The following is a 57,671-nucleotide window of genomic DNA, read 5'->3' on the forward strand; positions in this document are numbered from 1 at the left end:
TATTTCTATCAGCTGATCGTCAAGGGGCTGGTCATTCTCATCGCCGTCTGGCTCGACGTCCGCTCCAAGCGCGCCAAACAGTAATTCTCTCGCGACGGTATTTTCATGAGCAAGATCCTTACCATCGGCGAAATCCTCGTCGAGATCATCGCCACTGAACGCGGCAACGGCTTTCGCGCGCCCGTGCCGCTGATCGGGCCCTTCCCGTCGGGCGCGCCGGCGATCTTCATCGACCAGGTCGGCAAGCTGGGCCAGGCCTGCGCCATCATCTCGCGGGTCGGCGATGACGACTTCGGCCACGTCAACCTGGATCGGTTGAGAGCCGACGGCGTCGATGTCTCCGGCATCGAAGTCGACCCGATGGGAACCACCGGCAGCGCCTTCGTGCGCTACCGCGAGGATGGCAGCCGGGCCTTCGTCTTCAACATCCGCCACAGCGCCTGCGGCCAGATTTCTCTCAACGACCAGACGCGCAAGCTGCTCGACGACTGTACGCATGTGCATGTGATGGGCACCGCGCTCTATGCGCCGAGTGTCATCGAAACCATCCTGACGGCGATCGGTACGGTCAAGGCGAAGGGCGGAACGGTCTCCTTCGACCCCAACCTTCGCCCGGAAATTCTCGGTAGCCCGGGGATGCGCGAGGCGCTGTCGGCGGTCCTCGCAAAGACGGACATATTCCTGCCGAGCGGCGAAGAGCTGTTCCTGTTTGCATCCGCAAAAACCGAGACGGGTGCGGTCGAAGAGCTCCTGAAGGGTGGCATCAAGGCGATCGTCCTGAAGCGCGGCGAAGCCGGCGCGACGTATTTCGACGGGAGCCGGACGATCTCCCATCCCGGATTTGAGGTGACGGAAGTCGACCCGACCGGCGCCGGCGACAGCTTCGGTGCGACCTTCGTGACGCTCTGGCTGGCGGGCATGGACCCGGCGGCGGCGCTGGAGCTTGCCAATGCGTCCGGCGCCCGGGCGGTCACCAAGGCCGGCCCCATGGAGGGCGCATCGATACGTGCCGAACTCGATGATTTCATCGCAACCGCAGCAAGGAAACAGGCATGACCAGCCAGAACCCGCTTCTCGACATTGCCGAATGGAAAAACCGGCCGGGTCCGCGCGGCATCCCGTCCGTCTGCTCGGCGCATCCCCTGGTCATCGAGGCGGCGATGCTTCGCGCTCTTCGCGAAGGTCAGCACCTGCTCATCGAAGCGACCTGCAACCAGGTCAACCAGGATGGCGGCTATACGGGCATGACGCCGTCCGACTTCCGGACCTTCGTGGAGAAGATTGCCGCAAAGACCGGATTTCCGGTCGACAGGCTGATCCTCGGTGGCGATCACCTGGGGCCGAACCCGTGGAAACATCTGGCCGCGGAAGAAGCGATGGGCAAGGCTGTCGCGATGATCGAAGCCTATGCGAAAGCTGGCTTCATCAAGCTGCATCTCGACACCAGCATGGGCTGTCTGGGCGAGCCGGTGGCATTGCCGGACGCGCTGACCGCTGAGCGTGCGGCAACACTCGCCGCGGCTGCCGAGCAGGCGATCGCCGGCATGAGTGGGCCAAAGCCGGTCTACATCATCGGCACCGAGGTTCCGATCCCCGGCGGAGCCATGGAAGAGCTCGACGTGCTGGAGGTGACCAAGCCGGCAGCAGCACTCGAAACCGTGTCGATCCACCGGCAGGCCTTCGAGCGCGCCGGCGCCACGGATGCCTTCTCCCGGGCGATCGGCGTGGTGGTGCAGCCGGGCGTCGAATTCGGCAACCAGAACGTCATCGCCTACGATCCGCCGGCGGCCCGTGCTCTCAGCGCGGCACTGACCGGCATCCCGGGCTTCGTCTTCGAAGCCCATTCGACCGACTACCAGACCGAGGACGCGCTTGCTGCGCTGGTAAGCGACAGGTTCGCCATCCTGAAGGTCGGCCCCGGACTGACGTTTGCGCTGCGCGAAGCACTCTACGGGCTCGATCGCATCGCCGCGTTTCTCTATCCCGGCAAGCGGAGCGAAAGCCTCATCGAGGTGACCGAGCGCGTGCTGTCTCAGGAGCCGAAGAACTGGGAGAAGTATTATCACGGCCCGGCCGAGGAGCAGCGCCTTCAGCGCCATTTCAGCTATAGCGATCGCATCCGCTACTACTGGCCGCATCCTCAGATCGACGCTGCTGTGAGCGACCTGTTCGCAACTCTCGAAGGCGTGGAGATCCCCGAAACGCTGATCAGCCAGTATCTCCAGGCGAGCTATCCGCGCGTCCGCCAGGGCGTGACGAAGCCGTTCGCGCATGATCTCGCCATCGCCTCGGTCGATGCGGTGCTGGAAATCTACTTCAGCGCCTGCAAGCAGTAGGCTCGCGTGGGGCCAGTTGTGCCGAACTTCTGAATACGCCTATGATCCGGCTCCGGGTGAGCCGGATCGGCCCGTTTTCTAATCGATTGAATGTCAGCCGTACGCAGGAAGTCTTGATGGTAGAGAAAGCGACGATCAAAACGATGGAGGATTTTTCCGAATTCGTCGGCCTGTCGCGCCCCACCGTTTCGAAATACTTCAACGATCCCTCGTCGGTGCGCAGCAAGACGCGGCAGCGGATCGAGGCAGCAGTCGAGCAATCCGGTTTCCGCCCGAACATGTTCGCCGTCAACCTCAATCGCCGCCGCAGCAACATCATCGGCATTATCATCCCGAACTCCACCGACCCGTTCTACATGGCCCTGACGCGCCGGGTGGAACTGCTGGCGAACGAGGCGGGCCTGCTGGCCTTCGTGCTGTCTTCCGACGGCAACCCGGTGCTCGAGCAGCGGGCGATCGAAACACTCAAGTCGATGAACGTCGCAGGTGCGATCATTGCGCCCCTGGGTGTCAAGTCCCACCATCAGACGCTGGCGCAGCTGGGTGGGGCAATCCCGCTGATCTACGTGGATTCGCCGCTCGACGAGACGTCGCCGTTCGTTGGCACCGACAACCGGCAAAGCTTCCAGCTGATCGTCGACTACCTTTGCCGGTCGGGCGAGCCGCCCTGTTATCTCGGCATGCCGGGCGTCAACAATAATGCGACCAGCCGACAGATCGCCTACGTGGAGGCGATGACGCAACTTGATCTCGAGCCGCAGATCATCCCGCTGTCGCAGACGCGCGACTGGGATTTCGAAAAGTTCGGTTACGAGGAGACGCTGCGAACGCTGAAGGAGCGGGGAGGCTTTCCGAGCCGCACGATCCTCTGCGCCAACGATCGCGTTGCGTTCGGCGCCATCGCCGCCGCCTACCAATCGCGTCTCAAGGTCGGGCGGGGGGCGGACTGCGATCTGCGCATCGCCGGCCATGACGATCATCCGCTGTCGCGCTATTCCTGCCCGCCCATCACCACGGTGGCGCAGAACTACAGCGAGATCGGCCGGCTTGCGACCGAATTGCTCTTGTCCAAGCTCGGTGAAACCGCGATGACGAAGCACGAATTTCCAGCCGACGAGCGGATCCTGCTGAATGCCGCCATCATGCTGCGCGATTCCGCCTGAGCGCCGAAAGGCCCGATCACTCTCCGGGACATGCCGATGACGAACCTGATGACCGCCGCAGACGACTCAGTTCTTGCCCGCTCCTATGATGCCTTCTTGTTCGACATGGACGGCACGCTCCTCAATTCGATCGCAGTAGTCGAACGCGTCTGGCGGGAATGGGCGGTGGAACACGGCGTCGAACCGGAAGCCTTCATGCGCAACCTGCACGGCGTGCGCGCCATCGAGGTCATCCGGCGCGAAGCGATACCGGGCCTCGATGCCGAGGAGCAGGCGGAGATCGTGCTGCAAAAGGAACTCGACGACCTGGACGGGATCGTCGAGATCCCGGGCGCGGCGGCGTTTCTGAGCGGTCTGCCGCCGGAGCGCTGGGCGATCGTCACCTCGGCGGTTCGGTCGCTCGCCCTGAAGCGGCTTGCCGCCACCGGTCTTCCCGTGCCGAAGGTGCTGATCTGCTCGGATGATGTCGTCAACGGCAAGCCGGATCCGGAAGGCTACCTGAAGGCTGCCCGCTTGCTCGGCTTCGATCCGAAGGACTGCGTGGTGTTCGAGGATGCGCATGCGGGCATCGAGGCTGCGGAACGCATGCAGGCCGGTGTCGTGGTGGTGACGGCGACCCATTCCATACCCGCCGACGTGGCGCATTTCCGCATGCGGGATTATCACGACATCGCCGTCAATGTCAGCGCTCTAGGCGAGTTGAGGCTGTCCAAAGCCTGAAGCGGACTTCGCCGACGACATTCGCCAGCCGATCCCCTCCTTCACCTCGGTCCGTTCAACCCCCGGCAACTAATCGTCCGGTGGCCAGTTAGCGGAACTCTGAGGTATGGAAATGTCGCATAAAGCAGTTCTCGCAGGTCGCTCCTATCTTCTCGTCGAAGATGAATATCTCACCGCATCCAGTCTGGTCACCGCGCTGGAAGGGGTTGGAGCAACGGTTCTGGGTCCGGTCTCCAATCTCGATCGGGCCATGGAAATCTCGCAGGATCCGTCCTTTTCGGTGGACGCGGTGATCCTCGACGTGAAGCTTGGCGGCGATATGGTCTATCCATTCGCCGACATGTTGGTGAAACGCCACGTGCCGTTCGTCTTCCTGACCGGGTATGACTGTCGCTCGATGCCGGACAGTTTTCGCGATGCGCCTTGCCTTACCAAGCCGTGCGACGAGCTGGAACTGACCCGTCTTCTGATGGAGATGCAGAGCTGACAGTCACGGCACTGTCCGGAGAGGTGCACATTGATGGAAAGCTATATCCACCTCTTTGCCGGCCGGCACATCCTCATTGTCGAGGATGAGTACTTTCTCGCCGACGAAACCAGGCGCAACCTGCAGGCGGCGGGAGCCCTGGTGGTCGGGCCGGCCGGAGATGTGCTGACGGCGCTTTCGCTCATCGATACCTCGCGGGTCGACGCGGCGATCCTCGACGTGCATCTCGGCGACGAGTTCGTTTTTCCGGTTGCCGAAGAACTCGAAACGCGCGGCATCCCGTTCGTGTTCGCCACCGGCTATGATCCCTCGGTGATCCCGGTCAGATTCACCGGCTTTGCGCTCTGCGAAAAGCCGACGGAGCTGGGCAAGATCGCTCTCGCTCTGTTCGGACCGGGATCGGCTGACGGACTGCATTGATCCCGCTGACCGGTCCGCCTCGCACATTCGCGATGCCGCCGCCCGCGGCCGCGCTTATTTGGGCATCAAGCTTCCCCTGAAGACGGGTTTCCCCTACATAGGGCACACGCAATGGCCCCGGAATCCCATGACATCCACCGACTTCGATTTCCTCGCGCATGACGGCGAGCTTGCCCGGCTGATCCGGAGCTTCGACTGGACGTCCACCTCGCTCGGCCCACCCTCGCAATGGCCGCAGGCGGCGAAGGTGACGACGACGACCATTCTCAATTCCGCGGTGCCGATCGTCACGCTTTGGGGCGAGGACGGCGTGATGATCTACAATGACGCCTATTCGGTCTTCGCCGGAGGCAGGCATCCACGCCTTCTCGGTTCGAAGGTCCGCGAGGGGTGGCCGGAAGTCGCCGATTTCAACGACAACGTCATGAAGGTCGTGCTCGCCGGCGAAACGCTTGCCTACGAGGATCAGGAGCTGACGCTGCACCGCAGTGGACAGCCCGAACAGGTGTTCATGAACCTCGACTACTCGCCGGTGATGGACGACAACGGCCGACCCTGCGGCGTGCTGGCGATCGTCATCGAGACGAGCGCCAAGGTCCGGGCAGAACGCTGGCGCCAGGGGGAGCAGGAACGCCTGCGCAGCATGTTCGAGCAGGCGCCGGGCTTCATCGCGATGATGCGTGGTCCTGACCACGTGTTCGAGCTGACCAACGCCTCCTACCGCCAACTGGTCGGACACCGCGATCTGGTTGGCCAGGCGGTGCGCGACGCACTTCCCGATCTTCGCGGGCAGGGCTATTTCGAGGTCCTCGACGAGGTCTACCGGACCGGAAAGCCATATGAGGGACGGGCGATGCCGGTCGACTTCCGGGCATCCGCGGATGCCGGCGTCGAGCGCAAATATGTCGACCTTGTCTACCATCCCGTCTCCGACGGCGATGGACTGGTGATCGGTATCTTTGTCCAGGGCGCCGATGTGACGGATCGTGTCAGCGTCACGGAGGCTCTGAAGGCCAGCGAGGCGCAGAGCCGCCAGATCCTTGACGGTGCTACCGACTACGCAATCCTCGCCCTCGATCTCCACGGCCGAATTCTGCGCTGGAACGAAGGCGCGCGGCGGATTTTCGGCTGGACGGAGGAAGAGGTCGTGGGTGGCGACTGGGATCTGCTGTTCACGGCAGAAGACCGCGCCGGCGGGCGGCCCAATGACGCGATCAATGAAGCCCTGGAGGTCGGCACGGCGCACCACGAGCGCTGGCATGTTCACAAGTCCGGCGACCGGTTCTGGGCCAGCGGCTCGATCAGCCCCCTTCTGGACGAGGATGGTCGTCCGGTCGGGCTGGTGAAGGTGCTGCGCGACAGGACCGTGGAACATCTGGCGACGCAGGCGCTGGAGGAGACTGAAGCCAGGTTGCGTCGGGCCCAGGAGGCCGGCGGGGTGGGTGGTTTCTCTCTCGATCTCGTGGACAACGTGCTTCGACCGACCGCCGAGTTCTGCAAGATCTTCGGCCTTACGCCGTCCAAGGCCATCCCGATCGACACGATCCAGGCGCTGGTCGTCGAAGAAGACCACAACGTCGCCTCCAATCCCGATACGCGGAAGTCGGCGACGGCGCCTCTCAAGGTAGAATACCGGATCCGGCGCGCCGACAACGGACAAAAGCGCGTCATCGCCCGCAGCGGTGAGTTCGAATATGACGCGGACGGCAACGTCGTCCGCTTTGTCGGTGTGGTTCAGGACGTCACCGAGCGGCGCCTGGCACAGCGGGAGTTGCGCGACAGCGAAGCGCGGTTTCGGGCGCTGGCGCAGGCAATCCCCAATCACATCTGGACAGCGCGCCCGGACGGCTCGATCGAATGGTTCAACGATCGGACCTATGAATTTTCAGGCAGGCCGCAAGGTTCGCTCGGCGGAGACAACTGGCTGGAAATCGTCCATCCCGATGATCGGCTCGCGACGCTGGAAACCTGGGCGGACGCCCGGTTGAACGGCAGCTCCTATCAGATGGAATACCGCCTGCTCGACAGGCATGGGGTCCATCGCTGGCATATCGCGCGCGGGGTCCCGGTCAGGGACGAGGCTGGCCGTATCGTTCGCTGGATCGGCACCAACACGGATGTAGAGGAACTGCGCGAAACGCGCGCCAAGCTTGAGGAATTGAACCAGACTCTCGAGCAGCGCGTGGCGGAGCGCACCGCCGACCGCGACCGGATGTGGCGCCTGTCGACGGACATCATGCTGGTCGCCGACTTCAACGCCACGATAGTCGCCGTCAATCCCGCATGGAGTACGGTGTTCGGATGGGACCAGGGTGAGCTCCTCGGGCGCTCCTTCATGCACCTCATCCACCCGGACGACCTGGACAGCACGCTTGCCGAAGTTAGCAAGCTCAGCGAAGGGGTGACGACGTTCTCGTTCGAGAATCGCTACCAGGCAAAGGACGGAAGCTATCGCACGATCTCGTGGACGGCGGTGCCCGACGATGCCTACATCCATGCCGTCGGCCGCGACGTGACCGAGGAGCGCGAGGCGGCTGAAGCCTTGCGACAGACCGAGATCGCCCTTCAGCAGGCGCAGAAGATGGAGGCAATCGGCAATCTCACCGGCGGTGTCGCCCACGACTTCAACAATCTCCTGCAGGTGGTCGCCGGCAATCTGCAGCTGCTTGCCAAGGATGTCTCCGGCAACGAGCGCGCCGAGCGTCGGATCACCAATGCGCTCGCCGGCGTGGCGCGGGGTTCCAAGCTTGCATCGCAGCTTCTGGCATTCGGTCGACGGCAGGCGCTCGATCCGCGGGTCGTCAATGTCGGCCGTCTCATCCGCGGCATGGACGAAATGTTGCGCCGGACGATCGGCGACGGCGTGGAAGTCGAAACGGTCGTCTCGGCCGGCCTCTGGAACACGCTTGTCGACCCGATGCAGATCGAGAACGCCATCCTCAACCTGGCGATCAATGCCCGCGACGCCATGGATGGCTTCGGCAAGCTCACCATCGAAGCCGGCAATGCCGTACTCGACAGCGCCTATGCGAAAAACAACGAAGATGTGGTGGCGGGCCAGTATGTGGTGCTCTCGGTCACGGATACCGGATCGGGCATGCCGGCCGACCTGATCGAGAAGGTCTTCGAGCCGTTCTTCACCACCAAGCCGGAGGGCAAGGGCACCGGCCTCGGCCTGTCGATGGTCTACGGGTTCGTCAAGCAGACCGGCGGGCACGTGAAGATCTACAGCGAGGTTGCGCAGGGAACGACGGTCAGGATGTACCTGCCGCGTTCGACGCAGCAGGAGGATCTGGATGTCACGCCGGGCGACACGCCTGTCGAGGGTGGCCACGAGACCATCCTGGTTGCCGAGGACGACGAGGGCGTGCGGTCCACTGTGGTGGAGATGCTGCAGGAACTCGGCTACCGCGTCCTCAAGGCACCGGAGGCGAGCGCCGCGCTGACGATCGTCGAGAGTGGCATTCCCATCGACATGCTGTTCACCGACGTGGTGATGCCCGGGCCGCTGAAGAGTGCCGACCTGGCGCGCAAAGCCAAGGAGCGGCTGCCGAACATCGCCGTGCTGTTTACCTCGGGCTATACCGAGAACTCCATCGTTCACGGCGGCAGGCTCGACCCGGGCGTCCAGCTTCTGTCGAAGCCCTATACGCGCGAGGCGCTGGCTCGCAAGATCCGGCACGTTCTCAACAACGAGAAGCAGATGCGGATCGCCGAGGCGCAGGCGGCCGCACCGCCGCCGGCCAAGGCCGCGCAGCTTGCCGAGCCGAGGGCTGCCGAAGACCGGCGGCTGAGCGTCCTGCTCGTCGAGGATAACGGCCTCATCCGCATGGCAACGGCGGACATGCTCGCCGACCTCGACTGCGACGTGCTGGAGGCCGGGTCGGCGGAGGAGGCTCTTGGTCATCTGGAGACGCAGGCGGTCGACATCGTCGTCAGCGATCTCGGTTTGCCGGGCATGTCCGGCGAGGACTTCTGCATCCAGGTGCGGCAGCGCTGGCCGAAGATCGGCATTGTCTTTGCGACGGGCGCCGATCGCGGACCGGATCTAGACGATCCGTCGCGAACCGCGCTGCTGCCGAAGCCGCACGGTGTGGAAGAGCTGAAGGCGGCGCTGGATGCGGTGACGCAGGGCTAAGGGATGTGCATCCGGAGTATGCCGGCTGCATTGTCGCCTGCCATGCTCCTTCCGCTCAGAGGCTGTCGAACCAGTCCGCATAGGGCGTGTTCTTCGCCATGTGGCGGTTGAAGTCTGGGGCGCCGTCGTCCCACCAGACGGAGCCGCGTTCGCCGAGCGCGACCTTGGCCGCATCGACCCGCCGCCGGGCCTCAGTCGTCGCCATGCTGTCGCCTTTGGCATCGCGCACGGCCCGCCTTGCCGACATCAGGTCCCGAACCAGCCGAGACCGCGTCTCCTCGTCGAGGGCCGGATTGCTGCGCCGCCAGAGGCGGCCGCGAACGACGAAGTATCGGCCGTCCGGCGTATTCGGATAACTGGTGGGCATCTATCACCGCTCGGATTTCCGGCGGTTCAATGCCGGCGAGCCGGGCGGGGTTCCTTCTGGAGATGCGGCTGACGCTAGGAGATCAGCCCCACCAGCAGGAAGAACAAAGCGGAGATGATGCCGGCCGCCGGCATGGTGACGATCCAGGCGATGACGATGTTGCCGGCCAGCCCCCAGCGGACGGCAGAGACACGCCGGGCGGCGCCGACGCCGACGATGGCGCCGGTGATCGTGTGCGTCGTCGATACCGGAATACCGAGCCATGTCGCGCCGAACAGCGTCAGGGCACCGCCGGTTTCGGCGCAGAAACCCTGCATCGGATTGAGGCGGGTGATCTTCGAGCCCATGGTGTGGACGATCCGCCAGCCGCCCATCAGCGTGCCGAGCGCCATCGCCGCCTGGCAGGAGATGACCACCCAGAACGGCACGTAGAAGGTCGATCCGAGATGCCCCTGGCTGAACAGCAGCACGGCGATGATGCCCATCGTCTTCTGCGCATCGTTGCCGCCATGCCCGAGCGAATAGAGCGACGCGGAGATGAACTGCATGACGCGGAACGTGCGATCGACGGCGAACGGCGTCTGCCGAACGAACAGCCAGGAGACGATGAGCACCAGCACCAGCGCCAGGAAGAAGCCGATCGCCGGCGACAGGAAGATGGCGGCGACGGTCTTGCCGACGCCTGACCAGACAACCGAGCTGAAGCCGGCCTTGGCAAGGCCTGCACCCAGCAACCCGCCGACCAGGGCGTGTGAGGAACTCGAAGGGATCCCGTAGATCCAGGTGACGATGTTCCAGATGATCGCCCCCATCAGCGCCGCAAAGATCAACTGCGGCGAGACGATCGCCGAATCAATGATGCCGGTGCCAAGCGTTTCGGCCACATGCAGGCCGAAAAACAGGAAGGCGATGAAGTTGAAGAAGGCCGCCCAGGCGACGGCGAACTGCGGACGCAGCACGCGCGTCGAGACGATTGTGGCAATCGAATTTGCCGCATCGTGCAGGCCGTTGAGAAAGTCGAAGAACAGCGCGATGCCGATCAGGGCAAGCAGCAGCGGCAGGGCGAGGGTCGCATCCATCAGACGTTCTCGATGACGATGCCGCTGATCTCGTTGGCGACGTCCTCGAAGCGGTCGACCACTTTCTCGAGCTCGCCATAGATCTCGCTGCCGATCATGTAGGCCATCGCATCGCTCTGGCCGCCCTTTCCACCATGCCGGCGGAACAGGTCCTTGAGGCCCTGGTCGTGAAGGTCGTCGGAGCGGCCCTCGACCACGGTCACCTGTTCGGCAATCGAGGCGAGGCGCTGCGCGTTGGTTCCGACCTTGTCGAGCAGCGGGATGGCTTCGGCGACAAGCTTGGCCGCCGCGACGATTTCCGATCCCATCTGCTGCATCAGCGGGTCGAAGTTCTGCTGCTCGAACAGGCGGATGGTCTTCACCGTCTTGTGCATCATGTCAATCGCGTCATCCATCGACTGGATGAGGTCCTTGATATCGCCGCGATCGAAGGGCGTGATGAAACTGCGGCGCACCGCGAGCAGCACGTCGCGGGTAATGTCGTCGGCCTTGTGCTCCAGTTCGACGATGCGCTCGCAGTTCCGCTCGACATCCGTGCCGTTCAGAATCTGCTCGAGAGCCTGTGCCGCGGCAACCACGGTGCGTGAGTGCTCGCAGAACATTTCGAAGAACTTGTCTTCCCGCGGCATCAACTTGCGAAAAACATTCATCATGCGGGGCTGGCCTTCAACTTGCGCCTGACTGTCATAAATGTGTCATAAATGCTCGCGGGCAATCGAGACAATATCAAAAAAGACAAACCCACACGGCATATCCAGCATGGCAAGCAAGACACCCAAGCCTCCGGCGGACGAGACACAGCGATTGCTGACGCAATTGGCGCACGTTCCGCACAAGTTGTTCACCGCTCCGTTCCGCCAGCAATACGCAGCCCTGTGCTTTCGCGCGGCCGACGCGGAGGGCGGTTTCGAGGTGCTGACGATCACCTCGCGGCGCAGCGGGCGCTGGGTGATCCCCAAGGGGTCGCCGATGAAGGACAGGAAGCCTCACGAGGTGGCGGCGATCGAAGCGTGGGAGGAGGCCGGTATTCGAGGTACGGTGCGCAAGCGTCCCGTCGGTCGCTACACCTACCTGAAGCCGCTCGATCAGTTGGACGTCGTTCCCTACATCGTCGACGTCTTCCAGATCCACGTGACGGGAACGGAGGGGACATACAAGGAGAAGGGGGAGCGACTGCTGGAGTGGGTGCCGATCGCCGAGGCGGCCAGGCGCGTGCGAGAGCCGGAACTCAAGTCTCTCCTTCTCGGCTTCAAGCCGCGGAAGAGTTTGAAATCCTGAAGCATCCGAATCGTTTCGGCGCTGCTCGGAGAGACTCTTCAGCCAGGTTTACGCCAGCGATCGGAACCTGACTGCGAGTCGCGTATTGTATTCGATGGCGACGGGATCAGATGGTGCCTCTCTTTAGAAACCTGAGGTTTACGGGCTTTTTCTTCGCCAGTCTGGCGATGGATCTACCCGTGACGTCGAAGACTTGCGCCACGTGTGTGACGTGATAAACGGTCGAAGCTTGTGCAGCCGCACCGACGCCACTACGACGTCGATATTTTGAATGGGGCACTCTGTGGAAACCGGTATCAACAAGTCGCCGACCGGCATTGACGGATTTGACGAACTGACGCTCGGCGGCCTGCCGACCGGGCGCCCCAGCCTCATCTGTGGCTCTGCGGGCTGCGGCAAGACGCTGTTTGCCACGACGTTCCTCATCAACGGCATCCGCGACTACGACGAGCCGGGCGTCTTCGTGACGTTCGAGGAGCGTCCGGTCGATATCGCCAGCAACGTCGCCTCGCTGGGCTTTTCGGTTGACGATCTGATCGCCGACAACAAGCTGTTGATCGACCACATCGCCGTCGACCCGGCGGAGGTCGCCGAGATCGGCGATTACGATCTGGAAGGTCTGTTCCTGCGCCTGGAACTGGCGATCGCCCAGGTCGGCGCCAAGCGCGTCGTCCTGGATACGATCGAAAGCCTGTTCTCCGCCTTTCAGAACCCCGCTGTTCTGCGCGCCGAAATTCGCCGTCTGTTCGACTGGCTGAAGGAACGCGAGCTGACCACGGTGATCACCGGCGAACGCGGTGACGGCACACTGACCCGCCAGGGTCTCGAGGAATACGTATCCGATTGCGTCGTGTTGCTCGATCACCGGGTACACAACCAGATTTCCACGCGCCGGTTGCGGATCGTCAAGTATCGCGGCACGGCGCACGGTACGAACGAATACCCGTTCCTGATCGACAAGGACGGCTTCAGCGTCCTGCCGGTGAGCGCGCTCGGCTTGAACCACAAGGTCTTCGACGAGCGGATTGCGAGCGGGATCGACGATCTCGACGCAATGCTCGAGGGGCGTGGCTTCCATCGCGGCAGCAGCATCCTGATCAGCGGTGTGGCGGGATCCGGCAAGAGCACGATTGGCGCCTGTTTCGTCGATGCCGCCTGCCGCGCCGGCGAACGCGCCGTCTACTTCTCGTTTGAGGAATCAGCGGCGCAATCGGTGCGCAACATGCGCTCCATCAACATCGATCTGCAGCAGCACCTCGATTCGGGCGCGCTGCACTATGTGGCCGCCCGTCCGACCTTCTACAGTCTGGAAATGCACCTGGCGGTGATGTTGCGCGAGATCATGCGCGTCAAGCCGTCGATCGTCGTGCTGGATCCGATCTCCGCCTTCATGGGCTCCGGCGAGCTCGGGGAAGTGCAGGCAATGCTGCTGCGCATGGTCGACGCCCTGAAATCGCAGGGCATCACCGCCGTCTTTACGCATCTGATGCACTCGGCCGACGGTGCAACCGAGACCGAAGTTGGCCTCTCGTCGCTGATGGACGCCTGGATCCTGCTGCTGAACCGCGAGGCGAGTGGCGAATTCAACCGCGAGCTCTATCTGTTGAAGGCGCGCGGCACCGCCCATTCCAATCAGGTGCGCGAATTCGTGATGACGGAAAACGGAATTCAGCTGCTGCTGCCCTATGTAGGCGAGGGACGCGCGCTGACTGGCTCGGCACGTCGGGCCCAGGAAGCGCGGGATCGTCGCGAGCAGGCCAGGCGCGACGGCGAAATCGTGCAGATCCGCGAGCAACTGGACAACCGTCGCCGGCAGACGCAGGCGCAGATTGCCGCGCTCCAGGCGCAGCTGGAAGCAGATGAAGCGGAGATGCGGCGCAAGCTTGCCTTCGAAGAGCAGGACGCTGAACAGTTCAGTTCAGATCGCCAGGAAATGATGAAAAGCCGTGGTCTGAGCGGTTGAGGATGAATGATGAGCGATGAAGCCACTGAGGGCTCCCCACGGAAACTCGTACTCTACGTAGCTGGCCAGACACCGAAGTCGACCGCTGCAATCGAGAACCTGCAGCGCATTTGCGAGGAACATCTTCCGGGCAAATACGTGGTGGAAGTTATCGATCTGCGGCAGCAGCCGCAACTGGCCCGCGAACACAACATCGTCGCCATCCCGACGCTGGTTCGCGAACTGCCCACGCCGATCCGCAAGATCATCGGCGACCTTTCCGACATCGAGAAGGTCCTGGTGCATCTGAAGGTCGGTGGCTGACGCATGACCATCAGCGGCCGCGATCAGAACAATCGGGAATGGGTCGAATCGGAGCTTCGTCGCCGGCTGGAAGAGGCCGAGGAGACGCTGCGCGCCATCCGCGAAGGTGAGGTCGACGCACTCGTCATGCGCAATCCGCAGAACGAGGACGAGGTGTTCACACTCGAAGGGCGGACGGAATCCTACCGCGACTTCATGGAGGCGATGGATACTGGTGCGGCCGCCTTCGATGGCTCCGGCAGGCTGATCTATGCCAACAAGGCGCTGGCCGAACTGCTTGGACAGCAGGAAGAAGGCTTTGCCGGCATCGAGCTTGTCGATCTACTGTCGCCCGCCGACCGGGATGCCGTGCAGGCGCTGGTCGAGCAGGCGCGTTCGGCGCGCGGAACCTGTGAGATCAGCACGTCGATCGGCGACGAGGAACGTCACATCCTGGTGTCGGCGGCGCCGCTGGCGCTCGGCGTCAACCACGGCGTTGCAGCGACCTTCACCGACATCACCCACCGCATCCGCGCCATTGCGGCGCAGGAATCCGAGCGGGCGGCGCATGCCATCATCGCCTCCGCCAACGAGGCGGTCATCGTCTGCAATCTCGACGGCATCGTCACCCACGCCAACGCGGCGGTCGGCGGGATCGCCTCGCGCGATCCGATCGGACTGCCCTTCGATGATGCGTTCAACATCACGATCGCCGGCACCACCGGCCTGATGCAGGGCAACGACTTCCTGTCGCTGGCAATGGCCGGCACCCCGGTACAGGGTCTGGAAGCCCATGCACCGAACGCACCGCGTATCCGCGACCTGCTGATCAGCGCCGCACCCCTGAAGCTTGGCGCAAACATCGTCGGCTGTGTGGTGGCGATGGTTGACCTGTCGCAGCGCAAGGCTGCCGAGAAGCAGCAACTGCTGCTGATGGGCGAACTCGATCACCGGGTGAAGAACACGCTGGCGCTGGTGCTGTCGATCGCCAAGCGCACCGCCTCGACGGAAGATACCGTGCAGGGCTTCCAGGCGGCGTTCGCCAGCCGCATCCAGGCGCTTGCCGCCACGCACAATCTTCTTGCCGAACGGTCTTGGAAGCCGGTGCCGCTTGCCAGCATCATCCGTGCCGAACTCGCTCCGCATATCCTCGGCTCGTTCGAGCGCCTGGTGATGCATGGCCCGGACTATGCGGTATCGCCGCGCGCGGCAATCGCGCTCGGCCTGGTGATCCACGAACTGGCGACCAATGCCGCCAAGTACGGTGCGCTCTCCAATGCTGGCGGCAACGTCCGCATCGACATCGCTTCCTCGCAGGATGATGCAACGATCCACCTGCGGTGGAAGGAAAGCGGCGGACCGCGGGTCGCCACGCCGCAGCGGATGGGCTTCGGTCACACGGTTATCACCCGCAGCATGAAGTTCTCCGCCGGTGGCGACGCCAGCATCTCATACCCGGAAGATGGCGTCGTCTGCGATATCCGCCTGCCACTGGAAGACGTGGTGCTTTCGACCGACTGAAGCGCTGCCCGGCGCTTCCATCATTTCTCTCCGAGAGCATCCAGCCGGGCGCGCAGTATCGCGTTCTCCGACTCCAGTTGCGAAAGACGGTCGCGCAAGGGACGGATCGCCTGCGCGAGTTCGTCTTCCGTGAAACGCGGCGTGATATGTTGCTGACAATTCCAGTCGAACGTCTTCAGCCGGAGCCGGAAGATCCGCTCCAGCCGTGCCCCGTAGCCGGGATCGGTGGCGGCTTGCGTGAGGGCCGGATCGGCATCGAGCGACACCTTCTCGACATGCGCGTAGATCTTCAGGCGCGCCTGCCGCGGATAGTCGATGAGGAAGAGGCAGGCCCGGTCGTTGGCGGCCAGATTGCCGGTGCTGATATATTGACGGTTGCCCCGATAGTCGGCGAAGGCCAGCGTCTGGTCGTCGATGACCTTGAGGAAACCGCGCGGCCCGCCGCGGTGCTGGACGTACGGCCAGCCGGTTTCCGAGACCGAAGCCATGTAGAAGGTGTCGCGATCGGAGATGAACGCTGCTTCGTTGCGGCCGAACCGATCGTGCTCGCGGTGGCCCTTGAAGTCCGTCCAGATGTGGTCGGCTCCCATCTCTGCCTGTGCAGCGCGAACGCTCGGGGTCACCGCGACATCGAGAAATCCGTAGGACATGTGAGCCTCCATCGCGCCACTCCCGCAGCGGCCGGGCGCTGCCGCCAGACAAGTGTTACGTCAGATCGCCGGCGTTGACGACCCGGACGTCGATCTCGGTTGCGACCACGGATCTTGAGCGTCTGCCATGGCTGCCGGGGACTGATGAATGCGTAGCGTGTTCATTAAGCCTGATTCGCCGGAATTGAGACCATGATATGCGGTCGATCCGGCCTTGGTTCTGCCCCTTGCATGGGAAAGTCGTCAGGCACAGACGCAATCGACCGTTTCCCGCACAACTGGCAGCTTCTTGTCCCCTCCGTAATCGCCTGTTAACGGAGCATTAACCATGCTTGAAGTTAATGATATTCTAATTCACCATTTCCACTGAAAGCTCTTCAGGCTGTTCGAGATATCGATGAGAAAGGCGTCCAGATCCGTGTCAATCATATCGACGGACAGGTTTAGGAAGGCATGCGCGTTGTTCGTGTTGGCACTCTCCTGCGGCTGCAGCACCACCGGTGGCGTGCAGCAGCCGGCTGCGCCGGAGCTTGTCACCTCGGAGAAGGCACTGGTCGTTCCGCCACCGGGTGGACCGGCGGTGCGAGGCGTGATCCAGAAGCCGTACTCGAATGGCGTCGAACAGACCGTGCTGCTGGCGACGACGGCGCGGGTAGCGGGCCAGAACTTTTTCAGGGTGCAGTTCCTCGGCGAACCGGGGTCCATGGCGACGACGTCCAGCGCTTCATACTCGCCGATCTCCGACAGCTCCATTTCCCGCGAAGTGGCGCGCGCCATCCCGGGCGTTCGCCTGGGACGAACCAACCGGCTGCTGCAGAACGGCTATGGTCCGTTCAGCTATGCGACCGGGCGCTCCACCGCCGGCGATACCTGCGTCTTCGCCTGGCAGCAGATCCGCTCGCGCAGCACGCCGCTCGCCATCGGCCGCAATTTCGGGATGATCCAGGTGCGCATGCGCCTGTGTGATACGGACGCGTCCGAGAGGCAGCTGCTCAACGTCATGTATGGCTACACCCTGACGGGCACGCTCGTCGGGGCGATCTGGAACCCGCACGGCGTACCGCGCGGCGCCGACGAGGACACCATTTCGGGCCGCGAGAATATCTATCCCGGCCCAAGAGGCTGGCTCGACAGCGGACGCATCGGCGAGCCGCGGGACGTCACGACCAACTCCGTCGTCGTTCGCGCGCCGGCGCGCGCAGTCGCGCGGCCAGCGGTGACGGCGCCTCAGCCGGTCGACTATCGGCCGCAGGCCGTCCCGGCCGTCATGGTGCCGATGCCGGACACCTCGACCTTGCCGAGCGGCACCGGGGCGCAGCAGGTGCCGCGCGCAGCGGCCTCCGGCTCATCCACCACAATTGCGATCCCGCTGCCCGGCTGTACGGGCGGGGGCAACGCTTCTTCCTGTTGACGACGGACGTCACTGCTCGAACGGCGAAATGATTCTGCCAAAGGAATGAGAATGGGTAAAGTGCCGACCCTCGCCGTATGGACCCTGGTCATCGTTGCGTCCGTCTTTCTGTTAACGCTGCCGGTCAATCTGCAAACCCAGTTGATCGTCAGTATTGGCGTGGTGACGCTCATGTGGGTCATCAAGATCCTCAAGGGAGACGGGATCTGGCGGCTGATCGCGCTGGCGTTCGGCACGGCCATCGTCCTGCGCTACGTCTACTGGCGGACTACGGAAACACTGCCGCCGATTTCGCAGATCGAAAGCTTCATTCCGGGCTTCCTGCTGTACCTGGCGGAGCTCTACAGCGTCCTGATGCTTGCGCTCAGCCTCTTCATCGTCGCCACGCCGCTGCCCTCGCGGCCGTCCCGCGCCGCCAGCCAGAAGCGCTTCCCGCTGGTCGATGTGTTCGTTCCGACTTACAACGAGGACGTGACGCTGCTTGCCAATACGCTGGCGGCGGCAAAGGCCATGGATTATCCGGCCGACAAGCTGCAGGTCTGGCTGCTCGACGACGGCGGCACGCTGCAGAAGCGCAACTCGCCGTCGCTGATAGAGGCGGAGGCGGCCGAGGAGCGCCATCGGGTCCTCCAGCAGTTGTGCAGCGAGATGAACGTCACCTACCTGACGCGCGAGCGCAACGAGCACGCCAAGGCCGGCAACCTGAATAACGGTCTCGGTCAGTCGAAGGGCGAATTGGTCGCCGTCTTCGACGCCGACCATGCGCCGGCCCGCGACTTCCTGCTGGAAACGGTTGGCTACTTCGAAGAGGATCCTCAGCTTTTCCTGGTGCAGACGCCGCACTTCTTCATCAATCCCGATCCGCTGGAACGCAACCTTGAAACCTTCGACATGATGCCGAGCGAGAACGAGATGTTCTACGGCATCATCCAGCGGGGCCTGGACAAGTGGAACGCGGCGTTCTTCTGCGGCTCGGCCGCTGTTCTCAGCCGCCGCGCCCTGGAATCTACCGGCGGCTTCAGCGGCATCAGCATCACCGAGGATTGCGAGACGGCACTGGCGCTGCACAGCACCGGCTGGAACAGCGTTTATGTCGACAAGCCATTGATCGCCGGCCTGCAGCCGACCACGTTTGCCAGCTTCATCGGCCAGCGCAGTCGCTGGGCGCAGGGAATGATGCAGATCCTGCGCTTCCGCATGCCGCTCTTCAAGAGCGGCCTCAGCCTGCCGCAGCGCCTTTGCTACATGTCCTCGACGCTGTTCTGGCTGTTCCCTTTCCCGCGGGCAATCTTCCTCATCGCGCCGTTCTTCTACCTGTTCTTCGACCTTGAGATCTTCACGGCATCCGGCGGCGAATTCCTCGGCTATACGCTGGCATACATCGCCGTGAACATGACCATGCAGAACTACCTCTACGGCTCGTTCCGTTGGCCGTGGATCTCGGAACTCTACGAATACGTCCAGACCGTCCATCTGCTACCGGCCGTGGTCTCGGTCATCCTCAACCCGCGGCGGCCGACGTTCAAGGTAACCGCGAAGGACGAATCCGTCTCTTCGAGCCGCCTGTCGGAAATTGCCCGGCCGTTCTTCGTCATCTTCGCGATCCTGGTGGTGGCCCAGATCGTCGCCATCTACCGGATCTACACGGAGCCCTACAAAGCCGACGTGACGATCGTCGTCGGCTGCTGGAACCTGCTCAACCTGGTCATGGCCGGCTGCGCGCTGGGCGTCGTCTCCGAACGCAAGGAGCATTCCTCGTCGCGCCGGGTGAGGGTGCGTCGTCGCTGCGAATTCGGCCTCAACGGCAACTGGTATCCCGCTTCCATTGAGGACGTCTCGGTCGGCGGTGCCCGGATCGACGTGTTCAACCGCGACATGGAACTGATCGAGGTCGGCGGCGAGGGTGTGCTGCGCTTCAAGACCCATCACGGAGAACAGACGGCGCTGCTGCCGATCTTCATCCGCAGCCGCAAATCTGCCGGCGACGTCACCACCGTCGGCTGCCAGTATCGTCCGGACGGGCCGTCCGACCATCGCTGGATCGCCGACCTGATTTTCGCCAATTCGAGCCAGTGGGAGGATTTCCAGCGGTCGCGGCGGCGCAATCCGGGGCTGCTGCGCGGCACGGCATGGTTCCTGTGGCTGTCCCTCTATCAGACGGCGCGCGGTCTTGTGTATTTCACGCGGGCAGTCGGCTTGTGGCGGTGGCGCAAACACAGCAAGGCGGGGGGCAACTGACATGAGGCTTGTTACAACCTCCCTTGCGCTGCTGACGCTCGTGCTGCTGTCGCAGACCGCGACGCTCGCCCAGGTGCCAACCTTCGACATGTCCGGTGAACGGCCGCCGCAGGCGCCGGCCGCCCCGCCGCTCGTCATCCCGCAGTTGAACACCCCGCAGCGCCCGTCGCCGCCGACCCTGGTGCCGCCGCCACGGCCGACGTCGATAACGCCGACCGTGTCCCGGCCGCAGGCAGGCGCTCCGACGCCGGATCAACCGGCAGTGCCGCAGCGGGCGCAGATCCAGGTCCAGCCACAGCCGGTCCCGCAGGAGGCAAGGCCCGCCACAACGCCGCCGACACGCCAGACGGTGGACGTATCGCCGGCCGATCGTCGCTATCTCATCCCATCGGACACGCTGACGCTGACCGGCGAACTGGATCGCAGCCGCTTCTCCGTCTACCTGACGCCGGAACAGGCGGCCGCCGCCGCGACCTTCCATGTAGGCTTCCAGAATTCGATCGTCGCAGCACCTGAGGCTTCGCGCCTGCAAGTGCTGGTCAACGACCGGCCGGTCGGCGAGATGCCTGTGGATTCGTCCGAGAACGTCCGCTCCACGCAGTTCAGGGTCCCGCAGGGCCTGCTGCAGAGCGGCAGCAATCTCATCGAGTTCCGCGTCAATCAGCGGCACCGCACGGATTGCGACGTTCGCTCCACCTACGATCTGTGGACGACGGTGAAGCCCGACCAGACGTTCCTGTCGTTCGATGGCGCCGTCGCCCAGACCTCCTCCGTATCCGAAGCGGTGAAGGCGCTCGGTGTCGATGCTTCCGGACGTACCAGGCTGCGGATCGTCGCGCCGGCACTCGGCCAGTCTGTGTCTACCAATCCACTCATCCGGCTGAGCCAGGGGCTGTCGCTGTTGTCCGGCCTGCCGCGTCTGTCGTTCGACTATCGCACCGGCACGCCGGAGCCCAGCCAGCCTGGAGAGATGACGCTGTATGTCGGCACATTCGCCGAACTGCAGCCCCTGCTACCGGCCATGCCGGCCGCAGCGCAATCCGCAGCGGTGACCGCGATCGCCTCGCCACCCGGATCGTCGGAAAGCGTGATGGTCATCAGCGGGCCTTCCTGGGCGAACATCGAGGGAGCGATCGACACAGTCATCGCCAGCGCCGACCGGCCGAGCGGTGTCCGGCGCGACGTGATCACCACGCAGCGGTGGTCGGCCCCGGATGCGCCGCTGCTGTTCGGCGGCCAGAAGCTACCCCTGTCGCAGTTCGGCCTGCAGACCACCGAGTTTTCCGGCCGTCGCATGCGCCTGAACTTTGGCGTTGCCGTTCCTGCCGATTTCTATGCCAATGCCTATGGCGAGGCGGAACTGCTGGTTGACGCCGCGTTCACCGAAAGCGTCCAGCCCGGCAGCCACATCGACGTCTACGTCAACGAGAACATCGCCTCGAGCACGCCGCTCTATGCCCGCAGCGGCGGTGTCCTGCGCCACCAGGCCGTCAAGATCCCGTTGCGCCACATGCGCGCCGGCGTCAATTCGATCGGGCTAGAAGTGGTCATCAATGCACCGGAAGACCAGGCATGTGTGCCGGGATCCTCGGCATCCACGACGCCGCGTTTTGCGCTTTTCGACACCTCCGAATTCTCGATGCCGAACTTTGCCCGCATCGGTCGGTCGCCTAACCTCGAGGCACTGGCCGGCACAGGCTACCCATATAACACCGCGACGAGCCAGCCGGTCCTGGTAGCACTCGATCGTCTGGATCCCGACATGCTGAGCATCGCCTCGACCTTCTTCGGGCGCGTCTCGGTCATGGCCGGGCGCGTCATCAAGATCGATGCGGCAGCACCGTCCAGCAGCTTCGGCAACCGCGACGCGGTGTTCATCGGGCCGATCTCGCAGATCCCGCAGAAGGCCCTGCAACAGGTGAACCTGCCGCTCAACAACGCTGCCGCATGGCGTCCCGGACAGGCGCAGTCGGCACAGGCGGCCACCTCTTCCGCCAGCATCGACGACTGGAGCGCCAAGCTCGGCGGCGGAGCGTTGAGTGGCCGGATCAGCGGCGCGCGCGACTGGTTCGAGCGGAACTTCGACATGTCCTTCGACAGGCTGAGCGTCCTGCCGAGCGCCGAGCTGCCGTTCCAGCCGACCGCCAACCAGACGCTGATCCTGGCCCAGTCGCGCGGCGATGCCGGCAACGGAACCTGGACCGTGGTGACGGCGCCGGATACCGGAACCCTACGTTCCGGCGTCGAGGCGGTGACCATGCCGGAGAACTGGCAGAAGGTCACGGGGCGGCTGGTCGCCTATAACGAGAAGGCGCAGACGATGGCGGCACTTCCCGTCAGCCGCGTCTCCTATATCGAGACGGCGCCGGCGTCCCTCGACAACTATCGAATGGTGATGGCAAACTGGCTGTCGACGAACATCCTGATCTACTCGGTCGCGCTCATTGTGCTGCTGATGTTGCTCGGCGTGTTCACGTCGTCGCTTCTGTCGAAGTTCGGGAGGCGCAAGTGAGGAAGCATTTCGCAGCCGTGGCGGCTTTCCTTCTGGCTCTGGCCTGCTCGACGGGCCCTGGCCATGCGCAGGCAGGTGCGCTGCCGACCGAGATGTGGGCCGCCTACAAGGCGAAGTTCCTGGATGGCTCGGGACGCATCGTCGACAATGGCAACGGCAATGTCAGCCACACCGAAGGGCAGGGCTACGGCCTGCTGCTCGCCTATCTGGCCAACGATCCGGAAGGCTTCGAGCAGATCTGGTCGTTTACCCGGACTGAACTGCTGGTCCGCGACGACGGGCTTGCGGCCTGGCGATGGGAACCTGACGCCAGCCCGCACGTGACGGATGTCAACAATGCCTCGGATGGCGACATCCTCATTGCTTATGCGCTGGCGCTGGCGGGGTCGCACTGGAACAAACCGGTCTACGTGACAGAGGCGTCGAGCATCGCCAAATCAGTGCTGCGCAACCTCGTCGTGACCTGGAGAGGCCGGACGATCCTGCTGCCGGCGGCCGAAGGCTTCGACCAGAAGCACCGCGACGACGGGCCGGTGATCAACCCGTCCTACTGGGTCTTCGAGGCCTTCCCGGTGCTCGCTCTTCTGGCGCCCTCGGAGAAATGGTCGGAACTGTCGGACGAGGGTCTGCGCCTCATGCATGACGTGCAGCTGGGTCCTTCACGCCTTCCGTCCGAATGGGTGAGCCTTGCTACTGCGCCGAAGCTGGCTGCCGGCTTTCCGGCCGAATATGGCTACAACGCGCTGCGCGTTCCGCTCTACCTGATGCGCGGCGGCGTGACCGAGAAGGCCCTGCTCGACCGCTTCCGTCGCGGCTGGTCTGCCGACGATATGGGTGGCGTGGGGATCGTCGATATCCCAGGCGGCCGGGTCAAAGAGCGTCTCGATGATCCGGGTTATCAGATCATTAACCATATCGCCGCTTGTATAACCGACGGAACGAAGCTCGGAACCGCCGTCCAGCAGTTCAACCCCGTGCTCTATTACCCATCGACGCTTCAGCTGCTTGGACTGGCGTTTGTCAGGGAGAACTATCCACAGTGTCTGTGAAGCCACCTCTCATCCTCCTGTCCATGCTGCTGGCATCCGGCACGGCTCTTGCTGCCGGCCCGAACGAGCGGCTGGCACCCTCTCCGATGAAATATATCCGCGTGGCGGCCGCTGAACCGGACTCCAATACGCAGCGCCTGGTCGAGCAGATCCGTGAATTGCAGAAGCCGGCATCGTCCGTCCCGCCGGATGTCCTCGATGCCGAGGAGCTGGTTCAGGCTTCGCCGGCAGCACCCTCTACGGGCGATGACGCAGGCGCCACGGCGCCTGCCAGTGCCTCGCCGCAGGTCGATGAAAGTGCGCTGCGTTATTTCGCGACGCGTGGCGACACCGCGCGGCTGCAGGCAGAGATTGCCCGGCTGCGGGCGCTCTATCCGAACTGGCAGCCGCCGGCCGATCCCCTGGCCGTGCCGCCGCTTCGCGATGCGCAGCTTGAAAACATGTGGCGGCTTTATGCCGAGGGGCGGTATGCCGAGGTGCGGCGCGCGGTTGCCGAACGGCAGAGCGCCGAGCAGGCATGGCAGCCGCCGGCGGATCTGCTCGAGCGGCTGGATGTCGCCGAGGCGCGCGTCCGCCTGGTCAATGCGTCGAACCTCAAGCAGTACGACACGGTGGTCAACGTCGGCGCCGGAACGCCAAGTCTCCTCAGCTGCGCCGAGGTCGACGTGCTCTGGCGTGTGGCGGAGGCCTTCATCCGCACCAACCGCACCGCGCGTGGCCAGGACGCCTACAGCTTCATTCTGAAGACCTGCGAGAACCCGCAGGAGCGGCAGGCGACGATCCAGAGGGCGGCGTCGCTGCTCTCCTACGCCGAGGTCCAACCGCTTCTGGCGCTCGAGCAGACCGGCGCGGACGGTGTGAAGGAGTTCGATCCGATACGTGACGATCTGGCCCGCGCGTTCGTGGCCGAAGCCAACCGGCGGCCTGAAATCGTCCTTGACCCGATCTACATCGAACGTCTGCAGCGGCTGGCCCAGGCCGATACGACCGGCAGCGACAGCATGCTGCTCGGCTGGTATCAGCTGCGCCACGACAACATGGCGGAGGCCGAGAAGTGGTTCCGCGCCTCGCGAGAGAAAACAGATACCGCGTCTGCCTCCCAGGGCCTGGCCCTGACGCTGATCGCCCGCAACGCGTCGTCCGAAGCGGAAGAGGTGATGTTCCGCTGGAAGGACGAATCCGAAGATTCCAGTTCGACCTATCTGGCGGCAACCGCCAACCTGCTCGCCGGTGACCCGCCGCCAACGATCCAGGCACCTGTTCTGCAGCGCGTCGCCGCTGAAGTGACGAAGAAGCGCTACGTGCCGACCGCGCAGCAGTTCGGCTGGTATGCCCGCGCCTACGACCAGCCCGAGGCCGCCATCCGTTGGTTCCAGACGGCGCTGTCCTGGAAGGCCGATGACGAACCCTCCGCCTATGGGCTTGCGCTGACGCAGCAGCAGCTCAACAACCGCGCCGCGGTGGATGACCTGCGCCGCAGCTGGTCCGGCAGGTCCGAGCGCATCGCCAATCTCGGCCTTGCGGTCGGCAATCAGCCTCCGGTCAATCCGGGTCAGCTTGCCTATGTGCCGCAGCAGACCGCACAGGTCGCGCCGCCGCCTCGACCGGTCGCCCAGCCTGTGGCGCGGCCGGTTGCCGAAACGGTTCGCCAGCCGGCCGCTCAGACGGCGGCTCCCCGCCGCTCCGTCGCAGCACCTCGCCAGGCTGCGCCCGCCACGACGACGCGCAACCGGACGGCCGGATGCGCGCTCGGCCAGTCGCCGTCCAGCTCTCCGGAGCAGTCGGTTGCACATGGCTGGTGCCTGATGGATCTCAACCGTCCGCTGGAGGCATCGCAGGCTTTCGAACTGGGATCGCGCAGCTCCGTGCAGCGCGTGCGGGAAGATGCGGCCTACGGCCTCAGCCTTGCCTATCTGCGCCTCGGCCTTACCAACCAGGCGGCCATTGCCGCGACGCAGTCGCCGCAGAACCCGGAGCGCTCCGCCGAACTTCAGACAGTGATCCTGGCAGACCGTGCCGTCAGCGCCTTCAATGCCAAGCGTTACCGCGAGACACTCGTCTATCTCGACCAGCGCGCCAAGCTGCTCGACGAGCCGGCGGATCTCGCGGTGCTTCGCGGCTACAGCTACATGAGCCTCAGCATGTATAACGACGCCTGGAAGGTGTTCGAGTTCGCCGCTGAGACCGGTAACAAGGATGCAAGCCGGGGACTGGCCGAGATCCGCGACATGCTGAACGGCTATCGCTGACCCTTGCTGCGGACGGTTGCTGATCATAGCTATGCTGTGAGCCCCGCCGAACGGCAATCCTTTCGCTGCTGAAGGAACGGCACGGCTCGGACCTGATGTGCATGCATGACGGGACCCAAGGCCTCTGAAGCCTGTAGTAAGGCTCGCCTCCGCTTCGATCGCCAAATTGGCATTGTGCTACGTGCATGGCGCATGGCAGGCATGCGCTTTAACTGCCTACTCAATGGGCACGCGGCGTGGCATCTTACGGTCAATGGATTTCGCACCTCCTCCCGCGAAGTTCATGGCGCGAATGGCTCACTCCTCCTCCCAGGGTCATTCGCAGGATCGGCGGCACTCCTCCTCCCAGCCGCTGGTCGCAGTTCAAGAAGCCTGCCGCACCTCCTCCCGCGGCAGGCTTTTTTGTTTCTGGTCGGGCCTTCAGTCCTGCGGCACCAGTCCGTCGAACACTTCGAGAAGTACATCGACTATCGCCTGACCGAGGGCGTTTGCGGTATCGGCGACCTTCTCGTCGCTTTCATCGCGTGCCGCCAAGGCAAGGTTGCCGCCCTGATCGGCGACGATGGCACTGGCCCGCTGGATCGCCCACTGGGCGAAATCGCTGCGATTTTCGATCGTTACGCTGTCCATTATATGTTCCGTTTACCTTACCTTTAGAGATTCGAGCGCAGAGATAACACGCGCGTTTTGTATTGCGTACGCGCGAGCTTCCCAAACACATTCGGCCGACCATCGTGGCGCGTTCCCGCCGTTCAGGATCCGCCCGCCGGATCAGCGCCCTCAAAAATCTGCCCGATGAATTCCTGACAGATCTGGACGTTTGCCCTGCGAATGTACAAGTCCCTATGCAGGCCGCCGGCTAGTGCTTGCGGATACCGCGGCCGTCGCCAGGCGATCGCACGGCTCAACTACAGACCATAATCGGAGACGCTCAATGACCGGCACGCGACTTTTCACACCGTTCGAGCTGGGAAACCTGCATCTGCGCAACCGGATCGTCATCGCGCCGATGTGCCAGTATTCGGCGGTCGACGGCGAAATGACCGACTGGCACCTGATCCATCTTGGAAATCTGGCGCTGTCCGGCGCGGCGATCCTCACCATTGAAGCGACGGCGGTGACGCCGGAGGGCCGGATCTCATACGGCGACGTCGGCCTCTATTCCGATGCAACGCAGAAGGCGATGGGCCGGGTGCTGGATGGCGTCCGCGCCTGGTCGGACATGCCGATTGCCATCCAGCTCGGTCATGCCGGGCGAAAGGCCTCGACCGAGAAGCCGTGGAACGGCGGTCATCAGCTGGCCCCCGATCACGCAGACGGCTGGAAAACCGTCGCTCCGAGCAGCATCCCGTTCCGCGACATCTATGACGCGCCGGAGGCTCTCGACAAGCAGGGCCTCGCCCGCATCCGCAACGGTTTTGTGGACGCTGCACGTCGTGCGGCGGAGCTCGGCATCGACGCAGTCCAGATCCACGGGGCGCACGGCTATCTCTTGCACCAGTTCCTCTCGCCGCTCGCCAACCAGCGCACCGACGAATACGGCGGATCGCTGGAGAACCGGATGCGCTTCCCGCTCGAGGTCTTCGACGCGGTGCGCGAGGCCTTCCCGTCGGAGCGGGCGGTAACCATGCGGCTTTCCGGCACCGACTGGGCGGCGGGTGGCTGGGACATCGAGCAGACGGTCGAGTTCTCCCGCGCCCTCGAAGCGCGCGGCTGCAGCGCCATCCACGTCTCGAGCGGCGGTCTTGCGGCGCATCAGGATATCCCCGTCGGACCGAGCTATCAGGTGCCGCTGGCGCGTGCCGTGAAGCAGGCGGTCGAAATCCCCGTCATCGCCGTGGGGCTGATCACAGAATTCGAACAGGCAGAGGCCATCCTCAACAACCAGGATGCCGACCTGATCGCCATCGCCCGGGCCATCCTCTACGATCCGCGCTGGCCGTGGCACGCAGCCGCCCATTTTGGCGAGACGGTAACCGCTGCCGATCAGTACCTGCGCTGCCAGCCGCGTCAGTTCCGCCACCTGTTCGACGCCAAGCAGAACTGATCCACCTCGCGTACGACATATCGACTGAGAGCCCGCCGTGTGGCGGGCTTGTCTGATGGCTGCTGCGGGAGGCGGGCGTAGGTTCGGTGCGGCTAGCGCTGGCCGAAGATGGCGTGCATCGGTCAGACGCCGTCGCGCCAGCGGAAATAGGCGATGCCACCGAACGCGAAACAGAATGCCAGAATGATGCCGGAAATCAGCATTGCAGGTCCTCCCAACCCATAAACGTCTGTCGACGCTCCTCAACGCCGACGTGTCAGTGGTACACGCCGGGGCTGAGAAGGCAAGTCGTTTCGCGGACGTGTAGAGAGCAGGGGCGCGGCCCCCAGGGCGCCGTTCAGGCGGGGGAGGAGCCGTCCGTCCAGAGCCGCACCAGCGGCCCATCGGCACCGAAGAGTGGATCCGCCTGCGGTAGCGGCAGAGTGTCGATGCGGTGCTGCTGCGCCGTGTCCGGCGCCTCAGTCTGGATATCGGCATCCTGTCCTGGAGGGTAGCTGCCGACGACCAGGAAGTCGCCGGTCGCTTCCAGCTTCATGTGACCGGTACCGGCCGGAAGCACCAGGCAGTCGCCCGCTTTCACCTCGATCACCGAACCATTCGGCCCGCCGATCAGCACGCGGGCGTGACCCTGGGCCACGCCCAGCACTTCATGGGCGCCGGTGTGGTAATGCTGGTAGGGAAAGATGCCGTTGCGCCAGGTACCTTGCCAGCCGCAGCCTAGAAATCTCGCCTCGAGGAGATCGGCAAACTGCGCCGACGGACCTGAAAGAGCCTGCCGGTAAATCAAGACTGGCAGTCGCGGGTGGTTCGGCACCCAGTCGCTGGCAGGAAAGGTGATGGTTTCGGGTTCCAGCATGTTGTCTCCGACCGAGCTCTACAGATCGCTCTTGTTATAGGGCCCGTCGGTCCGCCGGGTAGTGCGGCGTGGGTTGCACAGCTCTCAGTGCGCCCTCCGGCAGCTCGCGATGGAAGGACCTGGGTGGAATCTCATCCTCATCTGCGGCGTGGTGGAAGAACTGAAATCGTTGCAGCCCACCAGTCACGCAATTTTATTTCCCCGTGATAGCTGGAGTTTTGCATTTCGAACCGAAATATGGAAATAAGTGTCATCGTTCACATCAGAAAGACGCCTGAGGCTTTACAAGCCCTTGCGCTTGGATATGACGTACCTCGTGCCGGCCGGTCCTGGCCTTCTCCACACGCTCTCGCCGAGCGGCAAAGTGGGAACGGGATCGACCAAAAGGTGCCGCGGGGCATGCAGCGGAGACTGCAGAAGCCGTGGGGTTCTCAATCGTGCAACGGCCGGTGCGGAACGGTTCGCAGCCAGCCGATGGGAGATTTCAATGAAATACAAATTTGGCTTTGCTGCGGCACTGCTCGCCGCTTCGTTCCTTTCGACCGCCGCCAGCGCCAAGACGTTCGTCTACTGCTCGGAAGGTTCGCCGGAAGGTTTTGACCCCGGCCTCTACACCGCCGGCACCACCTTCGACGCTTCGGCCCACCCGGTCTACAGCCGCCTGCTCGAATTCGAACCGGGCACCACGAAGCCGGTCGCTGGTCTCGCCGAAAGCTGGACCGTATCGGACGACGGCACGGAATACACCTTCAAGCTGCGTCAGAACGTCAAGTTCCACACCACCGAATTCTTCACCCCGACGCGCAGCCTCAACGCTGACGACGTGGTGTTCTCGATCGATCGCCAGATCAACAAGGAAAATGCCTGGAACCAGTATGTACCGGGCACCTCCTGGGAATATTCTGCCGGCATGGGCTTTCCCGAGCTGATCAAGTCGATCGAAAAGGTCGACGACATGACGGTGAAGTTCGTCCTGAACCGCTCGGAAGCACCGTTCCTCGCCAACCTTGCCATGCCGTTCGCTTCGATCATGTCGAAGGAATATGCAGACAAGCTGCAGGCTGACGGAAAGATGGCTCAGCTGAACCAGATGCCGCTCGGCACCGGTCCGTTCTCCTTCGTCGGCTACCAGCAGGATGCCGTCATTCGCTACAAGAAGAACGCCGACTACTGGGGCGGCGCTCCGAAGATCGACGATCTGGTCTTCGCGATCACCACCGACGCTGCCGTGCGTTACCAGAAGCTGAAGGCCGGCGAATGCCACCTGATGCCGTATCCGAACGCTGCCGACGTCACTTCGATGAAGTCCGACACGTCGCTGCAGGTGATGGAGCAGGAAGGCCTTAACGTCGCCTACCTCGCCTACAACACCACGCAGGCTCCGTTCGACAAGCCGGAAGTCCGCAAGGCACTCAACAAGGCGATCAACAAGAGCGCCATCGTTGACGCCGTGTTCCAGGGCATGGCAACGCCTGCCAAGAACCCGATCCCGCCGACGATGTGGTCGTACAACGACAAGATCGAAGACGACACCTACGACCTCGACGCCGCCAAGAAGATGCTGGCCGACGCCGGCGTGAAGGACCTGTCGATGAAGGTCTGGGCGATGCCGGTATCGCGTCCCTACATGCTGAACGCCCGTCGCGCTGCCGAAATCATCCAGGATGATTTCGCCAAGATCGGCGTCAAGGTCGAGATCGTCTCCTACGAATGGGCCGAATATCTCGAGCGTTCGAAGGCCAAGGACCGCGACGGTGCCGCCATGCTCGGCTGGACCGGCGACAACGGCGATCCGGACAACTTCCTCGACACCCTGCTCGGCTGCGAAGCCGTGGGCGGCAACAACCGCGCTCAGTGGTGCAACAAGGAATTCGATGCGCTCGTGAAGAAGGCCAAGGTCACGTCCGACCAGGCTGAACGCACGAAGCTCTACGAAGAGGCACAGGTCATCTTCAAGAAGGAAGCTCCCTGGGCGACCCTCGACCACTCCCTATCCATCGTTCCGATGCGCAAGGAAGTCACCGGCTTCGTTCAGAGCCCGCTTGGCGATTTCACCTTCGAAAACGTCGACATCACCGAGTAATCGGCAGCCCGATGCATTGCAGGCCGCGGGGGCACATGACCCCGCGGCTTTTCCTCACGATCGACGCCGAACCGCCGTCGATCCCGGAATGGCCTGGTTGACGGACGAGACCGTCGCTGGCCATAGACCGACAAATAACAATAAATGGGTCCATCCATGTTTGGCTTTCTCTTGCGGCGTCTCGCCGTACTGATCCCGACTTTCATCGGGGTTTCGATCATCGCCTTCGCCTTCATCCGGCTGCTGCCCGGTGATCCGGTGGCACTGCTCTCCGGCGAACGCGTCATGTCGCCCGAGCGCCACGCGCAGATCAGCGCCCAGCTCGGCCTCGACCGGCCGATGTTCCTCCAGTATTTCGATTATCTCGGCGGCGTGCTGACCGGCGATTTCGGAACGTCGATCGTTTCAAAGACGCCGATCCTCAAGCAGTTCCTGGCGCTGTTCCCGGCGACGGTCGAGCTCTCCTTCTGCGCCATCCTCATTGCCGTCGTCATCGGCATCCCGGCCGGCGTGATTGCCGCCATCAAGCGCGGCTCGGCCATCGACCAGTCGATGATGGGCATCGCGCTCGTCGGCTATTCGATGCCGATCTTCTGGTGGGGCCTGCTGCTGATCATCCTGTTTTCCGGCATCCTGCAGTGGACGCCGGTCTCGGGCCGCATGTCGCTGATGTTCTTCTTCCCGCCGGTCACCGGTTTCATGCTGATCGACTCGCTGTTGTCGGGACAGAAAGGCGCGTTTACCTCGGCCGTCAGCCACCTGATCCTGCCGTCGATCGTGCTGGCGACCATTCCGCTTGCTGTCATCGCCCGCCAGACGCGTTCGGCCATGCTCGAAGTCCTGTCGGAGGATTACATTCGCACCGCCCGCGCCAAGGGCCTGTCGCCGCTGCGCGTCGTCAGCCTGCACGCGCTGCGCAACGCGCTGATCCCTGTCATCACCACCATCGGGCTGCAGATCGGCGTCATGCTCGCCGGTGCCATCCTGACGGAAACCATCTTCTCCTGGCCGGGTATCGGCAAGTGGATGGTCGACAGCGTTTTCCGCCGCGACTACCCGGTCATCCAGGGCGGCCTGCTGATGATCGCCGGCATCATCATGATCGTGAACCTGATCGTCGACCTGCTCTACGGTCTCATCAACCCGCGTATCCGCCACTAAGAAGGAGAAAATCCCATGGCAGACACAACTCAGAACCAGCCGGTCAGCAGCGGTGCGATGCGCCGCCAGATGCTCGCCGAATTCTGGTACTACTTTTCTGAAAACCGCGGCGCCGTCATCGGCCTCTTTGTCTTCGTCGCGCTGGTCATCGTCGCTGTCTTTGCGCCGCTGATCGCTCCGCACTCGCCGTTCCAGCAGTATCGCGATGCCGTGCTTCTGCCGCCGTCATGGCTAGCAGGCGGTCGCATCTCCTATCTCCTCGGAACCGATCCGGTCGGACGCGATATCCTTTCGCGGCTCATCTACGGCGCCCAATATTCGCTGTTCATCGGTCTCTTCGTGACGACGCTGTCACTCACCGGCGGCATCCTCGTCGGCCTCATTGCCGGCTATTTCCGCGGCTGGGTCGACACCGTCATCATGCGCCTGATGGATATCGTGCTGGCCTTCCCGTCGCTGCTGCTGGCACTGGTGCTGGTCGCCATCCTCGGGCCGAGCCTGACCAACGGCATGATCGCCATTGCCCTGACGCTGCAGCCGCATTTCGTCCGCCTGACGCGCGCAGCCGTGATGGCCGAGAAATCCCGCGACTACGTCACCGCCGCACGGCTTGCCGGCGCCGGTCCGATCCGACTGATGTTCCGCACCATCCTGCCGAACTGCACCGCGCCGCTGATCGTCCAGGCGACGCTGTCCTTCTCCAACGCCATCCTCGATGCGGCAGCACTCGGCTTCCTCGGCATGGGTGCGCAGCCTCCCGCACCGGAATGGGGCACGATGCTTGCCGAAGCACGCGAGTTCATCCTGCGCGCCTGGTGGGTCGTGACCTTCCCGGGGCTTGCCATCCTCATCACCGTGCTGGCGATCAACCTGATGGGCGACGGGCTGCGTGACGCGCTCGACCCGAAGATGAAGAGGTCCTGATCATGGCACTTCTCGAGATTGAAAACCTCACCGTCGAATTCGAGACGGCCACCGGATGGTTCAAGGCAGTCGATGGCGTATCGCTGACGGTCAACGAAGGCGATGTGCTGGCGATCGTCGGCGAAAGCGGCTCCGGCAAGTCGGTGTCGATGCTCGCCGTCATGGGCCTCTTGCCGTGGACAGCCAAGATCACCGCCGACAAGATCCTCTTCCAGGAACGCGACATCCGCAACCTGGCGGATTCCGAACGGCGCAAGCTGATCGGCAAGGATATGGCGATGATCTTCCAAGAGCCGATCGCCAGCCTCAATCCCTGCTTCACGGTGGGCTTCCAGATCGAGGAAGTCCTGCGCATCCACATGGGGCTCGGCAAGAGGGAGCGACGCGCACGGGCGGTCGAACTGTTCAACCTCGTCGGCCTGCCGAACCCGGCCGAGCGGCTCAACCATTTCCCGCACCAGATGTCGGGCGGCCAGTGTCAGCGCGTGATGATCGCCATGGCGATCGCCTGCAATCCGAAGCTCTTGATTGCCGACGAACCAACCACCGCGCTCGACGTGACGATCCAGAAGCAGATCCTCGACCTGCTGATGGCGCTGCAGGCCGAGCATGGCATGGGCCTGATCATGATCACCCACGACATGGGCGTCGTCGCCGAAACCGCCGACCGGGTCATCGTCCAGTACAAGGGTCGCAAGATGGAGGAGGCCGACGTGCTGACCCTCTTCGAAGCGCCGAAGAACCCCTACACGCGGGCGCTGCTTTCGGCCCTCCCGGAAAATGCCAAGGGTGACCGCCTGAGCACGGTCTCCGATTTCATGGCCGCCGAAGAACTGGCCGGAGATGCACGATGAACGCCACCACGAGCCAGACCACTGCCACGCCGATGCTGGAAATCCGCAACATCAAGCAGGATTACCATGTGCCGCAGGGCCTCTTCAAACCGGAGAAGGTCGTGCATGCGGTCAAGGGCGTATCCTTCAAGCTCGACGCCGGCAAGACGCTCGCCATCGTCGGTGAAAGCGGCTGCGGCAAGTCGACGCTTGCCCGCATCCTGACCTTCATCGATCCGCCGACGGCGGGTGAACTGTTGATCGAGGGCAAGACCGTCGATACGCGCCCCGGTCATCTGACGGCGGAAATGCGCCGCAAGGTGCAGATCGTCTTCCAGAACCCCTATGGCTCGCTCAACCCGCGCCAGAAGGTCGGCGACGTTCTGGGCGAACCGCTGGCAATCAACACCGACCTTTCGAGCGCTGAACGCCGCGACCGTGCGCGCGACATGCTGAAGAAGGTCGGCCTGGCGCCGGAACATTACAACCGCTACCCGCACATGTTCTCCGGTGGCCAGCGCCAGCGCATCGCAATCGCCCGTGCGCTGATGATGAACCCGAAGCTGCTGGTGCTCGACGAGCCGGTTTCGGCGCTCGACCTGTCGATCCAGGCCCAGGTGCTGAACCTGCTGGCCGACCTGCAGGAGGAATTCAATCTCACCTACGTGTTCATCAGCCACGACCTGTCGGTCGTGCGCTATATCGCCGACGAGGTGATGGTGATGTACTACGGCGAAGCCGTCGAGTACGGGACGCGGGAAGAGGTCTTCGCCGACCCCAAGCATGAATATACGCGCACACTGTTCGCCGCGACGCCGCGCGCCGACGTCGAGTCGATCCGCGCGCGGCTTGCCCGCAAGCAGGCCGGCGCCGGCGCCTGAGCGCTCCGGTCTCAACTGGATTAAAAAAGGGGCGGTGCCGGTCAGGCACCGCCCCTTTTTGTTGTCTTACAGCAGCTTTTCAAGCGTGATCGGCAGATCGCGGATGCGCTTGCCGGTGGCGTGGAAGACGGCGTTGGCGATCGCCGGGGCCACTCCGACAATGCCCACTTCGCCGACGCCCTTTCCGCCGAGAACGGACGCCTCGTAATCCGGCACGCCGACCGAGATCACCTGCAGGTCGGGGATGTCGGCATTGGTTGGCACCAGGTAATCGCCGACATTGTTGTTGACGGTCCGGCCGTTGCGGGGGTCGACAAGGCCTTCTTCCAGGAGCGCCTGGCCGATGCCCATGATGATGCCGCCCTTCCACTGGCTCTCGACCAGCTTCGGATTATAGAGCCGCCCGCAATCGAACGCCGACACCATGCGCGACACGCGAACCGTGCCGAAGTCCTCGTCGACCACGACTTCGGCGAAATGCGCGCACCAGCTGTGCATCGAATAGTCGCCCATCGTCGGCCCTTGCACCTTGGCCATCGTTGTCCAGGCCTGCTGCTGTTCCTGGGCACTCTGGGCGCCGTCGGGCAGCGTGTTCCGGCGGACTTCGATTTCGTCACGGCCGAGTGCCGCCATGAGATCACCAAGGCTGAGCGACGGTCCTTCGCCGCGCGCCCCCTCGATGCGGCCGCCGGTGAGGCTGAGCGTGTTCGAGCCGGTATCGCGGAACGGCGAGTTGGCGTCGCTGAGTGCAAGCCCGATCAGTTCGTCACGTGCCGCCGTCGCCGCCTTGTGGACGGCGCCGGTGATCGAGCCGGCCAGCATCGAGCCGCCGGCAATTGCCGAACCCGGCAGGCGGGAGTCGCCGAGCTTGACATCGATCTGGTCAGTCGGCACGCCGAGCACTTCGGAAGCCGTCTGGGCAAGGATGGTGTAGGTGCCCTGGCCCATGTCGATGGAGCCGCTGACGACCTCCACCCGACCATTGCCAAGGATGCGGATGATGGCATCGCTCGGCGCGCGGATGACCGGGAAGGTGCCGCAACCGATGCCCCAGCCGATCAGCTGCTTGCCCTTGCGCATGGAGCGCGGTGCGTGGCTGCGCCGCGACCAGCCGAAGGCTTCAGCGCCTTCGGTCAGGGCTTCCCGCAGACGGCGCGTCGACCAGGGTTTTCCGGACTGGTAATCATGGTCGGCATAGTTCTTCAGGCGCAGTTCCAACGGGTCCATGTCGAGCTTGTAGGCCAGCTCTTCCATGGCGCATTCGATACCGTAGGCGCTGGGGTTCTTGCCCGGGCCGCGAAGCGCGCCGGGCGTGACGCTGTTGACCGGCACGATGCGGTGTTGCGACGAAAAATTCTCGACCTTGTAGAGGATCGGCGTCGCAGCGCCGGTCTGCTCGGGATAGTCCGCATAGATCGAGGTTTCGCTGGCGCCGCGGTGGACGATTGCCTGCAGGATGCCGTCGCGCGTGGCACCAAGCGCGATCTTCTGCCGGGTGGCCGCACGTCCGCCATAGCTGGTGAAGTTCTGCGGCCGGGTAACGGCAAGCCGGACCGGACGCCCGAGCCGCTTTGCTGCCGCGACGGCCACCGCGCCATAGGCCAGCGGCTGCCCCTTGGATCCGAAGCCGCCGCCGATGAAGGGCGAAATGATCCGGACGTTTTCGTTCGGCAGCCCGCACCATTCGGCATACATGCGCGCCATGCCGTGCGACCACTGGCTCGGTTCCCAGATGGTCAACTCGTCGCCATTCCACTCGGCCGTCAGGCCGTGCGGCTCCATCGCCACGTGATATTCGCGCGGCGTCGCATATTCCGCCTCGATGCTGACGGGTGCTGCGGCAAGCGCCGCCTCCGCATCGCCCCAGCCGACGGTGAGATTGTCCATCAGCTTGCCTTCGCCGGCATTCGGGTCGTCGATGCTTTTGACCGACGCGGTCTCTTCATAGGTGATGGTGATCAGCTTTGCGGCCTCGACAGCCTGCTCGCGCGTTTCGGCGACGACGGCAACGATGGACTGGCCGTTGAACTGCACCTCGCGCGGCAGCGGCTGGTAGGGCTTGTCTTCCGGCGGCGTGCCGAACCAGTCGCCGGCCATCTTCAGGCCGAGATCGTCTTCGGGCGTCAGCACCATCAGCACGCCGGGCGCGGCGCGCGCTGCTGTCGTCTCGACCGACACGACCCGGCCCGCGGCAATCGTGCTCTGCAGCAGCACCGCATGGGCAAGATTGTCGAATGGATATTCGAGAGCATAGGTGGCGGCTCCGCTGATCTTCAGGCTGCCTTCGAAGCGCGACATGCGCCCGCCGACCATGCCATCCGATGCATCGCCGTGCTTGCGGGGTTCCATGATGGTCATGCGATGCCTCCCAGGCTGAGGATGGCGCGTGCAACGACACGCGGTGCCAGATCGATCTTGTAGCGGTGGTCGCCGTGGCTGACGGCGCCCTCCATGGCGAGACGACTGGCGGCATTGACCGCTTCAGCGTCCAGACGCTGGCCGATCAAGGCACTTTCGACGGCGCGTGCCCGCCAGGGAACGGTCGCAATGCCGCCCAGCGCGACACACAGGTCGCGGATCGTCACGCCGTCTGCTTCCAGCTCCAGGCCGACAGCCGCACTGGCGGCGGCGAACTCGTAGGACTGACGGTCACGCACCTTCAAGTAGACCGAATTGTGCGCAGCGGCGGAAGACGGGATGCCGACGGCGGTGATGATCTCGCCGCGCCCGAGCACCGTCTCACGATCCGGCGTGTCGCCGGGCAGCAGGAAGAAGTCTTCGGCCGCTACGCGACGGTCGCCGATGTGGATGGTGGCATCGAGAGCCACGAGAGCCACCGCCAGATCACCCGGATAGCTGGCGATGCAGGCGTCGCTCGTGCCGAGAACGGCGTGGTTGCGGGTGATGCCGCCAAGCGCCGAACAGCCGGAGCCGGGACTGCGCTTATTGCAGGCGGGAAAGGCGACAGGGTCGCGGAAGTATGTACAGCGTGTCCTCTGCAGGATGTTGCCGCCGATCGTCGCCATATTGCGAAGCTGGGCGGATGCGGCAAGCGACAGCGACTGCGAGACGGCGGGGAACCGCGACCGGATATCGGCGTGATCCGCGACGGCGCTCATCTTGGCCAGCGCGCCAATGGTCGCGCCATTTCCGTCAAACGTGATCAGGTTGAGACCGTCGAGATGGCTGATGTCGATGACGGCATCCGGTTCGGTGACGCCGCATTTTGCAAGGTCGAGCAGCGTCGTGCCGCCCGCGAGCAGCATGGCGCCTGCCTGGAGGCTTGCCTGACGGGCTTCCTCTATCGAAGAGGCGCGCTGGTATGAAAAATCTCTCATCGGTCTGCCTCCGCCGCTTCGCGCACCGCGGACACGATGCTGTTATAGGCTCCGCACCGACAGAGATTGCCGGACATGTATTCGCGGATGTCGTCGTCGGAGCCGGCATGACCCTCTCGGATGCAGGCGACGGCGGACATGATCTGGCCCGACGTGCAGTAGCCGCACTGGAAGGCGTCATGCTGCAGGAAGGCTTCCTGGACCGGGTGCAGTGCGCCGTCGCCGGTGGACAGTCCCTCGATCGTGGTGATCTGGCGCCCCTCGACCTGGGCTGCCAGCGTCAGGCAGGAGAGGACGCGCTCGCCATCCACGTGACAGGTGCAGGCGCCGCACTGACCCTGGTCGCAGCCTTTCTTGGTGCCTGTGAGGTTCAGATGTTCGCGCAACGCATCCAGCAGCGTCACGCGCGGCTCGACCTGCAGTTCATGCGGGCTGCCGTTGATGTTGAGGGTTAGAGGAATGGTTCGTGTCATGACGGTTCCTGCCTTGATCGCGGTTAGCCGTTGAGTGGTTCGTCATTCTGAATTCGGGGTATCCTTCGCCAGAGCCGTGGCCTTGGAAGGTTTTCATGGAATGCCGCTGCCGCATGCATTAAAAGCGGACAGAGCGCCTCAACAAACGGAGGCGCCTCCGATTAACCTAGGGACTGCGACGCGTGCGTCAAGTCCCTCAACCGTGACCGGAACATTTATTGTCGTCAGACCAACCCGGCTCGGAGCGCAAGCCTGTCACGCATGGCGGTCAAGTCAAGGCGCCGCGCGCCGATGCACTGCGCAACCGTGAGAAGCTGATGGCAACTGCGGCAAAGGTGTTTCCCGCGCAAGGCACGAACGCCTCGCTGGAGGATATCGCGCGTCAGTCGGGCGTTGGTATCGGTACGCTCTACCGGCACTTTCCGACGCGCGAGCATCTGGTCGAGGCCGTCTATCGGCGCGAGTTGGAGAGCTTGGCGGCAGCGGCCGAACATCTTGCCGCCACGCGCCCTGCCGACGTGGCGCTCGAGGAGTGGATGGCCCGCTTCGTCCTCTACATCGCCGCCAAGCGCGGCATGGCCGAAAGCCTGAAGGCGCTGATGAGCGCCAATTCCGACCTGTTTACGGAAGGGACGTCGCGCATCCGCGAAGCGATGGAGGGGCTGCGCGCCAAGGCCTCCGCCGAAGGCCTCATTCGCAGCGACATGGACACCACCGACCTCTTGCACGCCCTGTCCGGTATATATTCGATGTCGGATCTTCCCGATTGGAAGCCGCGCGCTCACCGCCTCATCGGGCTGCTGATGGATGGCCTGCGGACGCGGGCATAGTCGCCGCGAGCGTTCACGGCCGGATGAGGCGGGCTGCGGTACGTTCGAAGGTCTTGATCCCGCGCTTGAAGCCGGCAAGCGGCTCGGCGAGCCCGCCGAACGCCTCGATCGGATCCGTGGCATTGAGCACCACGAGATCGGCCCAGGCGCCGATGTCCAGGCCGTAATTCGAAAGTCTCATCAGCCGTGCCGGAAGCGTCGTCACCAGATCCATGCATATCCGGAAATCCGTTGGGCCGAGATGCATGACGTTGGCATAGAGATTGGCCATCCTCAGCAGCGAAGCATCACCGAAGGGCGTGAACGGATTGAGGACGTTGTTCGTTGCGATCGAGGCGGTGATGTCGCGCTCGGCCAGCAGGTGCACCGGTGCCACGCCGCGGACCGCACGGAACCCCTGATCTCGGCCGTTGAGGTAGAGGTCGGTGGAGGGCAGGGCGGTCACCGCCACGCCCGCATCGCGTAGCAGTGCAGCACTTCTTTCAAAGGCAGCTGGGTCCATCGCCGCAAGCTTGGTCGCATGACCGACGGCGACCCGGCCGCCATAGCCTTGTCGGATCGTGCGGCGGCAGATCTCTTCCAGATGTGAGCCTTGCGGATTGAGATCGAAGTCGAGATGGAAGTCGAGATCGACATCGTGGGCCCTGGCCATTGCAAACAGCCGCTCCATCTGCGCCGACGGATCGCTATCCGTATAAGGGCACCCGCCCAGCAGATCCGCGCCGTCCGCCAGCGCCTGTTCCAGAAGCGTTTCTGTGCCCGGATCGTTGGTGAGGCCTTCCTGCGGAAAGACGCAGATCGACAGGTCGAGGGCGAAGGCATAATCGCGCTTCAATTGCCGGATTGCCTCGAAGCTGCGCAGGCCGGCCCGCGGATCCACCTCCACATGCGTGCGCATGTGCATCGTCCCCTTGGCGATTGCCATTTCCAGCACGCGGGCGCCGCGCTGATATACGTCCTCGACGGCGAATTCGCGCTTCAGCTGCGATACGGCGGCGATTGCCCCCTTCAGGCCGCCACCAGCATCGAGACAGCGGCATATGAGGCAGGCCTTGTCCAGATGCACGTGGGTGTCGACGAGACCCGGCGCGACGACCCGTCCGCCGAGATCGTGGCTGTCGCGGGCGGTGAGCGAGCCGGCAGGCGCCAGACCGGCGATGCGTCCATCGTGTATGCCGATATCGATCAGGTCATTTCCGGGCCACAGGCGGGCATGGCTGAGAACGACATCGAAGAGCGGGGTGGTCGACATGCAGGGATCCGCTGGACAGAACGAGGGGTCGCTTCTTCTGTAACCCGCTCGCCGCCGATTGCGGAAGCACAAGTTTTGCGTCGCCTGGGGCGCGGGCTGCGATCCGCACTTGGCAGCCCGCTGGATGTCGCGCACAACTGAATGGACCGCCGGACGGCCGGCGACCATCGCCTAATCAAAGAGAGCCTTTTTGCATGCACATCTCTCCTCGTCCGCTCGACGCAGCAGCCGGAATGGTCACCAGTCCACATCCGCTGGCGACGCAGGCCGGCGTCGACGTCCTGGAGAAGGGTGGCAATGCGATCGAAGCGGCAGTGGCGACCGCCGCGACCCTGACCGTCGTCATGCCGCATTTTTGCGGGCTTGGCGGAGATGCCGTTTGGCTGGTAGCGGACCGCGAGGGACGACGTGCCTCGCTGCTTGGTATCGGTCAAGCCGCAGCCCGGCTGCCCCATCTCTCATCGCCGATCCCGCTGCGGGGCGCCGGCTCGACCCTCACCACCGCATGCGCCGTCGACAGCTGGGACCATGCGCTGCGCTACGCGGCGAGACACTGGTCGCAGTCATTGGATATCCGTGACCTTCTGCGCACGGCGATCGATCTTGCCGAGAACGGCTATCCGCCGACGCGATCGCAGACCTTCTGGCTGGAGTTTCGTGCGGCGGAGATCGAGGCGTGGCGCGGCTTCACCGATGTCTTCGATCATCGCCGGCAGTCGGGCCCGTTTCGCCAGCCGGAGCTTGGCTCTGTCCTGCGCCAGATGCAGGCGGACGGGCTGCGCTCATTCTACGACGGTCCCCTCGCTCGCCGCATTGCGGAGGGTCTTGCCGATGCAGGCTCGCCACTCGGACTTGCCGATCTTGCCGCGACCGTCACACGCGAGGAAATGCCGCTGTCGATCGCCTATCGCGGCCTGACGCTGCTGGCGCCGCCGCCTCCGACGCAGGGGCTGTCGACCCTGTCGATCCTCGGCATCCTTCAGAATTTCGACCTTTCGACCATGCCCGGCGGCAGCGCCGACCGCATTCATTTGCTCGTCGAGGCGGTGAAGCAGGCGTTTCTCGATCGGGATACCATCGCCGATCCGGACGGTAGCGACATCGACTATTCCGAACGGCTCGAACCCGACCACCTGGCGGAGCGCGCCGGCCGGATCGACATGCACGCCGCAATGCCATGGCCGCACGCCCATCGGCACGGCGATACGGTGTTCTTCGCCGTGACCGACCGCGACGGTCGCTCAGCCAGCGTGCTGCAAAGCACCTACTTCGACTGGGGAAGCGGTACGGTGATCGGCGATACGGGGATCCTCTGGCAGAACCGCGGCGCCGCCTTCTCCACTCGTGCTGGACACCCCAATGTGGCGGCTCCGGGCAAGCGTCCGTTCTACACGCTCAACCCCGGCATGGCGCTGAAGCGGGATCGGCCGCATCTCCTCTACGGAACGCAGGGCGCCGACGGCCAGCCGCAGACGCTTGCAGTGGTCCTGACAGCGTTGATCGACGGGCATATGACGCCGGAGCAGGCGCTGGCCGAGCCGCGTTTCCTGCTCGGCAAGACGTTTTCCGACGCGCGCGACAGCCTGAAGCTCGAAGCCTCGATGGGCCGCGGGACCCAGCAGGCGCTGGAAAGACGCGGGCACGCGGTTGCCGAACTGCCGGCTCTGTCGCCGCTGTTCGGCCAGGCCGGCGTCATCCGCATAGAGGACGACGGGAGCCTGAGCGGCGCCCATGATCCGCGCGGTGAGGGCGTGGCATTGCCTGCTTGGGCGCCTGCGGATCGGCTTGACGCTTGATCTGTGACGGCGGCTCTGCTTTGCAGGGGAACGTTCCGAATCCCAGATGATCCGGGCGCGGACAATCGGATTGGATGGCATCGTGGCAGAACTTGATCCAAATGCGCGGAAGCTCGCGACCACTCTCTTGAACCGCTATCACGGCGATCGACTGATGATGGGGATCGCCGGCCCGCCCGGATCCGGTAAGTCGACGCTCGCCGACGCGGTTGTCGAGGAAATCAACCGCGAGCGGCCCGGGCTTGCCGCCGTGTTTCCGATGGACGGGTTCCATTTCGACGACGCGGTTCTGACCGAGATGGGTCGGCTCTCGCACAAGGGCGCGATCGATACCTTCGACGCTCACGGCCTGCGCCACATGCTCGAACGGCTGAAGGACAATCGCGACGATGTCGTGGCGGTGCCGGTGTTCGATCGGGCGATCGAGATTGCCCGGGCCGGTGGGCGGCTGATCCGCCGGGAGACGGGCATCATCGTCTGCGAGGGCAATTACCTGCTGATGCGTCAGGCGCCGTGGGACCGGTTGAAGCCGATCTTCGACATGACGGTACTGGTCGAGGTGGACGTGGAGGATCTGCGCCGCCGTCTGCGCGCCCGCTGGGAAGGCTTCGGGCTTTCCGAAGAGGACATCCGCCACAAGCTGGACGGCAACGACCTGCCGAATGGAATGGCGATCATGGAGGGCAGCGCCGAGCCCGATCTGCGGATCCGGAACTGATCTTCCGGCCTCTGCGCGACATAGACACGGCCGGCTTCTTCGCAGAAGTCGAAAGTCATGGATCATTTTTTTGCCATGCGCGTTAATGAACACGTCGCTGCGGGCTTGGACAACCGCCGCCTTCAGGCAGCGACAGCATCAAAGGAGTTTTTCGATGAACAGGATTCTCGCAGCAGCAGTTTGTGCACTGCCTGTCATGACCAGCGCTGGCGCTGCTATTTCCGCAGATCTCGTTTCGCGCGACCGCGCGCCCAGATATGCGGAATCGGATCAGCGCGGCGGCGTCCGGATCGGCTATCTGGATTGCTCGGTCGGCGGTGGCGTCGGCTACGTGCTTGGCTCGGCCAAGGAAGCCGAATGCGTCTTCACCTCGACGATGGGCGGTGAGCCGCTCGATCGTTACTCGGGCGTCGTGCGCAAGATGGGCGTCGATCTCGGCTTTACCACCCGCAGCCGCCTGATCTGGGCTGTGTTTGCACCGACTGCAGGCTACCACCAGGGCTCGCTCGGTGGCCTCTACCAGGGTGCCTCCGTTGAAGCGACCGTCGGCGCCGGTGTCGGCACCAACATCCTGGTCGGCGGAACCTCGGGCTCGATCCACCTGCAGACTGTCAGCGTCACCGGCCAGCTGGGCCTCAACGTCGCAGCAACCGGCACCTCGGTTACCCTGACGCCGGAAGGCTGATCACCACGGCTGCATCCTTCCACGCGAAGGGTGCAGCCGTCGCCGCTACCTCTAGCGTGCGGAAATTCCCATTGCCGCCTTCAGGTCGTCCGACATCGGAAGGTCGAGGCTGTAACGCCCGCCACGAATGGGCCGCATGAACCACTTGTCATAGATCTCCATCATCTTCGGCCCCTGGTAGATACGAACGAGGCTGTCGGCGACCAGCGCGGCGAAGGCTGGGTCGTCGATGCGCGTCATGAACCCGTAAGGCGCCGGATCCCCCAGGGGTTCGTCCGAGATGACGTAGTCATCCGGGTTGCCGGTACGGATCACCATGCTCCTCAGAAGCACGTCATCCATGGCGAAGGCCGACACGCTGCCGTCCTCCACAAGATCGAAGGCAGCCTGGACATCCGCCACGGGTACGGCTGCAAGCCCCAGCTTCTTGTCGCGTGAAAACTGAAGGATCTGCCCGACATTGACGGTGCCCAGCACGACGCTCACCGTCTTGCCGCGCAGATCGTCGATTGTGTGGATGCCGGATTTCTTCAGCGTCACGAAGTGGGTCTGGGCGATAAAGTGCGGCGGCGCGAACGAGGCCACCTTGCGGCGATCCGGCGAGCTGGTGCTGGCGTTGCATTCGATATCGATGTCACCATCGTTGAGAAGCTGAATGCGGTTGGCCGGCGTTCGCGGCACGTATTCGACCCGCACCGTGCCAACGCCCATCGGGCCGGCGATTTCGCCGGCGAGCTCGTTGCAGAGATCGATCGAATAGCCGGCGATGCTGCCGTCGGTCTCTTTGAAGGAGAACGGCGCAGTGGTGCCGTAGCCGACGCGCATAACGCCGGTTTCCCGGATCCGATCGATCGTCGAAGTCGGTGCCTGTGCGCCGGCACTGTCCGCACCGGCAATCGCTCCGAGGAGCAGTAGAAGCATCAGGCGCATCGCCGGGCGGATGCCGCCGCTGCTGGATGGTTTTGCTAAGAGACGCTCAATGATCATATTCGCGCGGCTCCCGGATGAAGGACTTCAGCTCGTCGGACATCGGCAGCTTCATGTTGAAACCATCCGGCGGCACCGGCGACTGGAACCAGCGATCGTAGATGGCGGTGATTTCGCCGTTTGTGTAGATGCGCTTCAGGATGGCGTTGACCTCGGTCTTGAAGGCCAGGTCGCCGGACGGCAGCATGATCCCATAGGGTTCGGGCGGACTGAGCGTCTCGCTGGAAATGGTGAAGGCGCTCGGGTCGCTGGCGGCCGCGACCAGGCCCGCGAGCAGGATGTCGTCCATCACGAATGCCGAGGCGCGGCCGTTCTCGACCATGTCGAAGGCTTCCTTGTGCCCCTTGTTGAGAAGCACCGAGACGTTCAGGCCGCGGCTCCGGTTGACGGCGTTCAACTGCTCGAGGTTGATGGTGCCGGTGGTTGCCGCGACGCTGCGGCCGGCAAGATCGGCGACCTTGTCGAGATGCGCGTTCGCCTTGGCGACGAAACGCGTCGCCGTGATGAAGTGCGGGTAGGTGAACTCGGCAAGTTTGCGGCGCTCGGCGTTGTTGGTCGTCGCGGCGCATTCCATGTCGATCTTGCCGGCCTTGATCAGCACGAAGCGGGTGGCCGCGGTCACCGGTACATATTCGATGGCGATGTCAGGCACTTTGAGGCTCGCCTTCAGTCCATCGACGATGCGATGGCACAGTTCGATGGAGTAGCCGGCCGGCTTGCCGTCGAGGACGTAGGAAAAGGGGACCTCGGTCAGCCTGTGGCCGATGACGATGACGCCCTTTTCGCGGATCTTTTTCAGGGTGTCCGGATGCTGGTCGGCAGCGGAGGGGCTGGCGATGCCGGCGCTGAACATCATCGGGAGGATGAGGGAGAGACCGAACCCCCACGCCCTGCTGAGGTCGCGGTGCCGGAGGGTTGGGGATAAGCGATAAAGCAGTCGAAGTGTCTGGCAGAGCATGGCATTCGATCCTTCGCTATCGGATAGCGGCAGCCGCCGCCTGGGGAAGTACTGGAGTGGTGCTAATCGGCATGATTTCCGGTCGTCCGAAATAGTATCCCTGCGCCGAGTGGCAGCCGAAGACCTTGAGGAGTTCGACCTGGCCCCTTGTCTCGACGCCCTCGGCTGTCGTCTTCATCCCGAGCTGGTGGGCAAGGCTGATCGTGCTCGTGACGATGCTGCGGCAGTCGCTGCTGGTCTCGATGGCGGAAACGAACCGCCGGTCGAGCTTGATGCGCGTGAAGGGGAGGTCGGCCAGGTAGGCGAGCGTCGCATAGCCGGTGCCGAAATCGTCAACGGCGATACCGACGCCCATCGCACGGATCGCGTTCATCGTCGGCAAGGCCTGGGCATGGTCGAGCAGCAAGGATTCGGTCAGCTCGATCTCCAGGCGATGGGCGGACAGGCCGCTGGCCTCCAGCGCCGCGCGGATGCGCTGGGGCAGGTCTTCCTGCCGCATCTCCATGGCCGAGACGTTGACGGCGACCGTTTGGCCGTTGTCCCAACTGGCCGCCGTCATACAGGCGCGCTTCATCACCCATCGATCGAGTTCGGCGATCAGGCCGCACTCCTCGGCAACGGAGATGAACAGGCCTGGCGGAACGAGCCCCTTCTCAGGGTGTCGCCAGCGAACCAGCGCCTCGTAGCCGCTGGTGGCGCCGCTTCTCAGATCCATGATCGGCTGGTAGTGAATTTCGAATTGTTCCTGCGCCAGAGCCTGAACCAGTTCTGCCTCCAGCGTCGCGCGCGCCGAACTGGGCATCGTCATGCCCTTCTGGAAGACGTTGTAGGTGCCGCGACCGGCGGCCTTGGAGGCATAGAGCGCAAGGTCGGCATTGTTGAAGAGAATGGCCGGATTGTTGCCATGCACCGGCGCCGAGGCGATGCCGATGCTGGTGCCGATTTCCAGCGTCAGGTCTCCGATCCGATAAGGCTGCGATACCGCCTCCAGGATGCGTCGCGCCAGCCGTTGTCCGGCTCGGGTGTTGGCCGGCAGCCTCTGGATGAGGGCGAACTCGTCGCCGCCAAGACGTGCCAGCACGTCGTCGTCGCCGATCAGCGAACGGACGCGTTCGCTGGTCATGATCAGAACTTCGTCGCCGACGGCATGGCCATAGGTGTCGTTGACCGGCTTGAACCGGTCGAGATCGAACAGGATGACGTTGAGCGCCGTGCCGTCGGCGGCGATTTCCGCCAGTGCGGACAACAGGGCCTTTTGCAGGTAACTGCGATTCGGCAGTCCGGTCAGCGGGTCGTGATGGGCGAGATGTTCCATCTGCGCGGCCGTCTCACGCACCTTTCGCAGGTGTTCGCGCTCGACGACGGCCTCGCGCAGCGTCTCGATGGCGCTGGCCAACTGGCCGATCTCGTCCTTGCGCCGCCTGAACGGCGTGACCGTGCCGGTATCATCCCGGGCGATCCGCTTCAGCGCGTCGATGAGTGCCGGCACCGGCCGGAAGATGTGGCGCATGACGAGTACGATCGTCGCGCCGGTGGCCAGCATGATGATCGCCAGCAGCATCAGCGAGTTGCGATAGAAGGCGCTGCGCGTCGCCAGCAACTGGTCGGCGGTGCCGATGCTTGCCGCGACCGCGCCTAGAAGCTTGCCATCGGTGGTCTCGATCGGCAGGAAGGCGATGAAGCTCTCCTCGTCGCCGATGGTCGCGAAGCCGGTGAAGATCCGTCCGAGGGAGTTGCTTCGCACGGCCCCCGGATCGAGAAGCGGAAGATCCTGTTCGGCGCCACTGCTTTCGGCAATGCTGTAGAAGGTCTGGTCGGTTGCCTCATAACGGAACAGCCAGACATCGTTCTTCGTCTGTATGCTGGCAAGCGCCAGGACATCGGCGGGGATGAAGCCGGTATCCAGTACCGATTGGTCGTCGCCGATCATACGATCCGAGATGATCCGCATGATCTGCCCGCTGCCGGCCAGGTCGACGGTGACGAAGGTGTAGATGCTCCGGAGTGCCGAGCTTGCCACCTGGGCATTCATCTCAGCCTGACGGCGCCACTCCTCGCGCTGGCTGCGCTCCATCATCAGCCAGCCCGTTGCCGCGCCGGACACGTAGGCGAGCGCAACGGCTGCCAGCAGGAAGGCTGTCACCTTGCCGAACAGCGACCCGCGCCACGGAAGCGAGGCGCCGCTGCGTCTGGTTCGGTCGGCATTTAACCTGGACTGCATTGCCCAAACCCTTCCCCTGCGACACTCGAAAGCTCGCGGGCGAATTGTCAGGGAGAACGCGTTGACAAAAAATTGACACAGTGTGCCAACGCGGGAAAAACCCGTTCCACAGTTAACAATGCTTATTGATGTGTGGCAGGTTTACAACCGAAACGCGGTCCCCGAAAGCAATTCTGGTGGAACTGCGTGAGGGCTTGGCAGCACCCGCTATGGAAAAGGTGTCGTCGACGCCTGCAGGGTTGCGGCGGATGTCCGCACGAGATCTGCGATCTCGCCAAGCTGGCGGGCGATGGGGCTGGTGCACCGCCAGATCATGCCGATCCGTCGTGACGGCTGGGGATCGTCGAACCGAGCGGTCGCCACCGCGGCAGACCGTGTTTCGACGGAGACGGCGATTTCCGGAATGAGCGTGATGCCGATGCCCGCCCCGACCATCTGAACGAGGGTCGACAGCGAACTGCCGTCGAGCAGTTCTCTCGGCTTGGACACGCCCGCCTCGGCAGTGCAGAAGGACAGAGCCTGCTCGCGAAAACAGTGACCCTCCTCGAGCAGCAGCAGCCGCATTTCGCGCAGCTTTGCCCGGCTCGGCACCGGCTTGTCGGCATCGGCAACCGGCCGGACCAGCAGAAAGGGTTCCTCGAAGAGCGGGACTTCCATCAGCGACGGCTCGGAGACCGGCAGCGCGACGATTGCCGTATCGAGCCTGCCCTCGGAGAGCTCCTCGATCAGTCTGGTCGTCACGGTCTCGCGGACGTGGATGTCGAGCCCCGGATGCTCGGCCATCAGGTCGGCGATCATCCTTGGCAGCAGGTAGGGAGCTATCGTCGGAATGACGCCGATGCGCAGGCGCCCCAGCAGACGGTGCCGCGAGGCGCGTGCCAGATCTTCCAGTTCGTCCACCGAGCGCAGGATATCCCGTACCCGGCCGACGAACTCCTCGCCGAAGCGGCTGAGGCGGATCTGCCGGGCGCCGCGCTCCAGGAGGTCCACACCGAGACTTTCCTCAAGCTCCTTCACCTGCACGGAAAGCGCGGGCTGCGATATCGCGCAGGCCTCTGCTGCCCGGCCGAAGTGCCGGTGCCGGGCGAGCGCCTCGAAATAACGGAGCTGTCGGAGTGTCAGGTTTCTCATAACCTTAGCCTATCAAAGCGATCAGTTTATCCTGCTTACACTAATCATGGGGCTTTGCTATAGCTGGGTTGATGAAGATGATCGACTGCGGGGCGGGGGCCTCCGGTGCGATGAAATGTTTCACACGACCGTCACGCGCGTGATGAATGGTCGGACAATCAAGACAACCATTGGAGATTGAGATGGATGTAACCAAGACGAGTGCTGCCGGCAAATGTCCGGTCGTTCACGGGGCAACGAGCGTCTCGATGCGGTCGAACCGCGACTGGTGGCCCAACCAGCTCAACCTTCGCATCCTGCACCAGAACACGGCGCTGTCGAACCCGATGGGCACCGCCTTCAACTACGGCAAGGCCTTCGAGGGTCTCGATCTTGCGGCCGTCAAGCAGGACCTCGTGGCGCTGATGACCGACAGCCAGGATTGGTGGCCGGCCGATTACGGTCACTATGGCCCGTTGTTCATCCGCATGGCGTGGCACAGCGCCGGCACCTACCGCACGGCCGACGGTCGCGGTGGCGCGACCTCGGGTACGCAGCGTTTCGCTCCGCTCAACAGCTGGCCGGATAACGCCAACCTCGACAAGGCACGTCGCCTGCTGTGGCCGATCAAGCAGAAGTACGGCAACTCGCTGTCCTGGGCCGACCTGATGATCCTCGCCGGCAATTGCGCTCTCGAATCGATGGGCTTCAAGACCTTCGGTTTCGGCGGCGGCCGCGCCGACGTCTGGGAACCGGAAGAGGACATCTACTGGGGTGCCGAGCGGGAATGGCTGGCGACCAGCGACAAGGAACACAGCCGCTACAGCGGTGATCGTGAGCTCGAAAATCCGCTTGCTGCCGTGCAGATGGGCCTGATCTACGTCAATCCGGAAGGTCCCGATGGCCATCCCGACCCGCTGGCATCGGCGCGCGACATCCGCGACACCTTTGCCCGCATGGCGATGAACGACGAGGAAACCGTCGCCCTGGTCGCCGGCGGCCACACCTTCGGCAAGACGCATGGCGCGGGCGACGCGGCACATGTCGGTCCGGAGCCGGAAGGTGCGGGCATTGCCGAACTCGGCCTCGGCTGGATGAGCACCTACAAGAGCGGCAAGGGGTCCGACACCATCACCAGCGGCCTCGAAGGCGCCTGGACGTCGAACCCGATCACCTGGGACATGGGCTATTTCGACGTGCTGTTCGGCTATGAGTGGGAACTCGTCAAGAGCCCGGCCGGCGCGTTCCAGTGGCACGCCCGGAACCTTGCCGAGAAGGACATGGCACCCGATGCCCAGGATCCTTCGAAGAAGGTGCCGATCATGATGTCCACTGCCGACATGGCGATGCGCATGGATCCCGCCTACGAAGCCATCTCCCGCCGCTTCCATCAGGACCCGGCTGCGTTTGCTGACGCTTTCGCCCGCGCCTGGTTCAAGCTGACCCACCGCGACATGGGCCCGAAGGTTCTCTACCTCGGCCCGGAAGTGCCGGCTGAAGATCTGATCTGGCAGGACCCGATCCCGGCCGCCGATCATTCGCTCATCGATGCGCAGGATATCGCCAACCTCAAGGCGCAGATCCTGGCAAGTGGTCTGACCTCTGCCGAACTGGTGCAGACGGCCTGGGCTTCGGCCTCGACGTTCCGCGGTTCCGACAAGCGCGGCGGTGCCAACGGCGCACGGATCCGCCTGGCGCCGCAGAAGGACTGGCAGGCCAACCTGCCGGAGCAGCTCGCCCGGGTTTTGGCCAAGCTTGAAGAGATCCAGTCTGCGTTCAACGCGGCGCAGGCCGGTGGCAAGAAGGTATCGCTGGCCGATCTGATCGTGCTGGGTGGTTCTGCTGCGGTCGAAAGTGCCGCTCGTGCCGCCGGTCACGCGGTCGAGGTTCCCTTCAAGCCGGGCCGCACCGATGCCACCCAGGAGCAGACAGATGTCGATTCCTTCGACGTTCTGGAGCCGGTCGTCGATGGTTTCCGCAACTACCAGAAGGCGGAGTTCACCATTTCGCCGGAGGAACTGCTGATCGACAAGGCGCAGCTGCTGACCCTGACCGCGCCGGAAATGACGGTCCTCGTCGGTGGCCTGCGGGTTCTCGGCGGCAACTACGGCGGCACGCAGCACGGCGTGTTCACCAGCCGTCCCGGCCAGCTCACCAACGACTTCTTCGTCAACCTGCTCGACATGGGAACCGCATGGGCGCCTGTCACCCCGGCCGAGCACCTCTTCGAGGCTCGCGACCGCAAGACCGGTGCGGTGAAGTGGTCGGCAACCCGCGTTGACCTGGTGTTCGGTTCGAACTCGCAGCTGCGCGGCCTGGCGGAAGTCTACGCCCAGTCGGGCAACGAGAAGAAGTTCGTCGACGACTTCGTCGCCGCCTGGACCAAGGTGATGAACGCCGACCGGTTCGAGCTGGCTTAAGGCCATCTGCTGTAACTGAAAACCAACGAAGGCGGCCGGCTAACCCGGCCGCCTTTTTCGTGTCCGTCATCACCGGGAAGGCGCCCGTCCATTTACGGTTTGGTCGGGCATGGACGGATGCATCGGGATTGACGATCATGCAGCTGGCGGCTGCCGCACATCGGCGCGCCACGACCGCGAGATGATGGAGGAGATCAGACGGTGCCACAGACATTCCAGGCCATGGTGATCGATATGGTCGAGGGGCGACCGCAGGGGCGATTTCGCGACCTGACGCTCTCCGATCTTCCTGACAACGACGTGCTGGTCGAGGTCGCCTACTCGACCGTCAACTACAAGGATGGCCTTGCGATCACCGGCAAGGGCAAGATTGCCCGGACGCTGCCGATGATCGCGGGGATCGATCTTGCGGGCACGGTCGTCGAATCCCGCAGCGATGCCTGGAAGCCGGGGACCAAGGTGCTGGTCAACGGATGGGGTCTGTCGGAAACCGAGGCCGGCGGCTTCAGCCGCTTCCAGCGCCTCAAGCCGGAATGGCTGATCTCCCTGCCGGAGGCATTTTCCCTGGAGGAGGCCATGGCAATCGGCACGGCCGGCTATACCGCCGCCCTCTGCGTCGATGCACTCGAGGACTGGGGCATGGCTGGCACGGAGGGTGGCGAGGTCCTGGTGACGGGGGCCGCCGGAGGCGTCGGTTCGATCGCGATCAGCCTGCTGGCCGCCAAGGGATACAATGTTACGGCGTCGACGGGCCGACCTGAGACGCACAACTATCTCCGCAAGCTCGGTGCGGCAGGCTTCATCGATCGTGCGTCATTGAGCGAAAAAGGGCCGCCGCTGCAGAAGGAGCGGTGGATCGGCGCGGTCGACTCGGTCGGATCGACAACGCTTGCCAACATTCTGTCGCAAACCGTCTACGGTGGCGCGGTTGCCGCCTGCGGCCTGGCGGGAGGAGCCGATCTGCCGGCAACCGTGCTGCCGCATATCCTGCGCGGCGTGGCGCTGCTTGGCATCAACTCGGTGATGACGCCGATCGCCAAACGTCTGAAAGCCTGGGACACGCTGAGCCGGCACCTGGATCACGATCACCTGCGCGAACTGATGGTCGTGGAGCCAATGTCGGCCTTGCCGCGGGTCGCCCAAGAGATCGTCGAGGGACAGATCCGCGGTCGGGTGGTGATCGAGATCGGCAGCTAGCGGATCGCCGTCTCCCCAATTCCGCGTCAGGTCCCGGCTATAGCATGAGCCGGAACTGCTGCGGCTCACCGGGCTCGATCGCGGTGAGGTGGGAGAGTGTCACGCCGAGCAGCCGGACACCTTTCTCCACCGGAAATTCCTGTTCGAGGATCCGCCGGCAGATCTCTGCGATTTCATCGGGACCGGCGAAGGCCAGTTCACTCGAGCGGCTGCGGGTTACCTGGCGGAAGTCGGCATACTTGATCTTCACGGTGATCGTCCGGCCGCGAAATGCTTTCTGTTCGGCAATGCCCCAGATCTTGGCGATCAGCGGTGCGATGCGCTCGACAGCCTCCTCCAGTCCGTGGATATCTTCGGCGAACGTGTCTTCCGCACCGACCGATTTGCGCACCCGGTCGGGCCTCACCTGCCGCTCGTCGATCGCCCGCGCGATGCCGTAGAAATAGGGTCCGGCCTTGCCGAAATGTTGTCTCAGAAAGGCAAGCGGTTTCGACTTCAGGTCGAGGCCGGTCTCGATCCCGTGACGCTTCATCTTCTCGGCGGTCGCCGGACCGACACCGTGGAATTTCTTGACCGGCAGGGCCTCGACGAAAGCCGGGCCGTTTCGCGGCGTGATGACGAACAGCCCATCCGGCTTGCGCTGGTCGCTCGCCATCTTGGCGAGGAACTTGTTGTAGGAGACGCCGGCAGAGGCGGTGAGGCCGGTCTCGGCCTTGATCTTGGCGCGGATTTCCTCGGCGATCTCGGTGGCAAACTCCATGCCTTTCAGGTTCTCCGTCACGTCGAGATAGGCCTCATCCAGCGACAGCGGCTCGATCAGCGGCGTGTATTCGGCGAAGATCGCCCTGATCTGTTCGGAAATCTCCTTGTAGACGGAAAAGCGCGGCCGCACGAAGATGAGGTCGGGGCAGCGGCGCTTGGCGGTGACGGAGGCCATTGCAGAGTGGACGCCGAACGTGCGTGCCTCGTAGCTGGCTGCCGCGACGACGCCGCGCGCCTCTCCGCCGCCGACGGCGACAGGCCGGCCGCGAAGGCTCGGATCATCGCGCTGCTCGACGGATGCATAGAAGGCGTCCATGTCGACATGGATGATCTTTCTCTGCCGGCCGCCGCCCACCTCTGTGGTCGGCGTCTGCGCGTCATTCGTCATGGGAGCGGCTGCAGACCCCATGGTGCTATTTCCACATCGACCGCATGCGGGCGCCGACATCGATGCGGATCTGCCGGGCGCTGCGCTCGGACGCGGCGGCGCTGACTTTCGGCCAGCTCGTCGTTTCGAAGAACTGCAGCAAGGTGGCGGGGATGAAACGGGTTCGCGAAGCATAGACGTGGCGATCACCCTGACTGTTCTGGCCGTGGGTAAACAACCGCTGCGGGGTGATCAGGGTCAGGCTGTCGCGGGCGCGCGTCATTCCGACATAGAGAAGCCGGCGTTCTTCTTCGAGCTCCGCCGTCGTGCCGGCGCCGAGGTCGGAGGGGATGCAGCCATCGACGCAGTTGAGCATGAACACTGCGCGCCACTCCTGGCCCTTGGCGGAATGGATCGTCGACAGGATGAGGTAGTCCTCGTCGAGAAGCGGCACGCCCGCCTGGTCGCTCGTCGCATCCGGCGGATCGAGCGTCAGCTCGGTGAGGAAGCGCTCGCGGTTATGGTATCCGGCGGCGATCTGTTCCAGCTGCAGCAGATCGGCCTTGCGCGTATCTGCATCCTCGTGGATGCGATCGAGATGCGGCTCGTACCAGAGACGCGCCGCCTCCATCTCGCCGGGCCAGCCGGCATCGGCCTTGCGCAGCGTCGTGACCAGATCGACGAAGGAGGTCCAGGCCTCGCCGGTCTTCGGCGGCGGCGGAATTTCGGCAAGCGACATGAGCGGCTCGGCATCGGCGGTGATCGTGTCGAGGATCTTGCCGGCAGTCTGCGGGCCGATGCCGGGCAGCATCTGCAGGAGCCGGAAGCCGGCCACCCGGTCGCGCGGGTTCTGGGCGAACCGCAGCGTTGCCAGCAGATCCTTCACATGCGCGCTGTCGAGGAATTTGAGGCCGCCGAACTTGACGAAGGGAATGTTGCGGCGCGTCAGTTCGACTTCCAGTGCGCCGCTGTGATTGGAAGAGCGGAACAGAACCGCCTGGTTCTTCAGCGTCATGCCGATCTCGCGATTGGCGAGCACCTGCTCGACGATATACGCGCCTTGCTCGGTCTCGTCCTTCACCGTGACCAGCAGCGGCCGCTGTTCGGATTCGCGCTCCGTCCAGAGGTTCTTCGTGAAACGCTCGCGTGCGAGGTCAATCACGCCGTTGGCAGCGGCGAGGATCGGTTGCGTCGAGCGGTAGTTGCGGTCGAGCGTTACAATGTCCGCATGATCTGCCGGGAAAGATTTCGGAAAATCGAGGATGTTGCGAACAGTCGCGGCACGGAAGGAATAGATGGACTGCGCGTCGTCGCCGACCACCGTCAGGCCGCGACCATCGGGCTTCAGCGCCAGCAGGATGGACGCCTGCAGCCGGTTGGTATCCTGATATTCGTCAACCATCACGTGGTCGAAGCGGGCACCGATATCGTCGGCGAGATCGGGATCCGACACCATCTGCGCCCAGTAGAGGAGGAGGTCGTCGTAATCGAGGACGTTCTGGATCTGCTTGGCCTCCACATAGGCAGCGAACAGCTCCTTCAACTGCGCCTCCCACCCGGTAACCCAGGGGTAGGAGGTCTTCAGCACCTCGTGGATGCTGCTCTCGGAATTGACGACGCGCGAATAGATCGCCAGGCACGTACCCTTGGTCGGGAAGCGGCTGTCGGTCTTCGACAGGCCGAGTTCGTGACGGACGAGGTTCATCAGGTCGGCGCTGTCTTCGCGGTCGTGGATGGTGAAATCGACGTCGAGGCCAATCTGCTCGGCATACATGCGCAGCAACCGCGCGCCGATGCCGTGAAACGTGCCGGCCCAGGCCAGCGCGTCGGTCATGACTGAGGCGTTGGCGCCGAGCACCTGCCGGCAGATGCGCTGCACCCGCCCGGTCATCTCGGAAGCGGCCCGGCGGGAAAAGGTCATCAGCAGGATGCGACGCGGGTCGGCGCCGTTGACGATCAGGTGGGCGACCCGGTGCGCCAGCGTATTGGTCTTGCCGGAGCCAGCGCCGGCGATGATGAGCAGCGGTCTTGCGCTGGCGCCGCCGCCTTCGGAAATGCCATGCTCGACGGCCAGCCGCTGCCGGTCGTTGAGTTTGTCGAGATAGGCCGCGCTCATTGCTGTTCCTGCATCCGCATCATCGGACGAGGATTAGAACATAAAAGGAACGTGATCAACACGCAGATCTACAAGGCTCGAAAATCCTGGGGGAGAACCGATCGACGGGCAACGCGCTTCAGCGCTCGTGGACAAGCTTCCAGCGGATCCAGCGGATCAACGGCGGCGTCGGCGGGTCGAAACGTTCAGGTCGCCAGGCTGGGTTCGCGGCTTCGGGCAACGGTCAGTTCGGCGGTGGTCTGGTTGAGACGGTCGGCCAGTACCCGCATGATCTCGACCGCCATGTCGGGGAAGTCGCTCATCAGCTCGAGAAAGTTCTCCTTGCTGATTTTCAGCACCTCAAGCCGGGTCGTCGCACGCACGGTCGCCGTACGCGACACGTCGCAAAGGATGGCGATCTCGCCGACGATCGAGTTCTGCTCGAGTTCAGCCACTTTCAGCTCGCCGCTCGGCGCCTGTACGAGAACATCGGCATGGCCCGACAGGATGACATAGGCAGCATCGCCGGCATCGCCCTGGCGGAAGAGGTTCTGGCCTTCGCGGCAGCTCAGACGTTCGGAAGCAAATGCAAGCAGCTTCAACTTGGCCGGAGCGATCTGCGAAAACAGCGGCACGCGCCGCAGCATGTCGACCTCATCCTTCAATAGCATCGCACTCTACCTTTCCCTGCCCCAAGAAACGATATTACGATAGTAGCTGCTTGAACATCCCATTTTGATGCTTCAGCTCCTCGAAACTGCCGGTTTCGACAAGATTGCCACCTTCAAGAACAACAATACGGTCGAAAAGTTCTGCGCAGTCCGTATTCGGCAGCACCCAGATGATCGACGGACGCTTTCCGTCCTCGTGCAGGTCGTTGAGGATATGGGAAACGATGCCGTTCTGGACGCGCTGGTCGAGTGCTGACAGCGGCCGGTTGAAGATGAAGTAGTCGGAGCGTTTCAAGAGAGCCCGTGCCAGATTGAGCTTCTGCCGCTGGACGTTGGTCAGCCTGCGTCCCTGGGCGCCGACGTCGAAATCGAGGCCGATCGACAGGACATTGTCCTCGAGATCCAGCTCAACGAAAATGTCGCGGATGATCTGGCGGATGCGATCCGAGGTGTCCGCCTCCTGATAGGCCAGCCGGCCGAACAGCACATTGTCCATCAGCGAGGCGGAATCGGAGAACTTCTGCGGGTCGTGGCGTTCGATGTTATCGGCGAGATCCTGCGGGATGTCGTTGTAGAACTGCTGCCGTGCAGCGACGATCTTCGCCATCAGTTCCTCTGTCATCAGGCCGAAGCGGTGCCGCGGTTCGATGTAGGAGAAGCTCAACCGGATGATGCTGCTGCGGTCTTCCGACGATGCCTCGTCGACTGTCGTCCCCTGCAGCTTCTGCAGCAGTGCCTCGTAGGTCGGCAGGTCGTCCGGCGTCATGAAGGTCAGCTGGTTGAAGAAGGGGTGGTCGGGCGGCAGGTCGCGGAACAGCTCGACGGCATTCTCTGCGATCGCAAGCCCGACCTGATAGAGTTCGTCGGAGAGCCCGCTTTCGGCCATCACCGCCCGGAAATGCGGATGGGTCGCCAGCATCCGGCGCGTCACCAGCGGCTTCAGCGTACCGAACAGCAGGTTTTCGCCGACCGTGGCGTGCCTGTTGTACTCGCTCGGCTGGAAGGGCACGACCACATCCTGCAGGTCCTCGTCCTCGAGGCGCCGCCGCAGCGCCGAGCGCACTTCGACGATGCGATCCGTCAGCGCCTGATGCGATGCGACGTCCACCTGCGAGCGCAGCGCCAGGTCGAAGATGTCCTGAA

The 57,671-nt window shown here is 63.7% G+C and carries 47 protein-coding genes (2 of these 47 running past the window's edge); 29 read left to right on the forward strand and 18 right to left on the reverse strand.

Annotated features, from left to right (window positions below; translation table 11 throughout):
- The 8 genes from ACR65N_RS09100 to ACR65N_RS09135 form a co-directional block, all read left to right on the forward strand.
- Positions 1–84: the end of an ABC transporter permease gene (locus ACR65N_RS09100; RefSeq protein WP_440456708.1), read on the forward strand. It extends 879 nt beyond the left edge of the window; the window shows 84 of its 963 coding nt (coding positions 880–963); its start codon lies off the left edge, out of view; it ends in the stop codon at positions 82–84.
- Between the two features lie 21 nt (positions 85–105).
- Positions 106–1,056, forward strand: a complete 951-nt coding sequence (locus tag ACR65N_RS09105; protein WP_440456709.1) for a tagatose kinase — start codon at positions 106–108, stop codon at positions 1,054–1,056.
- Positions 1,053–2,336: a D-tagatose-bisphosphate aldolase, class II, non-catalytic subunit gene (locus ACR65N_RS09110; protein WP_440456710.1), complete on the forward strand. Its 1,284-nt coding sequence runs from the start codon at positions 1,053–1,055 to the stop codon at positions 2,334–2,336. The genes ACR65N_RS09105 and ACR65N_RS09110 overlap by 4 nt, the downstream gene beginning before the upstream one ends.
- 116 nt (positions 2,337–2,452) lie before the next feature.
- Complete coding sequence (locus ACR65N_RS09115; RefSeq protein WP_440456711.1) at positions 2,453–3,499, forward strand: LacI family DNA-binding transcriptional regulator; 1,047 nt, start codon at positions 2,453–2,455, stop codon at positions 3,497–3,499.
- A 36-nt stretch (positions 3,500–3,535) separates the two neighbouring features.
- Positions 3,536–4,219: an HAD family hydrolase gene (locus ACR65N_RS09120; protein ID WP_440456712.1), complete on the forward strand. Its 684-nt coding sequence runs from the start codon at positions 3,536–3,538 to the stop codon at positions 4,217–4,219.
- 112 nt (positions 4,220–4,331) lie between these two features.
- Positions 4,332–4,706 carry a response regulator gene (locus ACR65N_RS09125; protein WP_430307240.1) on the forward strand — a complete coding sequence of 125 codons (375 nt, stop codon included), beginning with the start codon at positions 4,332–4,334 and terminating at the stop codon, positions 4,704–4,706.
- A 33-nt stretch (positions 4,707–4,739) separates the two neighbouring features.
- A complete protein-coding gene (locus ACR65N_RS09130) occupies positions 4,740–5,126 on the forward strand; it encodes a response regulator (RefSeq protein WP_430307241.1) in 387 nt (128 codons plus the stop codon).
- Between the two features lie 127 nt (positions 5,127–5,253).
- Positions 5,254–9,264, forward strand: a complete 4,011-nt coding sequence (locus ACR65N_RS09135; RefSeq protein WP_440456713.1) for a hybrid sensor histidine kinase/response regulator — start codon at positions 5,254–5,256, stop codon at positions 9,262–9,264.
- 55 nt (positions 9,265–9,319) lie between these two features.
- On the opposite strand, the gene ACR65N_RS09140 is transcribed toward ACR65N_RS09135, so the two are convergent.
- The 3 genes from ACR65N_RS09140 to ACR65N_RS09150 all read right to left on the reverse strand — a co-directional run bounded on the left by ACR65N_RS09140 (position 9,320) and on the right by ACR65N_RS09150 (position 11,363).
- The gene (locus ACR65N_RS09140) at positions 9,320–9,631 is read right to left on the reverse strand and encodes a hypothetical protein (RefSeq protein WP_440456714.1); all 312 of its coding nucleotides are present in this window, start codon (positions 9,629–9,631) and stop codon (positions 9,320–9,322) included.
- A gap of 74 nt (positions 9,632–9,705) precedes the next feature.
- Entirely contained in the window at positions 9,706–10,710 is a 1,005-nt protein-coding gene (locus ACR65N_RS09145) for an inorganic phosphate transporter (RefSeq protein ID WP_440456715.1), read from the reverse strand.
- A complete protein-coding gene (locus tag ACR65N_RS09150) occupies positions 10,710–11,363 on the reverse strand; it encodes a DUF47 domain-containing protein (RefSeq protein ID WP_440456716.1) in 654 nt (217 codons plus the stop codon). The genes ACR65N_RS09145 and ACR65N_RS09150 overlap by 1 nt, the downstream gene beginning before the upstream one ends.
- 106 nt (positions 11,364–11,469) lie before the next feature.
- On the opposite strand from ACR65N_RS09150, the gene ACR65N_RS09155 reads away from it, so the two are divergent.
- The 4 genes from ACR65N_RS09155 (at position 11,470) to ACR65N_RS09170 (ending at position 15,754) form a co-directional block, all read left to right on the forward strand.
- Complete coding sequence (locus ACR65N_RS09155) at positions 11,470–11,988, forward strand: NUDIX hydrolase (protein WP_440456717.1); 519 nt, start codon at positions 11,470–11,472, stop codon at positions 11,986–11,988.
- Between the two features lie 271 nt (positions 11,989–12,259).
- A complete protein-coding gene (gene kaiC, locus ACR65N_RS09160; RefSeq protein WP_440456718.1) occupies positions 12,260–13,951 on the forward strand; it encodes a circadian clock protein KaiC in 1,692 nt (563 codons plus the stop codon).
- A 9-nt stretch (positions 13,952–13,960) separates the two neighbouring features.
- Positions 13,961–14,254 (forward strand): circadian clock KaiB family protein, encoded by a 294-nt coding sequence (locus ACR65N_RS09165; RefSeq protein WP_430307248.1) that lies wholly within the window; start codon positions 13,961–13,963, stop codon positions 14,252–14,254.
- A gap of 3 nt (positions 14,255–14,257) precedes the next feature.
- Entirely contained in the window at positions 14,258–15,754 is a 1,497-nt protein-coding gene (locus ACR65N_RS09170) for a sensor histidine kinase (RefSeq protein ID WP_440456719.1), read from the forward strand.
- Between the two features lie 20 nt (positions 15,755–15,774).
- On the opposite strand, the gene ACR65N_RS09175 is transcribed toward ACR65N_RS09170, so the two are convergent.
- Complete coding sequence (locus tag ACR65N_RS09175) at positions 15,775–16,404, reverse strand: pyridoxamine 5'-phosphate oxidase family protein (protein ID WP_440456720.1); 630 nt, start codon at positions 16,402–16,404, stop codon at positions 15,775–15,777.
- Positions 16,405–16,870: 466 nt separating this feature from the next.
- On the opposite strand from ACR65N_RS09175, the gene bcsN reads away from it, so the two are divergent.
- From bcsN to ACR65N_RS09200, 5 genes are read left to right on the forward strand one after another with little or no spacing between them, the layout of a single operon-like run.
- Complete coding sequence (bcsN, locus tag ACR65N_RS09180) at positions 16,871–17,815, forward strand: cellulose biosynthesis protein BcsN (RefSeq protein ID WP_440456802.1); 945 nt, start codon at positions 16,871–16,873, stop codon at positions 17,813–17,815.
- Between the two features lie 51 nt (positions 17,816–17,866).
- Positions 17,867–20,053 carry a UDP-forming cellulose synthase catalytic subunit gene (gene bcsA / locus ACR65N_RS09185; RefSeq protein ID WP_440456721.1) on the forward strand — a complete coding sequence of 729 codons (2,187 nt, stop codon included), beginning with the start codon at positions 17,867–17,869 and terminating at the stop codon, positions 20,051–20,053.
- A gap of 1 nt (position 20,054) precedes the next feature.
- Positions 20,055–22,565: a cellulose biosynthesis cyclic di-GMP-binding regulatory protein BcsB gene (locus ACR65N_RS09190; protein WP_440456722.1), complete on the forward strand. Its 2,511-nt coding sequence runs from the start codon at positions 20,055–20,057 to the stop codon at positions 22,563–22,565.
- Entirely contained in the window at positions 22,562–23,614 is a 1,053-nt protein-coding gene (locus ACR65N_RS09195) for a family 8 glycosyl hydrolase (RefSeq protein WP_440456723.1), read from the forward strand. Before ACR65N_RS09190 ends, ACR65N_RS09195 begins: the two co-directional genes overlap by 4 nt.
- A 23-nt stretch (positions 23,615–23,637) precedes the next feature.
- On the forward strand, positions 23,638–25,863 hold the full coding sequence (locus ACR65N_RS09200) for a cellulose synthase (RefSeq protein ID WP_440456803.1): 2,226 nt from the start codon (positions 23,638–23,640) through the stop codon (positions 25,861–25,863).
- 420 nt (positions 25,864–26,283) lie between these two features.
- On the opposite strand, the gene ACR65N_RS09205 is transcribed toward ACR65N_RS09200, so the two are convergent.
- A complete protein-coding gene (locus tag ACR65N_RS09205) occupies positions 26,284–26,493 on the reverse strand; it encodes a hypothetical protein (protein ID WP_440456724.1) in 210 nt (69 codons plus the stop codon).
- A gap of 304 nt (positions 26,494–26,797) precedes the next feature.
- On the opposite strand from ACR65N_RS09205, the gene ACR65N_RS09210 reads away from it, so the two are divergent.
- Entirely contained in the window at positions 26,798–27,910 is a 1,113-nt protein-coding gene (locus tag ACR65N_RS09210; RefSeq protein WP_440456725.1) for an NADH:flavin oxidoreductase/NADH oxidase, read from the forward strand.
- Positions 27,911–28,247: 337 nt separating this feature from the next.
- On the opposite strand, the gene ACR65N_RS09215 is transcribed toward ACR65N_RS09210, so the two are convergent.
- A complete protein-coding gene (locus ACR65N_RS09215) occupies positions 28,248–28,766 on the reverse strand; it encodes a cupin domain-containing protein (RefSeq protein WP_440456726.1) in 519 nt (172 codons plus the stop codon).
- A gap of 487 nt (positions 28,767–29,253) precedes the next feature.
- Between ACR65N_RS09215 and ACR65N_RS09220 the strand changes: the two genes are divergently transcribed.
- From ACR65N_RS09220 to ACR65N_RS09240, 5 genes are all read left to right on the forward strand, one after another.
- Positions 29,254–30,849, forward strand: a complete 1,596-nt coding sequence (locus tag ACR65N_RS09220) for an ABC transporter substrate-binding protein (protein WP_440456727.1) — start codon at positions 29,254–29,256, stop codon at positions 30,847–30,849.
- Positions 30,850–31,005: 156 nt separating this feature from the next.
- On the forward strand, positions 31,006–32,010 hold the full coding sequence (locus ACR65N_RS09225) for an ABC transporter permease subunit (RefSeq protein ID WP_440456728.1): 1,005 nt from the start codon (positions 31,006–31,008) through the stop codon (positions 32,008–32,010).
- A 15-nt stretch (positions 32,011–32,025) separates the two neighbouring features.
- Entirely contained in the window at positions 32,026–32,934 is a 909-nt protein-coding gene (locus ACR65N_RS09230) for an ABC transporter permease subunit (protein WP_440456729.1), read from the forward strand.
- Between the two features lie 2 nt (positions 32,935–32,936).
- Positions 32,937–33,788 carry an ABC transporter ATP-binding protein gene (locus tag ACR65N_RS09235; protein ID WP_440456730.1) on the forward strand — a complete coding sequence of 284 codons (852 nt, stop codon included), beginning with the start codon at positions 32,937–32,939 and terminating at the stop codon, positions 33,786–33,788.
- Complete coding sequence (locus ACR65N_RS09240) at positions 33,785–34,648, forward strand: dipeptide ABC transporter ATP-binding protein (protein ID WP_440456731.1); 864 nt, start codon at positions 33,785–33,787, stop codon at positions 34,646–34,648. The genes ACR65N_RS09235 and ACR65N_RS09240 overlap by 4 nt, the downstream gene beginning before the upstream one ends.
- 66 nt (positions 34,649–34,714) lie before the next feature.
- Here ACR65N_RS09240 and ACR65N_RS09245 read toward each other — a convergent pair whose 3' ends face one another.
- The 3 genes from ACR65N_RS09245 to ACR65N_RS09255 are packed head-to-tail and all read right to left on the reverse strand — an operon-like array spanning position 34,715 to position 38,459.
- Complete coding sequence (locus tag ACR65N_RS09245) at positions 34,715–37,006, reverse strand: xanthine dehydrogenase family protein molybdopterin-binding subunit (protein WP_440456732.1); 2,292 nt, start codon at positions 37,004–37,006, stop codon at positions 34,715–34,717.
- Positions 37,003–37,986, reverse strand: coding sequence for an FAD binding domain-containing protein (locus tag ACR65N_RS09250; protein WP_440456733.1), 984 nt, complete (start codon positions 37,984–37,986; stop codon positions 37,003–37,005). Before ACR65N_RS09250 ends, ACR65N_RS09245 begins: the two co-directional genes overlap by 4 nt.
- Positions 37,983–38,459 (reverse strand): (2Fe-2S)-binding protein, encoded by a 477-nt coding sequence (locus ACR65N_RS09255; RefSeq protein WP_440456734.1) that lies wholly within the window; start codon positions 38,457–38,459, stop codon positions 37,983–37,985. The genes ACR65N_RS09250 and ACR65N_RS09255 overlap by 4 nt, the downstream gene beginning before the upstream one ends.
- Before the next feature lie 218 nt (positions 38,460–38,677).
- Between ACR65N_RS09255 and ACR65N_RS09260 the strand changes: the two genes are divergently transcribed.
- Positions 38,678–39,289: a TetR/AcrR family transcriptional regulator gene (locus ACR65N_RS09260; RefSeq protein WP_430307265.1), complete on the forward strand. Its 612-nt coding sequence runs from the start codon at positions 38,678–38,680 to the stop codon at positions 39,287–39,289.
- Positions 39,290–39,302: 13 nt separating this feature from the next.
- Here ACR65N_RS09260 and ACR65N_RS09265 read toward each other — a convergent pair whose 3' ends face one another.
- A complete protein-coding gene (locus tag ACR65N_RS09265) occupies positions 39,303–40,541 on the reverse strand; it encodes an amidohydrolase family protein (RefSeq protein ID WP_440456735.1) in 1,239 nt (412 codons plus the stop codon).
- 233 nt (positions 40,542–40,774) lie between these two features.
- Here ACR65N_RS09265 and ACR65N_RS09270 point away from each other — a divergent pair, with 233 nt between their 5' ends.
- The 3 genes from ACR65N_RS09270 (at position 40,775) to ACR65N_RS09280 (ending at position 43,740) form a co-directional block, all read left to right on the forward strand.
- Positions 40,775–42,337: a gamma-glutamyltransferase family protein gene (locus tag ACR65N_RS09270; protein ID WP_440456804.1), complete on the forward strand. Its 1,563-nt coding sequence runs from the start codon at positions 40,775–40,777 to the stop codon at positions 42,335–42,337.
- Positions 42,338–42,419: 82 nt separating this feature from the next.
- A complete protein-coding gene (locus ACR65N_RS09275; RefSeq protein WP_440456736.1) occupies positions 42,420–43,055 on the forward strand; it encodes a nucleoside/nucleotide kinase family protein in 636 nt (211 codons plus the stop codon).
- Positions 43,056–43,209: 154 nt separating this feature from the next.
- Positions 43,210–43,740 carry a DUF992 domain-containing protein gene (locus ACR65N_RS09280; RefSeq protein ID WP_430307268.1) on the forward strand — a complete coding sequence of 177 codons (531 nt, stop codon included), beginning with the start codon at positions 43,210–43,212 and terminating at the stop codon, positions 43,738–43,740.
- A gap of 51 nt (positions 43,741–43,791) precedes the next feature.
- Here the strand turns inward: ACR65N_RS09280 and ACR65N_RS09285 are convergent, their stop codons facing one another.
- The 4 genes from ACR65N_RS09285 to ACR65N_RS09300 all read right to left on the reverse strand — a co-directional run bounded on the left by ACR65N_RS09285 (position 43,792) and on the right by ACR65N_RS09300 (position 49,037).
- Complete coding sequence (locus tag ACR65N_RS09285) at positions 43,792–44,727, reverse strand: amino acid ABC transporter substrate-binding protein (RefSeq protein ID WP_440456737.1); 936 nt, start codon at positions 44,725–44,727, stop codon at positions 43,792–43,794.
- Positions 44,717–45,583, reverse strand: coding sequence for an amino acid ABC transporter substrate-binding protein (locus ACR65N_RS09290; RefSeq protein ID WP_440456738.1), 867 nt, complete (start codon positions 45,581–45,583; stop codon positions 44,717–44,719). The genes ACR65N_RS09285 and ACR65N_RS09290 overlap by 11 nt, the downstream gene beginning before the upstream one ends.
- 118 nt (positions 45,584–45,701) lie before the next feature.
- Positions 45,702–47,906, reverse strand: coding sequence for a putative bifunctional diguanylate cyclase/phosphodiesterase (locus tag ACR65N_RS09295; protein ID WP_440456739.1), 2,205 nt, complete (start codon positions 47,904–47,906; stop codon positions 45,702–45,704).
- 207 nt (positions 47,907–48,113) lie between these two features.
- Entirely contained in the window at positions 48,114–49,037 is a 924-nt protein-coding gene (locus ACR65N_RS09300) for a LysR substrate-binding domain-containing protein (RefSeq protein WP_440456740.1), read from the reverse strand.
- Positions 49,038–49,219: 182 nt separating this feature from the next.
- Between ACR65N_RS09300 and katG the strand changes: the two genes are divergently transcribed.
- Positions 49,220–51,436: a catalase/peroxidase HPI gene (katG, locus tag ACR65N_RS09305; RefSeq protein WP_440456741.1), complete on the forward strand. Its 2,217-nt coding sequence runs from the start codon at positions 49,220–49,222 to the stop codon at positions 51,434–51,436.
- A gap of 201 nt (positions 51,437–51,637) precedes the next feature.
- Complete coding sequence (locus tag ACR65N_RS09310; protein ID WP_440456742.1) at positions 51,638–52,633, forward strand: MDR family oxidoreductase; 996 nt, start codon at positions 51,638–51,640, stop codon at positions 52,631–52,633.
- A 37-nt stretch (positions 52,634–52,670) separates the two neighbouring features.
- Here the strand turns inward: ACR65N_RS09310 and dinB are convergent, their stop codons facing one another.
- From dinB to ACR65N_RS09330, 4 genes are all read right to left on the reverse strand, one after another.
- Positions 52,671–53,783 (reverse strand): DNA polymerase IV, encoded by a 1,113-nt coding sequence (gene dinB, locus ACR65N_RS09315; protein WP_440456805.1) that lies wholly within the window; start codon positions 53,781–53,783, stop codon positions 52,671–52,673.
- 25 nt (positions 53,784–53,808) lie between these two features.
- Entirely contained in the window at positions 53,809–55,878 is a 2,070-nt protein-coding gene (locus ACR65N_RS09320; RefSeq protein ID WP_440456743.1) for an ATP-dependent helicase, read from the reverse strand.
- Positions 55,879–56,063: 185 nt separating this feature from the next.
- Positions 56,064–56,528 carry a cyclic nucleotide-binding domain-containing protein gene (locus ACR65N_RS09325; protein WP_430307277.1) on the reverse strand — a complete coding sequence of 155 codons (465 nt, stop codon included), beginning with the start codon at positions 56,526–56,528 and terminating at the stop codon, positions 56,064–56,066.
- A 34-nt stretch (positions 56,529–56,562) separates the two neighbouring features.
- A protein-coding gene (locus tag ACR65N_RS09330) for an ABC transporter transmembrane domain-containing protein (RefSeq protein WP_440456744.1) crosses the window boundary here: on the reverse strand, positions 56,563–57,671 show its end. 1,603 nt of this gene lie beyond the right edge of the window; only the last 1,109 of its 2,712 coding nucleotides appear in the window; its start codon lies off the right edge, out of view; its stop codon occupies positions 56,563–56,565.

This window comes from Rhizobium sp. SAFR-030 (assembly GCF_059415005.1).

Coding starts and splice junctions, on each gene's coding strand:
- ACR65N_RS09105 (WP_440456709.1), top strand. CDS start 106: ATGAGCAAGATCCTTACCATCGGCGAAATCCTCGTCGAGATCATCGCC.
- ACR65N_RS09110 (WP_440456710.1), top strand. CDS start 1,053: ATGACCAGCCAGAACCCGCTTCTCGACATTGCCGAATGGAAAAACCGG.
- ACR65N_RS09115 (WP_440456711.1), top strand. CDS start 2,453: ATGGTAGAGAAAGCGACGATCAAAACGATGGAGGATTTTTCCGAATTC.
- ACR65N_RS09120 (WP_440456712.1), top strand. CDS start 3,536: ATGACGAACCTGATGACCGCCGCAGACGACTCAGTTCTTGCCCGCTCC.
- ACR65N_RS09125 (WP_430307240.1), top strand. CDS start 4,332: ATGTCGCATAAAGCAGTTCTCGCAGGTCGCTCCTATCTTCTCGTCGAA.
- ACR65N_RS09130 (WP_430307241.1), top strand. CDS start 4,740: ATGGAAAGCTATATCCACCTCTTTGCCGGCCGGCACATCCTCATTGTC.
- ACR65N_RS09135 (WP_440456713.1), top strand. CDS start 5,254: ATGACATCCACCGACTTCGATTTCCTCGCGCATGACGGCGAGCTTGCC.
- ACR65N_RS09140 (WP_440456714.1), bottom strand. CDS start 9,631: ATGCCCACCAGTTATCCGAATACGCCGGACGGCCGATACTTCGTCGTT.
- ACR65N_RS09145 (WP_440456715.1), bottom strand. CDS start 10,710: ATGGATGCGACCCTCGCCCTGCCGCTGCTGCTTGCCCTGATCGGCATC.
- ACR65N_RS09150 (WP_440456716.1), bottom strand. CDS start 11,363: ATGATGAATGTTTTTCGCAAGTTGATGCCGCGGGAAGACAAGTTCTTC.
- ACR65N_RS09155 (WP_440456717.1), top strand. CDS start 11,470: ATGGCAAGCAAGACACCCAAGCCTCCGGCGGACGAGACACAGCGATTG.
- kaiC (WP_440456718.1), top strand. CDS start 12,260: ATGGGGCACTCTGTGGAAACCGGTATCAACAAGTCGCCGACCGGCATT.
- ACR65N_RS09165 (WP_430307248.1), top strand. CDS start 13,961: ATGAGCGATGAAGCCACTGAGGGCTCCCCACGGAAACTCGTACTCTAC.
- ACR65N_RS09170 (WP_440456719.1), top strand. CDS start 14,258: ATGACCATCAGCGGCCGCGATCAGAACAATCGGGAATGGGTCGAATCG.
- ACR65N_RS09175 (WP_440456720.1), bottom strand. CDS start 16,404: ATGTCCTACGGATTTCTCGATGTCGCGGTGACCCCGAGCGTTCGCGCT.
- bcsA (WP_440456721.1), top strand. CDS start 17,867: ATGGGTAAAGTGCCGACCCTCGCCGTATGGACCCTGGTCATCGTTGCG.
- ACR65N_RS09190 (WP_440456722.1), top strand. CDS start 20,055: ATGAGGCTTGTTACAACCTCCCTTGCGCTGCTGACGCTCGTGCTGCTG.
- ACR65N_RS09200 (WP_440456803.1), top strand. CDS start 23,638: ATGCTGCTGGCATCCGGCACGGCTCTTGCTGCCGGCCCGAACGAGCGG.
- ACR65N_RS09205 (WP_440456724.1), bottom strand. CDS start 26,493: ATGGACAGCGTAACGATCGAAAATCGCAGCGATTTCGCCCAGTGGGCG.
- ACR65N_RS09210 (WP_440456725.1), top strand. CDS start 26,798: ATGACCGGCACGCGACTTTTCACACCGTTCGAGCTGGGAAACCTGCAT.
- ACR65N_RS09215 (WP_440456726.1), bottom strand. CDS start 28,766: ATGCTGGAACCCGAAACCATCACCTTTCCTGCCAGCGACTGGGTGCCG.
- ACR65N_RS09220 (WP_440456727.1), top strand. CDS start 29,254: ATGAAATACAAATTTGGCTTTGCTGCGGCACTGCTCGCCGCTTCGTTC.
- ACR65N_RS09225 (WP_440456728.1), top strand. CDS start 31,006: ATGTTTGGCTTTCTCTTGCGGCGTCTCGCCGTACTGATCCCGACTTTC.
- ACR65N_RS09230 (WP_440456729.1), top strand. CDS start 32,026: ATGGCAGACACAACTCAGAACCAGCCGGTCAGCAGCGGTGCGATGCGC.
- ACR65N_RS09235 (WP_440456730.1), top strand. CDS start 32,937: ATGGCACTTCTCGAGATTGAAAACCTCACCGTCGAATTCGAGACGGCC.
- ACR65N_RS09240 (WP_440456731.1), top strand. CDS start 33,785: ATGAACGCCACCACGAGCCAGACCACTGCCACGCCGATGCTGGAAATC.
- ACR65N_RS09245 (WP_440456732.1), bottom strand. CDS start 37,006: ATGACCATCATGGAACCCCGCAAGCACGGCGATGCATCGGATGGCATG.
- ACR65N_RS09250 (WP_440456733.1), bottom strand. CDS start 37,986: ATGAGAGATTTTTCATACCAGCGCGCCTCTTCGATAGAGGAAGCCCGT.
- ACR65N_RS09255 (WP_440456734.1), bottom strand. CDS start 38,459: ATGACACGAACCATTCCTCTAACCCTCAACATCAACGGCAGCCCGCAT.
- ACR65N_RS09265 (WP_440456735.1), bottom strand. CDS start 40,541: ATGTCGACCACCCCGCTCTTCGATGTCGTTCTCAGCCATGCCCGCCTG.
- ACR65N_RS09270 (WP_440456804.1), top strand. CDS start 40,775: ATGGTCACCAGTCCACATCCGCTGGCGACGCAGGCCGGCGTCGACGTC.
- ACR65N_RS09280 (WP_430307268.1), top strand. CDS start 43,210: ATGAACAGGATTCTCGCAGCAGCAGTTTGTGCACTGCCTGTCATGACC.
- ACR65N_RS09285 (WP_440456737.1), bottom strand. CDS start 44,727: ATGATCATTGAGCGTCTCTTAGCAAAACCATCCAGCAGCGGCGGCATC.
- ACR65N_RS09290 (WP_440456738.1), bottom strand. CDS start 45,583: ATGATGTTCAGCGCCGGCATCGCCAGCCCCTCCGCTGCCGACCAGCAT.
- ACR65N_RS09295 (WP_440456739.1), bottom strand. CDS start 47,906: ATGCAGTCCAGGTTAAATGCCGACCGAACCAGACGCAGCGGCGCCTCG.
- ACR65N_RS09300 (WP_440456740.1), bottom strand. CDS start 49,037: ATGAGAAACCTGACACTCCGACAGCTCCGTTATTTCGAGGCGCTCGCC.
- katG (WP_440456741.1), top strand. CDS start 49,220: ATGGATGTAACCAAGACGAGTGCTGCCGGCAAATGTCCGGTCGTTCAC.
- dinB (WP_440456805.1), bottom strand. CDS start 53,783: ATGACGAATGACGCGCAGACGCCGACCACAGAGGTGGGCGGCGGCCGG.
- ACR65N_RS09320 (WP_440456743.1), bottom strand. CDS start 55,878: ATGAGCGCGGCCTATCTCGACAAACTCAACGACCGGCAGCGGCTGGCC.
- ACR65N_RS09325 (WP_430307277.1), bottom strand. CDS start 56,528: ATGCTATTGAAGGATGAGGTCGACATGCTGCGGCGCGTGCCGCTGTTT.